The following is a 42,948-nucleotide window of genomic DNA, read 5'->3' on the forward strand; positions in this document are numbered from 1 at the left end:
TGTTGCTCAGGTACTTAAAAAAAATATTTTATAATAGTGTTGCGGAATTAAGGATTTAATATCTCCAGGTCGGCTTACTTGTCCGAATTGAACGGGAGAACTTGCTACATCTTCATAAGAGCTAAAGAAACCGTCGGAAATATAGCCGATAAACTGCCCGATGGGATTTCCCGTTTGTGACATATAGGTATAGGGCTTTACAGATTCACTTTTCTCTACAATTTCATTGTGTGCATATCCATAAATCCCTTTTATGGAATATCCGAAATCTCCTTTTTGATCTTGATAGCCTATTTCCAAATCATATCCCTGATTTGTTACGACACCATAGTTGATGGGTGCTAATCCGTTTGAACCGGCTGCTTGAGAATATCTTTCCGGTTCACATAGGATATTACTACGACGTTCTTTAAAAAAGTCGATACTGGCAGATATTTTATCTTTCAACCATTTGGTCTCAAGTCCTAAGTTATATTTCCGTGCAACTTCCCATGTGATATTTTCATTGGCACTTTTTCCTTGAATCAGACCTTTAATCGCAGGATTATGTGTCTCTCCAAAAGTGTAGCCTAGTCCTTCATCGTATCCTGAACGATAATAGTAAGAGAAACCTCCCAGCTTGTCATTACCAACTTCACCATAAGAGAAGCGTAGTTTAGTAAAACTTAAGATAGGGTTTTCTTTAAAGAAAGGTTCGTTAGTCAGTACCCATCCCACTGATGCTGCAGGAAAGAGCTGATAACGGTGTCCTTCCGCGAAACGGTTTGAGCCGTTATAGCCTGCGTTAACTTCGAATAGATAGCGATTCTCATAATCATAGTTAACACGTCCTACTAAAGCCTGATAGATATGAGGTACATAAGAATAGCGTCCACCGGGAGTGGAAGTATAACTCATATTATAAAGTACCAATCCAGATATATTATGTCCGGAGAAGGATTGCTTATAACGAACTGCCGCTTCAGCATACTTCCGATGTGTAGCTGCCGTTTTATTGGTGGCTTTTGTTGGCAACACCATTTCAAGTCCTTGTTTATAAGTCCCGTTTACAGGATTATATTGATAGATATTGGGACGCTGTTGTATGCTTCGGTTATTGCTCCAGCCTGCATCGTAAGAGAATTTTCCGTCTATACTTAATCCTTTTAACAGTTTTCTTAGGTTATACTTGAATGCAAAATCTGTCTCAAGTTTATTATTGAAATCAAGAAAAAAACCTGAATAGCATAATGTCACGAGTGGATTCTGTCTCCATATACCATCGGCGGCGGCATAAGTTCCATTCGCGTTTAAGATTGGGAATGCTTGAGGAGAATTGCGATAGAACATGCCGAACAGGCGCAGTGCTTCCTGTCCGTCAGCATCATAGCCATAGGGGCGGTTCTGACTTCCGAAACGATAAGCAAGATTCACGGATACCTTGAAATCTTCAGTTAGATTGATATCGATATTCGAACGAGTGGTGAGCCTACTGTACTTATATTCCGAATTATAACCTTCTTTGTATAAGCCTTTTGCTACATCGGGTGAGGCTGCTAAAAGAGCTTGTATTGTCTCATGTTCTTTAATTTTGTCTACGTCTGTCTCAAACATACCGGTTTGAGTGAAGTATCCCACAGAGACGAAGTAACGTACTGTTTTATTTCCGCCGGATAGGTTTACATTGTATTTCTGTTGGAGACCATTTTTCGTAAACATATCTACAAAGTCATTGTCCGGGTGTGTAAACGGACTTTTCTGGGTACGATATAGATAGTTGTCATATTCTGACAGGAAAAGGCCGCGAGTATTACCGGTATCGGAAGGGTCAAAGCCATCATTGATAGCACCTTCACGCATGAATCTTGAAACGGATTCTGCACTTAGGGTTTGAGATATACGATTGAAGGAAGTAACACCAAATTCAGATGAGAAAGAAATTTGAGTTTCTCCTTCACGACCTCTCCGGGTAGTTACCAATATCACACCATTGGCTCCTCGTACACCGTATACGGCTGTTGCAGAAGCATCCTTTAACACGGAGATAGTTTCAATATCATCAGGGTCGATTTGCGCCATAGGTCGTTCTACCCCGTCAATCAGTACTAAGGGGCTAGAGTCGTTCAATGAAGCACGACCACGAACAAACATCGTAGCCTGATCACCGCCGGGACGTCCGCTCTCTTGTCGGGTTACTAGTCCCGGGATGCGGCCACCTAAAGCGTTTGTGACACTTGATACAGGCATGCTTTTCAAGTCTTCAGTTCCGACATTAGAAATTGAACCGGTCAGAGATACTTTTTTCTGTGTTCCATATCCCACCACAACAACTTCATCTAATTGTGCAATGTCTTCTTCCAAGGTGACATTGATAAAAGGATGATTCTTTTTTATGGCAATAGATTGTTCTATAAAGCCGATCATTGAGATAAGAAGTGTTTGCTCTGCTTCGTTGGACAATGTAAGAGTAAATTTGCCATCCAAACCAGTCACTATTCCATTATTAGTCCCTTTCTGAAGGACAGTAGCGCCAATCATCTCCATTCCTTGGGCATCTTTAACAATTCCGCTAACTTTGGTTTGTGCACAGACATGCCAGATGGAGCTGGTTAAGCATATGAATAATATTATTATCTTTTTCATGTTTTCTATCTATTAAATAGTTTTGATGCCCGTTACCAACCTGGATTCTGTTGGATGGAAGGGCTTTCCTTGATTACTTTCAGAGGAATAGGATGATAATACATGTAATCTTTAAAATTGCGTACTTCATCTACTGTAATGCGTGTATAATGAAGCCCGGAAGCATTTTCTTCTACTTTCATTCCGATAATAGGTTCTCTAAGTTGATTGCCATCCATCCAACGTCGCAAATCGAAGTAACGATGTTCTTCAAAACAGAGTTCGATACGGCGTTCTTGCTTCACTTTTTCCATAAAGTTGTTATCTGTCACCCCATTAAGAAATTTATCATTTGTTTCGAATCCGGCTCTGGTACGTATTTTTTGTACGGCTTCTATTGCTGTCAAACCATAGCCTTCTGGATCCACACTCATGCCATAAGCGTGATGCATGGCTTCTGCGTAGGAAAGTAGGATGTCAGATAAGCGAATCATCGGGAATAAGTGGAAAACGGTACCCACATTGGCCTGTCCGAAGTTCAGTGTTTTGTCCAGGAATTTAGCTAAATAATATCCCGTATTGGTTGAACGGTTCTTCACTTGGTTGAGTCCGTCTATGGTTGTGTTATCACTAATTCGCGTATAAATGGTATTCTTTCCATAAACCGAACCGTCATATCCGATAATTGCTGCCAAACGCGGGTCTCTGTTAGTATACATGCTTGCACCGTCAGAAGAATGGGTATAATCGCTTCCATCTTTCATGGTAAATGCATCGATCAATTGCTGTGAAGGTACTGTACCTCCTCCCTGATCTTTTGAGATTGTAGGGGGATAATGTCTGTTTTCCAGAGCATTGTCCTTAGCAGCCGTATAGAATAGGATATATTCCGGATTAGGATTGGCATTGATAAAGATCTTGTCGTACGTTTTAGCAGCAGTAAGAGCTATCAGACTATATTTTTTACTTCCATTCGGAGATATTGTTCCGTCTGCATTTAGATTGATTACATCTGCACAAGCTTTGGCTGCAAGTTTCCAACGTTCCGTCACATTCGAGCCGTCAGTATAGCCTAGTAGTGGATCGTTATTATCTGTTCTGTTGTAGAGTGGGCTTGCGGCATAGAGTAATGTCTTGGCTTTAATAGCAAGTGCCATTCCTTTAGTCATACGGCCATAAGAACCATTCCCACCTTCCGGATCAACTTTTAATACAGCGGCAGCACTCTCACATAACTGTACGATGTGATTGACGCAGTCTTTGAAAGAGTCTCTTGCCTTTGTCTGCAGTTCAGGATCGTCGACTTCGTAAATACGATCGACAATAGGAAAGCCTCCGTAGTGTCTTAACAGGTTAAACTCAAATAAGGCTTGTAAACATTCAGTTTCCGCACAATAGGTATCTTTAAATGCCTGAATGTCTTCTTCTGTCTTATTTTGTAACACCAAGTCAGCCTCACGCAAATATTTGCGGGCAAAAATGGCCTGTTGAATTCCCTTGTATGACTTATTCCAACATTCTTCAATCGGATTTGAAGAAGTGACATACCCACGAGACAACTTATGAATATCCGAATCTATGATTGTACTTATTCCATCATTGGTGGCTGCATCTAAAAAGGCATTTCCTACGTGGTTGAAGCCTTCGGGAATATATGCATACACCTGATTAATCGGTTTCAGATAGTTCTGTTCATTCGTAAAAATATCATCAGGTTGTGCCCAGTCATAGGGCATGTCATCCAGATAATCACAACCGGAAAATGTTAGTGTTGCGCTTATTGCCAAATAAATTATCGATTTTTTCATGCTATCAGAATTTTAAGGAACAACCTATACTCATGTTTCTCGTCAAAGGAGCTGCCAGTGAAGGAGCTTCAGGATCAACCCATTTATATTTTGTCCAGGTAATCAGATTCGTTCCGCTAAGGAAAAGTCTCAATCCCTTAAGATGGATTTTCTGTATCATTTTTGTAGGAAAGTCATAGGCAACTTCCAGTGTTTTTAATCTTAAGAAATCAGCATCCTTTACATTTAATGTACTTATCTGCCTGTTATTAAGACTGGCATTGTCCAGTGTTGTTAAACGTGGGAATGTTGCATTCTGGTGTTCGGGTGTCCAGTAATCAAGTTGATGCTCAAATATGGTTCCGTTATCTGTGAAAGGATTCATCACAATGTCCGAATATTGATGAGAGACTTTTGCGGCTCCCTGAAATAATGCGGTGATCGAAAATCCTTTGTAGCCGACTCCTAAGTTAATACCATACATGATTCTGGGAATGTCTCCGTAACCGATAGGTACCATATCGTTTACATCAATCTGTCCGTCTTTGTTTATATCTTCATAACGTACATCACCTGGTTGGACATCAGAGAATGTTTGTACAGGAGAGGCTGCTATTTCTTCCCAAGAATTGAAAAAGCCTTTTGCAATGTATCCTCGATTTTCTCCTAAAGGCCGTCCCTGATTCTTCAACCATTCGTATGGCTGATCTACTTCGCCATTTGCAATCAGTTCATTCGTAGAATAAGAGAATGTACCACCTATGAAATAGCTCCAGTCTGCAATATTTGAATTCCACATGGCAGATAAGTCTACTCCATGGCTATTGATTTTGCCTATATTCTGTTTAAATTCCTTTACATTGCCGACAAGAGAACTGATTTTGTTATTTACTACATACATATCATGACGGTTGTCTTTAAAAAATTCTGCTGTAACAGATAACCGGTCTGAAAATAGTCGGGTATCTATTCCGATATTCAGAATTCTAGCTTTCTCCCAAGTCAATCCGGGATTTGGAAGTATATCCTGAATGTATCCTCCAAGCTTTGTTCCCATGTTTACCCCTGTGATATAGACTTCGTTTTGCGGCCACATACGTCCCCTGTAATAAAAGGCATCTACGCCGGATGAGTTGCCGACTTGTCCATAAGATGCTTTTAGCTTCAGGTAGGGCACTATTTTTTTTGCATCTTTCCAGAAAGATTCGTTAGAAACAGTCCATCCGGCAGATATTGTAGGGAAGAAACCGAATTTGTGTCCCGGACCAAATTTGTGAGATCCCTGATAAGCTCCGATAACATCGATGCCATATCTTTTATCATAATTATAGCCGAACCAACCATTTACGCTTTGGAATCGGGTTGGCAATACCATTTCATCATTGCTTTCATATTGTTCATAGAAAGCTAAAGCCGAAACTCCATGTTTTCCAAAGGTACGGTTATAATCTAATTGAGCCACGATACCGGTCCGGCGGAAAGAACTGGTATTATCTACCTTGTTTATCATCGAGTCATCTTCGCGGGTCCGGCGGAGAACATTCTCATTCGTCGCATCCTTTTCGTAATATGCGAAAGTTATTGTACGTCTGATAGAAGAAATTGTACGTGAATCCATGGATAGAGCAACAGAAGCTTTTAATCCCTCTGTTATGAAGGAAAGATCCTGTGAGAGTTTTGTGCGGAAAGAACCATACAATTGTTTGTCCTGGAAGTAACCGGAGCGATTTAGCATTGCCCATGGATTTTCACGGAATGCATTTCCTGCTACAATTTTCCCATCTTCTGCATTGATAACATTGCCGTATTGATCTGTATATCCTTGGTCATTGTACCATTCTGGGAAGATTCCTTGCGGTAATGTGGCTAGATTTTTATAGATATTTTCGGCTCCGCTGCCAGGGCCATTCTGACTTTGATACCAGCCATACAGATTTACATCCAGTTGGGTAGTGCGAGTTACGGCAAAATCGATATTGGAACGGATATTAAACCGTTCAGCAGAGTGATTGGTATTATAATCATGTGAATCATCTGTATTGAAGTAGCCATTGTTACGAGTATACATTGCATTCACGAAATATGTACTTTTTTCTGTTCCTCCTTGAATATTAAGATTATAGCGTTGACTCCATCGGATATCCTTCAAATATTTATTAGCCCAATCTACATTGGGATATAAAATGGAATTAGGATCATTCTTAGCATAATTCATTATATCATAGTTCGAATACAGGGGATCCATATTGTCATTATGACGGGCTATGTTGTGCTGTCTTGCATAATCGGCTGCGTTTAATGACTTTAATTCTTTAAGTGGTTGTTGAGCTATAATTTGAGCTGTCAATTCAACCTGCGGTTTTCCCTTTGCTCCCTTACGAGTTGTAACCAGAATAGCTCCACTGCCTGCACGCATTCCATATAAGGCTGTTGCTGCAGCATCTTTCAATACGGTAATTGATTCTACTTCGTGTGATGACAAAACAGCAAAATCCCGTTCCTGTCCATCAACCAGTACTAATACATCGGGCGAATTACTTCTTTGTCCTCTTATCCAGAATGAATTCTGTTCATTCACTAATCCACCACCTTGCACTTGTCGGGCAAAATAACCAGGTACCAGTCCGGCTAATACTGCCGAAAGATTTGTAACAGGTAGATTGCGTAACTGTTTACCCGAGATGGTGTAGGCTGAACCGTTATAATCTCCCGTAGGGAGTACACGATATCCTAAATCCAAGGGTACATCTTCTTTGTTTTGGACATTTTGTGCCTGGCTTATAAGAAAACCAGGGAGTAGTCCAACCAACAAAATTTTTCTTAAAAACTTCATACGTATAAATTTTGAGTTAACACCATAGTAGATTGATTGATGATGAGGCCACCTCATTTATCACCTTCAGTGTGGTGACGATCGCTGATGGGGGTATGAGAAGCCATTTTATTGTTATCATTTTGAGACATGAGAAACCAATATAGTTCCCCATGTCTCAAGTTTTTAGATTACTTCCATGATTCTACTCGTAAATCATTCACAGGATCGCGACGTAACACTAATTGTTCTTTCACTTTATAGCGTTTGCCTGCCAGTTCATAGGTGTAATTCAGGTTGATTTCCGGACAAGGTTTGTCTCCACTGTTGAAGGTGTAAGTCGGACTTTGGGCAATGTAGCTGCCATTTCCTTCAATGATTGTAACTCCTCCTTCTATACCTTCTATTTGAACATTGTAGTCTGAACCAGATTCGCCGTTGTTGTCGATTGTCAACTGGAAACGATTGATGTTGCTTTTTGCTAAGTTTGCTACTCCGGGTCTTAACAATTTATTTTTCGCGAGAGTACTTAGTTCCAATGTATTATTATTTATCAAGTCTTTTTCTTTATACACCACAGTGGTACCTTCTATTATATTCCCATTATCATCTACTTCGCTTACTTCACCTTGAAGGTAGTAAACTCCGGAAAAGGAACTGACATACTTTATTGCTACAATAGAATAATCCGCTCCCTCGCGAATAGTGTTCATGGAACTTTCTGTGACTTTGAAAGGGAGGGCATAATGTGTAGTCAGACTTAGTGGATCTCTATAAAAAGCATCTGTAAACTTGATTTCAACATCTGCTACAGGTAAATTAGATTTCCGTACTTTAAATATCTCCGGATCTTCCAATATGTAATATTCTTCGGGGAGAAGTGTAAGAGGAGTACCCTCTAATAAAGAAGCATCCAAGGTGAATTTAGCCCAATCATTCATGTCAACTTCTCGTTTACCTCCTAATGATACTCCTACATATATAGGCATATCACGGTCTGATATTACTGTACGCAATGGGTTTTGTAAAGCAAAACCAACATTTGTTGTTTCATAATCATGCGTATAATCTTCATAGCAAGACGTTAAACAAGTCGTCAAAGCGAGCAATATTATTTTTGCAATTTTCATAATCGTATTTAATATTAGTTATTATTCCACCCCATATTATTTTTGAGGTTTGGATTCTTTAATAATTCGTCGTTAGGTAACGGCAAATAGTAATAGCGAAGTGCATCCAACGGACGTTGTTCTATTTCTTTTATTTCATAAGAAAGACCGTTATCTGTTCTTGTCACTTGTATTCCTTCAATAGTGGTATCTAGGGGAAGTAAACAGCGGCGTAAATCCCAAAAACGGTGATCTTCGAAAGCAAATTCTATACGACGTTCATTTTGGATTAATTTCCGGAATGCTGCTTTTCCTTCAGAAGCTACTTCTGACAAATAGGTAGCATCTGTGATACCACCTGATTTTTCACGTATGATTTTTAAGACATCATAAGCACTATATTTACAGTCGTCACCTTTACCTTCAGGTCCCCATGCTTCATTGGCGGCTTCTGCATAATTCAGCCAAATTTCTGTTTTACGTAATAATGGGTTAAAGTGCCGAGAATTCAATGTTTGAATCGGATCCAGCATATTTTTTTGTGTAGTAGACAAGAACTTAGATAAATAATATCCCGAACGACTGGCATAAATGTGAAAACTCTCTGAATCTTTTCCACCTTCAGATACATCAATGTTTGAGTTATAAGCTCCAAATTTTTTTCCTTGATAATATAGATTCATATTGAATCGGTTATCTCTAGCTATCAAATACGGATCTTGCTCATCATATAATGAACGTGAATCTGTTATTGGATAACCATTTTTGGCAGGAAAGGCGGCAGCTAAATTATGGGAAGGAATTGTTTGTGCATTTCCCAAATAAAAAGGAGGATAGTGTCGGCTTTCCATACCATGTACAAGTCCCATGTAGGTGCGGAAAATAAAATCGGCCGGGGTATCACTGCCAGCGTCAGCCAAATCTTTAGCAGCCATCGCTGTAAAGGTATAGTTTATCCCTGCGTCTTTGAGCACTTCATTGGCAAAAAGGGCAGCACGCTCCCAACCAGCTTGATAAGTAGCTTCATTTAATACAGTAAAATTACCCATGCCATTTATTTGAATTACATCCTTGTCTTGATAAGCCGGACTTGCTGCATAGAGCAAAGTTCTTGCTTTAAGAGCATTTGCCGCTAATCCGCAAGCTCTACCAATTTTAGATTTTCCGACAACTACATCATCTCCTGTGTAAGTTACAGGCAAACGTCTTGCAGCTTCTTCACAGTCGGAAACAATCTGGCTGACGCAATCTTTATACGAGTCACGTTTAAACAGGCTCGGCTTCGCAGATTCCTTATCACCAATGAAATGGTTGGTGATCGTATATCCCAATGCTTCTCCTTCGTCTGTTCGTCCTCCATAAGTTTGTAACAATTTGAAGCTGCACCATGCTCTTAAAAAATAGGCTTCGCCAAGTAAACGAGTCTTTATTGCCTGATCAGTTTCTTTACTTACACGATTGTATATTACATCATCTGTAACTCCTTTTTCCATGAATAGATTGATGCTTTGTATCTTATCATACATATTGTCCCAATTTCCAAGTGGATTTGTTGATCGGCTGAATGCTCCCATGCTAGCCCGGTATACACTCGAACCATAATTTCGGGTTAGTGCATTGTCTGTTGCAGCATCTAAGAAATTATCATCATAATGATCCGGAACAACCATTAAATCTGCATATACTTGCGTCAAAACGGCTTGTGCCATATCGGGATTAGTCCATACGGTCTCACTGGACCATTCATTTGTCAATTTAGGGTCAAGCAGATCTTCACAAGAAACAATACTTCCCCAAACACAGGCTAACAGTATTAATTTGCTTATTTTCATATTTGCATATTTTTTAAGTTTAGAAAGAGACGGATAAACCGCCGGTTACAGTCATATAGGCCGGATAATTTGTGATTCCGGCATTTAATCTTTCCGGGTCCAGATCCTTTATTTTAGAGAAGGTAAGCAAATTTGTACCACGTACGAATAGTTTACATTTGTTTGCAAAGAATCTACCTGCCTTATTTTCAAATGTATAACTAAGTTCTATATTTTTCAAACGGAAAAATGAGCCATTCTCTGTCCAGAAACTGGAATCACGAAAGTTATTGCTTTCTGTCGTTGTTGTTAATCGGGGCATTGTACCTGAAGGATTATTAACCTCATGGTAGCGATTTAATGCTAATTCAGAGTATCCATTCAGACCATTATTCCAATAATAAGCGTTTGTACATAATTGAGTAATACCTGTATGAAGAGTTCCTAACATATAAAGTCCAAACCCTTTGTATTTGAGGTCTACATTGATTCCCCAAGTGGTTACAGGAAAACTTTGCCCTAGGCTCATACGGTCATTATCATCTACAATCCCATTGTTGTTTAAGTCAGCGTATGCAATATCGCCGTTTTGATATATACCGTATGATTGTAATGAGTGATCTTCTAATGGAATGTCTTTTCCAAATAATCCTAGTGCTTGTAAGCCAAAAATAGTACTAGTAGGCCGTCCAATGGCTTTACGATAGCTTTCCACTCCTTCTATTTCATTCCATTTATCTAATTTATTTTTTGAATAAGTCATATTGGCTCCGACTGTGTATAAAAAGTCCCGTCCGATATTCCCTTTCCAGTTGATTGCAATATCTATACCTTGATTAGTCACTTGGCCGATATTTTCATACATGGTATAATTCCCTGCTGTAGCGGCATATTGGGCGTTATTCACTCCGATGATATCTTTTCTACATTCATGGAAATAATTGAGTTCTGTGCTTAGGCGATTATTAAAGAATAATCCTTCGATACCAATATTAAACTCTTGAGAGTATTCCCATGTTAAATCAGGATTTCCCCAGCGAGCTAAACTAACTTTATGATCTGTTTGATCCTGGAAGAAATTATAGTTGCCATTATTATTCCAACCAGTTTGATACAAGAAGAATCCAGTATTACCTGTATAGCCTAATACACCGAAACTTGCTTTTAGCTTCAGAAAGTTAACAGCCTTTACTTCTTTCATGAAACTTTCGTTAGAAATTATCCATGAAGCTCCTACAGCCGGAGAAAAGAAAAAACGATCGTTTTTATCAAATTTGTTGGACCCCATACCAGCCAGAGTTAGCTCGGCTAGATAGCGTTTGTCATAACTATAGTTTAAACGCAGAGAGATGTTGGCATCTTTAAAATCTTGTGTCATTCCTGTCATCTCATTCTTTGTATACCGGAATGCGCCAATTGCTGAAAAGTCATGCACTCCTAATGTGCGTTCATATCCTATATCTGCACGCATACCAAAATAGCGGTAGGTATTATTGGAGGCTATCTTTTGCGTTTTGGGCAAATCCAGCTTTTTCATCTGTGTATATCGGGTGATAGTTTCACCGTCTAAATCACTATAAGTGTCAATGGCATAAGTTGGATAAGTATTCCTTAATTCTTGACGTAAGTAACTATAATTGTCAAAAGTTACATAAGCATTAAATGTCAATCCCTTAACGTATTTATTGAAGTCAAAATTTGCTCCAAGGTTTGTTTGGCTATTTACATACCTTTCGGAAGTGTCACCTCCATAAACCATATCTGCATATAAATTGTCTACTATCCGTGTGCTGGCTCCGAAGAATGGCGTGCCATCTTCATTGGGGGTAAACTGTCCCGATAATGTTTCATTAGGAATAATGAAAGGGTACTCATTGGGACGATTAGAAGATAATGTACTGAATATGCCTGCACCATCTTTTGCTCCCCAGTTTTTCAGTTCCACACGAGCTGCAACATCTGCTGTTACTGTAAGAAAATCGGTGATTTTAATATCCAGATTACCACGTGCATTCATACGGTGTAAAGCCGAACGTTCTCCAACTTTTTCTAATCCGGAACCACCAGTATATCCACCAACTAATGCGTATTTCACACCTTCATTACCTCCATTAAACTCAATTGTACCTTTTCGGTAGATATTTTGGTTTAATAAGAACTCATTGTAATAATCAACATTTGGATACAATACATCATTGACTCCACTACTATTTCTGTATCCTTCTAATTGCGTGTCAGTATAATAAGGATTCATCCCATCGTTTATACGAGCTTCATTAAACAATTTTGAATAGTTGTAGGAATCCAGATACTTAGGTACACGTGTAGAGGGCTGTATACCGTATTCTACCCCGACACGAACAATTCGTTTATGAGCTTCTCCTCTTTTAGTACGTACCAAGACCACTCCGTTTGTGGCAGCTGCTCCATACAGGATTTTGGCTGTAGCATCTTTTAAAACTTCGATGGATTCTATTTCTTCCGGTAAAATATCATCTATCGGGCGTTCTATTCCGTCAATAATAACCAAGGCCGTATTTGTTCCATTATTGTGTTGTCCACGTACATATAATGTTGATGTGTTATAGCCCAAGCCGCCATCACCGGAAATAGCAATTAGTCCGGCAGCCTGTCCTTGTAAGGCATTGGATAATTGTAAATCAGGGTATTTTAATACATTTTCCATAGATAACTTGGATACTGTACCTACCAGGTCCCGCTGATACGTTTTTCCACCGTCTGCACGTTCGTGTATGTCCCTTTCTGAAGCATATAGATCTTCATTTTGTAATTTGATGACAGTGGGTTGTTCTTTTGCGAGGTTTATTACAACATCTTTATAACCGAACGCTTCAATTAATAAGGTTCCATCAGCTTTTGTTTTGAGTGCAAATTTTCCATTTGCATCTGTATAGTTTATAATAGAACCTTCACCGCTCAATACTGTTACTCCGCTTAGCGGTTTACCTGTGTTGTCTGTCACCAGCCCTTTCACTTCAATAAGGGCTGTTTTTTTCTTTTTAGGTTTATCCTGTGCTTCTAGCGAAGTGGCTATGCCGGATAATATAGCAGTGACAAACAGAATAAATATGAATTTATTATATCTTTTCATTTGATTAAGCCATTTTAATTACCAATATGGGTTTTGTTGCAAATTATTCAATGCGTCTACGTCATGTTGAGGCAAAGGATACCAGTAATTCTTCTTTGTAAAAGAACGCACTTCCGGAGTTATATCGATTTGTTCATAATCATAAGTCAATGTAGACTTATCCGTGATACTTCCATGATTAGATTCTCGTGGTGTGAATAATGCTCCTTTAATAGGATAAGTATCCTTGAATGTTTCTTCCAAGATCATCCAGCGGCGGATATCCCACCAACGATGATTTTCAAACATTAATTCTACGGCACGCTCACGGCGATAAGCTGCACGGAATTTATCAGGATCGGCTACAATATCTGATGGCAGATCTGTTAAGCCAATTCGTCTGCGAAGAATATTAATAGCTTCTGCAGCTGATATAGGACATCCTTCAATAGTTGCCGTAGCACTTCCACAACCCTCAAATAGCGCTTCTGCATAATCTAAATAAATTTGCGAAGCACGGATATATATGGTGAGGAAGCGATAGTCCCACCAACAGTTCGGATTGTTCTTTTCAAGATACTGATTGCATTCCGGCCACATGAACTTTTTACACATAAATCCTGTGAACATTCGTTTGTTGCAGTCTTTTTGAGTTAACATGTGCTGATAGGCTGCTCCTCCTTTGTAGGTTGTAATGTAATAGGTACGTCCATCAGCGTAATGTCCCCAAGTTGTTCCAGGTAAAAGTATGTTGTTGTAGAAACGGGGATCACGATCCTCAAATGGTTTATGGTCATAGTCAAGTGCATAGCCGCTTCGTGGGTCATCAATCGGGTAATAAATACCGTCTGCTCCCTTCTTGTCAAACATGTTGACGATATTCAAACTTGGGCAGCACATGGAATTTCCATCTGGTCCCGAACCGAATGCAAGATCCTCATATTGCCAGAATGTGCGGATAGTGCGTTTTTGGTTTTGATTAGCAGCGTTAGGAAATTGTCGCTTGACCCAAATGTATTCCGGTTGATGCACAGGTGGATATTTAAAATAGAAAACATTCGTATATTCTTCTTTACTAGCCAAACCATAGGGATAAGGGGCAGACTTGCTTCCATCCATATAACGTATTACTTCATAAGCTGATTTTGCTGCGGATTTTGCGCGTTCCGTGTCATAGCCTTTGTTTTCTGTAGAATTTAAATCATTCTGCATCAATGGACTTGCATCAAACAACTGTGCCCATTCTTTAAGTGCCATTGCTGCAATTTTTGTGGGTCTTCCATAGTTTGGATCATCCCAACTGTCAGGTAACATGTAGATTGCTTTTTGTATATCTTCCATCATCCAGTCGTGTGATTCATGGTAGGTCATACGGGGAATATCATCATCTCCACCTTCAAAGACCTTGTCAATAATAGGCATCCCCCCATATCTTTTGATTATCTGAAAGTAGAACCAAGAACGATAGAAATAAGCTTGTCCCAGAATCTCATTTTTTTGTTCAGGTGTCAAAGGAGCCTTATCGATATCATTAATAATGCGGTTATTGATACGCAACGCCTTATATGATCGAGATATAGCTGTACTTCCAGCATTACCGATTTCGAAAGTCTTATTTGATTTGGCATTACTTAACCAGTTTCCGGAATGTAAAGTAAAAACGGCAGATGAATTATCTGTAGTTGCCATTTCGTCTGCAAAGAGACCGACAAATGCGCGTCCATTTTCCCAATTATCCATCACCATAACATTTTCCAATTGGTTGAAAGATTGGTCTAAGAAACCTCGTAAGGAATAGTAATCCCTAAAGATATCATCTTCTGTCAATCCTACATCTTCCCTTTTATCTAAGAAGTCTTCACAGCTTGTCATCCCGCCAAGAATGAAAACTGAACAGATATATAATAATACTTTTCTCATCTTTATTTCTTTTGAATATGATTAAAATGAAACTCTTAGTCCTAAAGTGTAAGTACGGACAATCGGATAGCTGCCAACACCTCCTGTTTCAGGGTCCACGCGTTTGTCCCCTTTCCAGAAGGTTAGTAAATTATTCCCGTTCATGTAAACCTGAAGATTAGAGATATGGGCTTCACTCAACCATTTTTTAGGGAATGTATATCCTATCTCCATGTTCTTTAATCGTATATACGAATAGTCGGAATAGCGATAAGTACTTTCCACTTTGTTGTATGTATTGTTCAAGTGTGTAGCAGGTCGCATAACACCCGATGAATTAGCTGTTTCCGGCGTCCATCGTTCCATGGATTTTGGTTGAACACGTATGTTTGAAGCTGGAAAATCCCACAGATATTGATCGAACTGTAACTTATATATATTGCGTGGCGAATAGAGCATTGCACTGAAGTTAAGTCCTTTCCAATTGAACCCGAAAGAAAATCCGATGGTAGTCAATGGGTAATTCAATTCGTCTACAACTACCTTGTCGTTTGAGTTGATTATCCCGTCTCCATTGAAGTCTATATAGATAAGGTCTCCCGGAATTACTTGTGATGCTGTAGTACCATTTATAGCTGTTTGTGCGTAATTGAACACATCGTCTATCGAACCATAATTACCGATCGCAATAAAACGGTTTTGATAATCAATCGGTTTACCTGCAGCTTTCAAGTGCTCATCCGCATTTCTAGGATCATCTTTATAGACAATCCGGTTTTCGCTGGCTGCAAAAGTTAAAGCTCCCCAGTAATTAAAATTACGTCCGATTTTGTCATTCCAGCGTAACTCTAATTCTAAACCATGATTTTTCGTTTCTCCTCGGTTGATAGCGTTAAAAGTAGCTCCTACAATGGAAGATGTGGTTTGTGGAGTCATTAGAATATCTTTACGATTCTCTTTAAATAAATCCAAAGTTAAATCTAACTTATTCCATAAGCCAATTTCTATTCCAAAGTTATGTTTAGTCGCTTTTTCCCATGTTGAAGTCAAGTTAGCAATATCTCCTTCTGTATAGAGCGGGCTATGTGTGACTCCTTGTGTATTTCCTAATTCAATACTTCCTAAAGAATTAAATAATTGGATGTAATTCCAACGTGCAGCAGCTGCATCACTACCGACTTTTCCGTATGAATATCTAAATTTTAGGTTAGTCAGCACATCTCCAACATGTTTTTTTATAAAAGGTTCTTCTGAAGCACGCCATCCCAAAGAATAGGAAGGGAACAGGCCGAAGCGTTGTCCTCGGGCAAATTTTTCCGAACCTGTATAAGAGATATTCATCTCTGCCAAATAACGTTCTTTCCAGTTATAAGTAACACGTCCCACCCATTCTTCACGATAACTTGGGAATTTGATAACTTTATCATCTTTTGAATCAGATACTTGACGGTTCATCAGCGCTAACGCTGTTACATTATGACTTCCGAATGAACGCTTATATTCCACAGAGAATTCGTAATATAATTTACGATTATAACCATCCAAATTATCATAAGAAACGTTGGGGGGGAGTTCAATATCCTCATCATTTGGCCATCGTTTTTCCAAAATCATGGGGTAAGTGAGGGAACCATCTGCATTGACTGTCGGATTAGAATAATCATATTCGCGATGGTATTTAATAATACTGTTTCTGGATTCAAAATCATTGTTACCCCAAATTTCACCAGTCTTTATACTAGAACGAGTAGTGGAAGCAGAGGTGTATGAAACTTTAGCGGCAGCTTTTAGTCCTTTAGTTAGAAAGTCCAGTTTTTGTTCCAAACGAACATCATACCATCCCTGAAAGGTTTTATACAGTTGTGATCCATTTGTATTCATATTACAAACAGGATTATAGCCGGCAGTAGATCCATCTCCCCAATAGCCATCACTATACTTTATCGGGAAGGAATTGGTTGGTGCCGCAATGATTCTAGTGTACACATCATCAGCAAAGTTGTCATTGCGGTATCCCATTTTCCCTGCAATATTTACTGATAAGGAAGTCGTTTTAGTTAAATTAAAATCTAAATTTGAACGCCAGTTATAACGGCGATAGTAGTTCCTTGGATCAAAATTCTCCTGTTTCTGTAAATCATAAATATCACCGTCATTTTGATAACCGATGGAGGCGAAGTAACGCATGAAATTGGTTCCTCCGCTGATATTCACATTATATTGTTGGGAAAAACCTGGTTTAACCAACTCATCCCACCAGTCTACTTGTGGAAAGACATCATTATAAGGGCCGTAGTTGCCTGTATCAAAAGCATTTGACCAAGCATTGATGACAGATTGTTTAATTTGTTGATTCCAGTTGTTGTCATTAGCTACAGCTTCATTATACATTTTCATAGATGTAACATAATCTGCCCATTCCATATTTGCAGTAGTCTGTTTAATACCAAAGCTTGTAGAAAAATTGATGTTTGGTTTCTTATCTTGTCCGCGTTTGGTTGTTAACAATATTACACCATTTGCACCTCGAACCCCATATACAGCTGTAGCAGAAGCGTCTTTTAGAATAGATATAGACTCGATTTCATTCATGTCAACATCGTTCATATCCCTTTCTATACCATCCACTAATACTAAAGGGTCAGAGTTTTGCCAGGAAGCCTTACCACGAATGTACATTTTGGTATCACTTGCTCCAGGCTTGCCTGACGTATTGATAGCTACCAAACCATTTAGTTTGCCTTGTAAAGCCTCTGATACAGAAGTAATATTACCTCCTTTCAACAATTCTTCTCCTTTAGTTTGGGTAATAGCGCCTACACTTGATACCTTTTTCTGAATACCATAACCTACTACCACTACTTCTTCTAGTTGTTTGCTGTCTTCTTCCAGAGAAATGATAGGCTCTTTTTTCAGATCATCCACTTTGATTTTCTTTTCTTGATAGCCGATATAAGAGATTTTGAGTACAGCATTAGCAGCTACAGATAGCGTAAACCGACCATCTATGTCAGAAATGGTACCATTCGAAGTGCCTTCAACAGTAATATTTACTCCTATTAAAGGTTCATTACTTTTTGCATCTACAATTTGCCCTTTAATGCTATGATTCTGCCCCCAAAGTAGAGGAGGAGAGAGTAGCAGAGCTAGAAAGAGTAGACACATCCACTTAAATTCCAAGTTTTGATGTTTCATAGTAATAACGTTAAAAAGTTGTGTGTATAAAAAACATTCTTATTTCTTTTTTTGGTAAGGTTCTACTATACAGCGTTTAGCCCATATTTTGTAAGCCTTTGTCATTTCAACTACTTTTTGCCATAGCATTATTGATGAACAATAATGCTATTGGCAAAATGAGATAATTTGATTTTATAGTAATATTCTTTAAAGATCTCATATGTATAAATTTGAAGTAAACGTCGTGCTAACTTTATTGATTATTCTGAACTTTATCCATTAATACCTTCATCCAGTATCCTCCGATCACCGAACGGGCTCTGAAGCCTACCCATCTACCGCTGTCTGTATGGTGCCAGTCGCTGATAGGCACACGAGATACTGTTTCATTGATATATTTATAGACAGGATCAGAGAATTTCTGGAAGGTTTCCTTATCTGAAGACATAGCTGCCGTCCACATGATCCAGTCGGATTTTGTGTATTCTTTACGAGAGTCCAGAGGGAGCCCATAAGGATTCTGTTTTGTCAAATAATAGTTAATCTCTTTTCTGATAACATTATTAGGGAATAAATTCAGGTTCCACAACTTATCCCAAACCATGTTATATTTTTGACTCCAGGTATCTTTACGGTCAAAAGCCAGACGGTAATGATCTCCCTCATTCGCCATTTCTTCCCATTTCACCGCCATTTTCTTGGCTATAGCCGCATATTTGTCTGCTACATCATTCAATCCGAGCATCCGAGCCATCTCGCTGTATCCGGCCACTCCCATGATCGCTTTTACAGAAAGATTGGCATTGTGTGCCCAATGTCCGGCGAAGTCATCCGTGCAAAGTTGGTTTTCCGGGTCCTGTCCAGACTAAGTTTTTTTTAGTTATTTAGTTTATTATCAGATATGTATAGCTAACATGTCTTGTTTCTGTGTTGTAATTAGTTGGTTTTTCGAGTGTTTTTGTAGTCTATAAAAATGATTTATTTCTAGGATTTGGGGTATCCCAGATTGTTTCAACAAATTCTAATTCTAGAATAAAATATCAAATAATATATCCCCAAATGTAGTTTCAGGGATCAAATAAGATGGAATAAAGACATGATATATTAGTGGCGGTTTAAAACAGATTAAAATGATTCCATCCATTCACTTGACCGACAGATGTTTTTATATCCCTATCTCCATTATAAATCGCGAAACATTGTTCCGTTGGAGTATTGGATAGTTTAGCCCATTTTGAAATACCTTTAAAGAAATCCGGTGAATAAGTTGCTCCTGATTTGATTTCATAGGCATACTGTTTTCCGCCAACCATTCTTAATAAGTCAACCTCATTGCCAGTGCTATCACGCCAAAATGATAATCCCGGTTCGACACCTCTATTATAGGATTCTTTTACAAATTCATTGATGACAAGATTTTCAAACAATCCTCCACGTAAAAAATGAGTAGTTATTTGTTCTGCATTTTGTATGTCAAGTAAAGAACAGGCTAGCCCAGTATCATAAAAATATAACTTAGGAGTTTTTACCAATCGTTTGGCATAATTATTATAATCTGGTTTCAGTAAATAACAGATATAACTTGCTTCTAATATAGATAACCAGTTAGTAGCTGCTGTGACAGAAATTCCACATTCATTTGCTAATGATGAAAGATTTAATAATTGCCCTATGCGACCTGCACATAATTTGAGGAATTTAATAAATTTACTTAGATCCCCAATATTACGTAATAATCTCACATCTCTTTCTACATATGTTTGTATATAGAAAGGATAATAATCATCCGGATTTATAGTTTTGTCATAAATGCGTGGATAAGCTCCCTTAAAAATTTCTTCATTTACACTGGATGGCAATATTTCTCCTTTTTCCATTTCATAATGCGAAAACGGTAGTAGCTTGAGTACTGCCGTACGTCCAGCTAATGATTGATTCACACTTTCCATTAATAAGAAGTTATGAGATCCGGCCAGCATATACATACCTTCTTTATTCTCTTTATCGGTATGCGTTTGGATATAAGAGAAAAGTGACGGAACTCTTTGAACTTCATCGATAATTGTTTTATCCGGGTAGGTGGAAAGAAATCCTCTCGGATCATCTGTAGCAAATAGTCTCATATCAGGATCTTCCAAAGACACATACTCATAGTCCTGAAAGGAATTCCTCAATAATGTTGATTTTCCAGATTGTCTAGGTCCTGTCAATGTAACAATCGGATATTTATTTGCCATTTCAATTAGCTTGGATTTCAGTATTCGTTCTATCATTGCTGCTCTTATTTTACTGTTTGCAAATTTAATCTTTAAAAGTGAATTTGCAAAACTTCTCTGTTTTTTAATTTAAAGTTCTCTATTTATATTAGATCTTTTATAATCATATCTGCAGCATATTATAAGTAATTATAATTTAAGCAGCCTGTCATTGAGCTGGATTTAAACAATGGCAAGCTGCTTATTATTTATCTTATATTCAATAATATACCTTCTATCTGTTCTACGGAGCGTATCAAAGCTATTTTAGCATCAAAGAATTTCTTAAAAACAAGAACTTACATTCAACAACTGATTCGCATGAATAATTAAGGTTGCATTGCTTCATTTTAAACAGTGATGCTTATGACTAATTATTTTCTAGTGCTGTATTCAATCGGAGAACACCTTCCAAAAGAGAAGCTCCACTTGCTTGTGCGCCCATAGAAGCAATATTTCCAGTAAATATGGATCCCCAATAATAGTTACAATACATTTCCGGATAAGTTCCACGAATCAAGTTTGCGCTCAACGTTTCTGCATTTTTTCGCAGGAAAAGAATCAGATTCTGCCTAAGTGTACTATTAGCAGCTTCATCCAATGCCAAATTGACTATATAAGGAATCAAAACAGCTTTAAAGATGCTTTGGTCCATAGACGGACCTTCATTACGCAAAATGCCATTAGTTAAGCACCTATCACTGGTTGTGACATAGCTAATTACTTTTTCTGCACATGTCAGATAATATTTTTCATTTGTAATATGATACAATTGCCTACTTGCTTCTCCATACGTACCTTGCGTATAGGTTAAAGGAGGTTCCTCTATTCTACCATCTCCCAATGTTAAGTAATTATTGTCGTAGGCAAATTTATGAAGTATTTTAGCATCTGATAAATACTTATCTTCATTGTATTTTTTATACAATTTGGCAGCCATCAAAGCACCGGGAGCATTGGTACATATATTCCGGCTTCGCCCATTAGAATTATTTTCATTATTCCAAGGAAGTCCAGTTCCTTTATCATCTGTCCATTTTCGTGTAATAATGTAAGTGTCATACAACCTCTTGGCTGTATCGGCAAACTTATTATCGTCTAACACTTCTGACATTCGTAACAAAGTCAGACCAATCCAACACATATCATCAGTATATGGATTTGAAAAGCCTGTAGGATCGTTGTTGTCGTGATGATAATTATTTCCATGATTTTGAAACCATCTTTCAAAATATTCTTTATATGTCGCAGCCAATATCGGATTATTATCTTTGATACGTTCATAAGAATACAATACCACATCAATAGCATGAGCCTGTTGCCAATAAATATAAGTATTAGCCGAATTTCCAGATATATTTTGGGGTGATACCCAAAACGTTCCTTTCGTTTTATCCATAAACTGTTCAATAAGCACATACGTACAACTATCTGCCAAAGGCACTCCCTTATTCGATGGAATAGCAGTAATGGTGACTCTTTCTGATTTTCTTCCGTAGTTATCCACCACAACAACAGATATGAAATAAGGCTCTGCGGATGTCAACCGGAGTACATACCCTTCTCCTTTCTGGATCGTATTCACTCTTTTTTCGTCATTGGAACCTTTCTGTTTATAATAGATTTCTACCCCTAGCATATTGGTCACAGTAATCGGATTCGTCCATGTTAGATAAAGTTCATTGGGATTTTGTGTAATCTTAGCCTTCAAATTCGTCACTGGTGCAATTGTTATTTGCGAAGTATCGGTGTTACCTTCTATTGTATTGGCATCCTGTTCATTTGTTTCTCCACAGCCAATACATGAAAATATAAAAATTAAAAACAATACATATTTATTCATTGCGATTAGTAATAAACGATTGAAATGCTGTGGATATTTACAAATATCCACAGCATTTACAATCCCCATTTATAGTTTATTTATTTTTCGGTCAACCTTTAGTTTCCTTCTTCCCATTCGATAGCTTGGTCCTCATCCGGAATTTGAGTATTGATTTGACGTTCTAATGTCAACGAACCCATTACATGAAATTCAGTTTCGACACCGGGAATCGTTGTATAGTCTTTGAACGTATAGTTGATATTATTGATAATAATGGTTCGGTGCATTAAGTAGGGACGGATAGCGTCCATTGACTCCGTGATACTGTAAGAAGCAGTGATCTCATTATTAAAATCATCTTTACCGAGCGCAAACTGCATTTTATTATTTGGATCTGCCGGAGAAAGCGTTACTGTTCCATTATTGTTGAATTTTGCTTTAATCCGATACCCTTTCCTGTCTTGACGAGTTTCATCAAATAAACCTGCATAGAAGAATAACGTTTCATCGTCAACTACATACATCATGACATAATTCTTCACGTATGGTGCATCTGTTTCTGAACCATTCAAATATGTTTTGTAATTTACAGCACTATAATTTCCTGAATAATCATTGAATGGCATCACACGAAGCAATGCCTTCCGATAGTGCTTTCGATAGTTTGGGGTATAGTTTCCATCAGGTGATTCTTCGATAGTCAATGGTAATACCCATTTGTCTGATAAGTCGATGCCCTCCATTGAAAAGTCGATAGGCATTAATGCTACATCTTGCCCGGCATTGATCTGCACCGTTTCTGAATGAGAGTAGAATTTTTTTGGCAATACTTGATAGTACAAGTCGGTACGATTATTGAAGCGTTCTTGGTTTAGTACTTTTAAGGTATCTGTATCCAAACCAACATGTACTGTAATGTTACGTTCATTGGTGGTAGATCCGCTCACAATGATTGGTAACTGAAATGTCGTCTTTTCATTACCAGATCTATAGCGTACATTGATTCGAGACACACCATCACTGTTAATGGGAGCTTTAAATGATATATAATGTGTAAACTGTTCATTTTCCCATTCATCATTGCACGAACTACATAAGCCGGCTATGGGTAACAGATATAATAAGATATTTTTCAGTTTCATATTCTAGTTTTTTTAGATTAATCATTGTAGGTCCATCCCGGGTTTTGGGTCAGAAGTTTATTTCGTTTCAGTTCACTGTGCTTGATGGGCCAAAAATACATTTTCGGTGAGAAAGTAGCAGAAAGATTTGATATAGGAACCGGTGTGTGGAACAGGTCTTTATTGGCATTACTCATAAATGTATAACAACCGTAAACAGGCATTGCTTCCTCTACTTCCGCATCTTTCCAGCGTCGAAGATCATAGTAGCGTTTTCCTTCAGCAAAGAGCTCAATCTGACGTTCGCGTTTTAGTTTGATGCGAAATTTAATCGGGTTACTATATGTATCTGCATCATAATCGGGCACCCCGGCACGCATGCGTATTGGTTTTATACCTGTACGCATATCTTCTACGTTGCGGCTGATTGTGTAAGTGATGGAGCCATCCCAAGAAGGAACTTCATAACTAGCAGTCAATTCATTCAAAGCTTCTGCATACATCAGCAGGATATCAGCATATCGAATAGCTGGTTCATCTTTATCTTTTACCTTGGCTGCATCGCTATTATAATAGGTATCATCAGGATGCACATATTTAGCTACCCCAATGCCGGTGCGCAACCAGAACATACTATTTGCATAACCATTTCCATCTCCGCGATAATAGAATACTTGTTGATCTTGATTCTGAACTTCTGGTTCATTACCTAGATGCCAGTACATACCATTATAAGCAATGGACGCATAGAAACGTGGTTCACGTTCAGCATATTGCAAAGATACTCCATTTGGAAGCGGTTTGTGATCTGTATTATTTGTTGTATAACCAGTTGCGCGAGGGCGAGTATCTATGCGTCCTTGATAAGCTGGAGTACCTGCATATTCAGAGTTCATTCCCGGACAGTCAGTGCCATCGCTCATATAATAGGCATCTACCTGTTTCATGGTGGCGCCGTGCGTATTCCATCCTTTAGCTACAGTGGGCAATTGATGAATGACCATATCTTTGATGCGTTCACCGGAAATATTTTTTCCACGAGTAAAAATCAATTCAGGATTGTCCATAGCAGTTACCTGTCCGTTGAATAGAGAACGATAAGATTCGAACGGATCAATATTCTGCCAACCTTCTGGAAAATTTTTATAACTATATTCCGGGTGAATCGGAGGAGCGATGGTAGCAGGAAAAGCAATAGAATGAGTCGACCGGAAATCGGCTGTATAAATATGGTAAACGCCTAGTCCCATCACATCTTTGCAAGCAGCTGCTGCTTTAGCCCATTTACTGTTGTCGTATACAGGATTTAATAAACGTTTCCCGTCACGGTTGGTCATTTGCTGTGCATACGCATCATCGTTGCCATTCATTAGCGGACTTGCAGCATAAAGCATTGCCAAAGCACGGGTAGCTAAGGCGGCACCGCGAGTAGGACGGGTAATGGAAAGCTGGTCTCTTTTCAAAGGTAAACCCTGTGCTGCCAAGACCATCTCTTTAGCGATATAATCTACACATTCATCGTATGTATTGCGGGGAAGTTCCAAATCTTCGTATGACTGATTGTAATCAAAACCCTCATCCGGAACCAGTGGAATAGGACCATACTTCCGGAGTAACAACCAATAGTAATAGGCACGAACAAAGCGGGCTTGTGCTTTGAGGTCAATGATTTCCTCCGCACTATGCTCAATGCTCATATCTGCATACTGGATGAAAATAGAAGCCTGTCGAATACCATTATAACAACGGTTCCAAGTATCTTGGAAAGTGTTTTCATCGTATGCTCCTTCACGGAATTTATTATAAGATAAAGCACCGCCTTTGGTTGCATCCACTGTAACATCATCATCGCCATAATACATGCAATCATCAAACACAAAAGGTGTATTACGTTTACTTGCAACATCACAACATTGTCCCAACAAATAGGTATACGCCTGTGCCAACCATTGTTCTGTTTTTTTATAGTCGGTAAAAACTTTATCAATTGTTTCTCTATCCTCAAAAATGTAATCAGAATCCAAATAATCGGAACAAGAAGTGGAACTGATCGCAAAAATTGCGACTAATAGTATATATATTTTTTTCATATCATTAATCATTTATAAGTTAACGCTCAAACCTAACGTTACGGATTTGGACAATGGATATTTCTCTCCATTATTGCTACCCATTTCCGGGTCCCAGAGTTTGAAACTAGACCATGTAAGTAAATTGGTTCCAGTCAAGAAAATACGTACATTATTAAAATGTATTTTGTTAACCAGTGCTTTGGGAAGTGTGTAGCCGATATCAACCGTTTTCAAACGTACGTAGGAACCGTCACGCAACCAGTAAGTAGAGTTGCGGTAGTTATTAGTATAAGCATAAATCGTTGTATTTCCATTTCCTTGGTCCGTGTAACTTAGGCGGGGGAAAGTAGCATTGGGATCCTCGTTGGCTGCAATACCTAATTTCTCGGCAGTATCCGCATCTACCCAGCGATTATCCAAAGTTCCTTTAATAATATTACCCCATTGCCCTTCGCTGAAAGCTCTGATACATTTCCCGGACAAGAAAAACTGCGACTTGCCCGCGCCTTGAAAATGCAAATTGACATCAAGTCCTTTCCATTTAACAGAAAGCCCAAGACCATAAATCAGATTCGGACGATTAGTAGCTCCTACTGCTACAATATCGTTGTCATCCACTACACCATCACCATTTACATCTTTGTATTTAATATCACCGGGCATTACAGGACCATACTTTTGAGTAGGACTATTGCGAATATCATCGTAATCCTTGAACAGTCCTAATGCAATCAATCCTTTATTCTGGTTCACTCGATAGCCCTTTTGCATTTGATAGGGATATACATTGTTAGCTTCGTCTCTTTCAATAATCTCATTTTTGCTGTAAGTCATATTACCACGTACTGTCAAACTTACCTGATTGAACCTCTGTTTGAAAGAGAAATTGCCATCGAATCCCTTGGAATTTACTTTACCGACATTTGCAAAAGGACTCTTTCCTTGCAGGCCAATCATGCCAGGCAAATACTGGCGTTGCATGAAAATTCCGCTACGGCTTTCATCAAAGTAATCAACTGTCAATTTGAATTTGTCATCAAACAAAGCCAAATCTACTCCCAAATCTTTCTTCGTTGCCACCTCCCAAGTAACTTGGTCGGAAGCTAGTTCTGTGTAAGTTAATCCTGTGAATCCATAAGAACTACCGTAGTTTGCCCAATCATAACTATTGCCTTCGCCAATTGCGTACAGATAAGGGAAACGTACATCTGCATTGTTATGACGAATCTTATCATTACCTACTTTACCATAAGAGAAACGCACTTTGAACATACCCATCCATTTCCAATTCTTTTTGATAAATGATTCTTCTGCAATGTTCCATGCTAAAGAGTATGCTGGGAAGAAACCGAAGCGATGTCCTTTTGCGAAATTCTCCGAACCATTATAGCCGAAGTTGAAATCTACGAAATATCGATAGTTCCAGTTATACGCAATTCGCCCTGCCAATCCTTGATTACGTCTGTTGACACCATTTTTCAGATCATCACCTAAGTCTTGTGTTTTGATGTACGAGTCCTGTGTGTATTTCAACGTAGCATTGAGATGATGTGCCTTAAAACCGCGTTCCCAATTAAGCATCATATCTAAAAATTCACGACGGTTACCGCTAGAACCACTTTCTTGATGCATATTGCTACTGTCCGAAATTTTCTTGAATACCAAATTTCCATTTTCATCGCGTGAACGTTCGGCACTCCATTGCTCAGGCCATTTACGACGATTGATGTGATTGTTATTATAGGTATCATAGCCGAAGCGTCCAACAAATTTCAGACCTTTGGTGATAAACTTCAAATTCTGTTCCAACGTAATATTTGTCTGAATCACATTTTCCCAGTTTTCATTGAATCCAGTCTGTGTAGCTGCTACCCATGGGTTTGTTTTGTTGCCTGTACCTACTGCCGGAACACGACCGTTGGAATAAAGTAAAGGAGTACGAATGGCGGTATAGCCAAAAAGTTCACCCCATACATCTGCATCACCCAGTCCCGGACTGTTTCTCTTAGATAACCAACCGGATACACCTAACTTTAATAGTGTAGTTTTCGTGATATCAATATCTGTATTCAGACGATAGTTGTAACGACGATAGTTTGCATTAGTGTTGTAATCGTCTTTCAACGCTTTATCAGTGTTGTACATGCCTTCTTCATCAAGGTAACTAATAGAGGCGTAATACCGTGCAGTAGAACCACCACCGCTTAAATTCAGGTTAACGCGGTGTTGCCATGAGCCTTTCCTCAACAATAAATCCATCCAATCCACATTCGGATAGAGATCTGGGTCTAATCCGTTTTTTAGAATCTCCAGTTCCTCCGGTTGATATACAGGTTCATAATTGCGTGTAATTCGTGACTCATTCAATAGGTTTGCATACGAAATCCCGTCTTCAAATTCAGGTGTAATAGTGCGCATGTTGTAGGTGGTTTGTGCCTTTATGTCGATCTTGATTTTCCCGGATTTACCATGTTTAGTGTTAATCAATACAACGCCATTAGCTCCTTTAGAACCGTATATTGCAGTAGCGGAAGCATCTTTCAAGATAGAAAAGTCTTGAATATCCTCAATGTTGATTTCATCCATGCTACGTTCGAACCCATCTACTAAAATATAAGCACCGGTTCCAGCCCCAAATGTGGAAATACCGCGAATCCAGAATTCTGAAACATTTTGTCCTGGTTGACCGGAAGTCTGGCGGGCTAATACACCTGCAACGTTACCTGCCAAAGCATTAACAACACTAGACGACGGATTAGCCATCAGATGTTCCATGTCTACTGTAGTGATGGCACCGGTTTGTACCAATTTACGTTGTGCACCGGTACCTGTGATTACAACCTCATCAATAGTAGTAGCTACATCTTCTTCCATTTTTATATTGACCGAACGCTGTTCCTTAATCAATACTTCTTGTGTCTTATATCCAATATATGAGAAGACCAGTCGGTTATAAGGTTCTACTTTAATGGTATATTTCCCGTTGATATCAGTAATGGCTCCTAATCCGGGAACATCCTTGACGATAATATTCACACCAATAAGCGGTTCCTTATTACTGTCAGAAACAATACCCGATACAGTAACAGTTTTCTGAGCCATTGTGTCGGTTACTACACATAGCAACAGTATACATAAAATTGTTATTTTTTTCATTTTTATACGGTGTTTATTCATTAATATCTTCTTCAGGCACATCTTCTTCAAGGCCAATCTTTCTGATTCGATAGTTGTTGGCGTCTCCCACATATATCGTATTATCACGCTCATCCCACGCAATTCCTTTAGGCCGGTTAAAACGTGCATCTTCTCGTAAGCGGCCATTTGCATACCCCCATGGGTTTGAATTCAAACTAGCGCTACCACGTCCGGCATAGGTAGTCACTTGACCCAAAGGAGACAAGATACGAATGGCATGATTATGCCTGTCTGTCAAATAGAAGTCATATTCATCCGAATTTCCGGCATATTCTGGGTTCTTTACAAATACACCAGAGTAGGGATTACCGAATCGAGCCTGATTACCGACCCCATCCTGATAAACATAAGTGTCTTTGTTACTATTAACACCTGCAATGACATAGGGAGCGGTAAAGGTTTCCCCATTGAAATCTGAGCGAAGAATATAATTGCGATTGATGACCATGAAATAAGCATATTTACCAGTTGGATGAATCATAATATTGAACTCCCATTCTTTGTCTTGCACTTTTAATATTGTCTGAGCGGCATCATCTGCTGTACCAGGTCTGACAGGGGTTGTTCTCTTTCCTGTTGCAAATTCCTCTATAACATATTTCTTTACCCGATAAAGCAGACTGTTCTGGTAATTGGAGAAGTAGAGGTCGCCAGTAGTAGGATGTATTGCAGCAGCTTGGCATCCTTGGTTCTGTGCGATCACCCTTCCATTGCCCCACGTGAACCCACACGGCTTCGTTCCTCCTTCAATTCGATCGAACATCATAACAGCCGTACTATTAACATTTCCTTGCGCTAATCCTACAATCATGTGATATTTTCCATTGTCATCTTTATAGAAATCAATGGTTCGGCAACGCTGTGAGCCTACAAATGAGTTCTTGGGAATCATTGTATAGACCTGCTTGTTTGTGAAGTCAAAACAACGAATACCTTGTCCTACACCTTCAGCGTCCCCTGCGTCTTCTGCATCATATAGCAAATTATGGTCCTCCGGGTCCCAAGTCATAAAACAGGGATTCGTAATGGAGCCACAATCATTAAACGGACCATCTTTTGCTGAATTGGAACCTTGCTCACTAGTTGCACCACACAAGGAACTTACCACCACTTGGCGTTGATATTCAAACTTAATTTCGGCTACCTCGGCTGAATAGATTTCTTCTCCTTGTTTGATAGTTACCTGGATTTCACCCGAATAAGCCTTCGTTGGTACAATACAATATATGACAGTTGATTGTACGTTGACCACAGGCGCCTTCTGTCCGCCGATAGTGACTTCTATCAGAGACGGGTCATTGCCGAAGTTTTCTCCATAAATAAGAACCTTCTGACCTGCAGCACCATTAGTCGGACTGATTTCCTTGACACTAATAGGAAGCTGCGGATTAAAGGGACTGCCACCACTTCCTTGAGCCGGAGTGACTTCTTTTCCATTATCGCAACTCTGTAATAGAAAAGTGGTCAATGTAAACATTCCCCATAAAATGCCCAAACAGGCTTTCATTACTTTTTGTTTCATAATAAATTAGATTAAATATGTTAATAAAATCGCATAAGCAATAAGTATTACTTGTTTTTCTGTATAGGATATTTATTTCTGAAAGTAGGGTGCCACTTCCAAGATGGAAGGTGCGTTACTCTTGACGGAAGGCCATCCATCGTTACTCCAAATCAGTTTATCCATTAAAACATATCTTCCGTTTTCGGCTTCTTTCTTCTTGTAACCGTGGTAGATGATCCAGTCAGTTCCTACATCATCCTGAATCAGAATGGAGTTATGTCCAGGTCCTGCCCAAGTTTCATTGCCACTCATAATGATTTCACAATAATCATACAACATATCCCTTCCTGTCTTATCTAAATAAGGTCCAAGCACATTCTTTGAACGCCCTACCACAGTTTGATATGTACTGGTTGCTCCATTACAACAAGTTCCTATGGAAGCAAACAAGTAATAATATTCTCCACGTTTGTATATGTTGGTCCCTTCAAAACGATTTCCACAAATACGCTTCTTCAGGACTGGGGTTCCATCCGTTTTTTTCTTTATTTCCAGGCCATTATCCGTGAGTTCTGTAGCATAGATACCCCGAAAACTTCCCCAAAACATATATTTTTTGCCATTGTCTTCATAAAAGAACTGGTCAATGGAATTTTGTACCCCAATCACTTTCGAGTCGATCAAACACCCTTTGTCTATAAATGGTCCTAGAGGAGAGTCTGACACAGCAACTCCTACATTACTTCTCCACTCATCTCCCCATATAGCCCATGAATAATAAAGTACATAATGATTATTGAAATAACGTATCTCTGGTGCCCAAATATTGTGGTCGCCACCCCAAGTGGGGCGAGTAGCATCCGTGAAAGCTGTACCCTTATACTCCCAATTCACCAAATTTTTGGAACGATAAATAGGAACATTTCGAGTATTCTCTGTTCCATAGAGATAGAAATAACCATCTTGGGCACGAATTACTGTAGGATCTGGTGCGCTAAAAGCAATAATCGGATTGCAATAACCACGCACTAATGTCAATATCCGGACAGACTTATCTATTAACACTGTTTCGCTATCGGCATTCGTTAGACACAGAGGAAGTAGATAGTACGTAGGATGTAGTTTAGTTGATTGAATAGTTAATTTCGTAGAAGCTTGATTATTCCCTGCAGAATAAGTCAATCCACCAAGAGTATACGAGTCATCAGGTAGCAACTCATAAGATGTTCCATGAGCTGCATTATAATCATTTACCAACTGTACAGCCTCTGGTGCAACACTTAACGTACAATGAAATGTACTCTGGTTTGTGCCACTAAAATCATAATAAGATTTAATGTCTACTTCTACTTTTTCTTGGTTTAATAGTATTTCTCCGCTAATACTCTCCAACTTGACAATAGCTGCTTGGACATCTATCGTAAGAAGTAAATTTCTTTTGTTTTCTTGAGCGCTAACCGATGCACTTTCTAACCGAAGAGGGAGTACATAATTAGTTTTTTCCCTCTTCCATCTTGAGAAGATTTCAGAGGAATGAAATTGAATTTCTATACTTTTTTGTTTCTCATTCGCTTTCAGTGTTAACATTTCCTCTAGCTGATAAAGATCTTCTGGAAGCAGTTGAAAGTTTGTTCCATTGTTAGAATTATAAGCTTTCAATTCACTGTCACTCCAAGTTTTCAATCGAACAGATATCTCTCCATTCAAAAGGGTACTCTTGCAAACAAGCACATTGTATGAAACGAAATTCTGGTCGGGCACTAGATTCAAATTCTGGAATCCATTCTGTTGTAAATACACAGATACATTAGTCTCATCTCCTTCTTTTCCATTCGACTCTTCATTATTATCGCTTGTCGAACAGGAAAACCAGAATAGTGTGCTCAATAGCATTACTAGATTCCATCGAAGAATTGATACAGTAGATAAGTTACACATAATATCACTCCCTAATAGAAAATTACTTGCTACCACTCAATTTATTCATTAACACTTGCATCCAGTATCCTCCAATCACGGAGCGTGCTTTGAAGCCAACCCACTTACCACTATCAGTATGATGCCAGTCACTGATAGGTACACGAGATACTGTCTCGTTAATATATTTATAGACAGGATCAGAGAATTTCTGGAAAGTTTCCTTGTCTGATGACATAGCTGCCGTCCACATGATCCAATCGGATTTGGTGTATTCTTTGCGGGAATCCAAAGGAAGTCCGTAAAGATTCTGTTTAGTCAGGTAATAATTGAGCTCTTTTTCGATTACATTGTTAGGGAATAAGTTCAAATTCCACAACTTATCCCACACCATATTATACTTTTGGCTCCAAGTGTTCTTACGGTCAAAAGCCAAACGGTAGTGATCGCCTTCATTTGCCATTTTTTCCCATTTCATCGCCATTTCTTGGGCTATTAAAGCATATTTGTCTGCTACATCATTCAATCCGAGCATACGAGCCATTTCGCTGTATCCAGCTACCCCCATGATAGCTTTTACAGAAAGATTGGCATTGTGGGCCCAATGTCCGGCGAAGTCATCCGTGCAAAGTTGGTTTTCCGGGTCCTGTCCAAACTAACAAACCTAATTGTATCTATTTGATAATCTGAATATTATAAATTAGCGTATTGTTACTGTGTTGTGCTTTACATCTTTTTCAAGTAAAATTAAAGTGATTTTTCTCTCAATAAAGTCACTTATTTTCATTACTTTATTATTCTATTTTCTTTCGGATGAACTCTAAAAATGGCGAAAACATCAATAATTAAGTATTGCAAAATTGGCTGTTCTTAATTTATTTCATATTTTTGCAACGACGGTTGACTCAACAGCCGTTGAGAAAAACTTATTGATTATGAAGTTTTATAATAGAGAGAAAGAAATTGCAGAATTGAAGCGTGTACAAGAGCTTGCATTTGGTCAAAATTCCAGAATGATTGTGGTAACAGGCCGTAGGCGTATTGGAAAAACCAGTCTTATAAAACAAGCTCTGAAAGGAACACCTACTGTATATTTTTTCATTGGAAGAAAAGCAGAGAGTATATTAGTCGCAGATTTTATAAAAATAGTACGCGAGACATTATCTATTTTTATTCCGGATGGCATATCCAACTTTACTACTTTGATACAATATCTTTTCGAAATAGGAAAAACACGTTCTTTTAATATTGTTATTGATGAATTTCAGGAGTTTTATAATATCAGACCCGATGTTTTTAGTGATATGCAAAATCTTTGGGATGAATATCGGCAAGAAACTAAAATAAATCTTGTAATTAGCGGCTCTGTATATTCATTGATGCAAAAGATATTCACAGATCATGGAGAACCATTATTCGGACGTGCTGACAATATTTTATGTCTTCGACCCTTCAATACAAAAGTGCTAAAACAAATTATGGAGGATTTTGCGCCCGGATATAGTAATGATGACCTATTAGCTTTGTATACACTGACCGGAGGAATCCCTAAATATGTAGAGCTGTTCTGTGACAATCAAGCCCTTTCTGTTGACCGGATATATGACTTTGTTTTTTCAGAGAATTCCCTGTTTATAGATGAAGGGCGTAATTTGTTGATTACTGAATTTGGGAAAAATTATGGTATTTACTTTTCTATCCTATTAGAAATAGCAAATGGGCATTATACACAAGGAGAAATAGAATCGGCATTAGGTGGTATATCTATCGGGGGCCATTTAAGTAAATTAGAAAATGTGTATAATTTGATAACACGTGAGCGGCCTATTTTTGCGAAACCCGGTACTAAGAAGAATGTACGATATATTATTGGCGATAACTTTCTAAATTTCTGGTTTAAATACATTGAACGGAACCGTTCTTATATTGAGCTACAGAACTTTGAAGACCTTCGTCAACTAGCAAAGGCTGATTATCAGACTTATTCAGGTAGAGTATTGGAGAAATATTTTAAACAGAAATTAGCAGAGGAAGGAGGGTTTAAAGAAATTGGTTCCTGGTGGGAAACTAAAAGTTCTGCAAACAAGGAACGATTAAACTCTTTTGAAATTGATATTGTCGCTCTCAAATCAAGTGGTAAGAAAGCTCTTATAGCAGAGGTTAAACGGATGCCAGAGAATAATTATGTCCATTCAACTTTCATGGAGAAAGTGGAGCATTTAAAACACAAAGAAATGGCGAAATATGATATTGAAACACGAGTCTTAGGCCTAGAGGATATGTAATTTTATTCAAATAGAGTGATGGACGGTGCTCTTAAAGAATTCCCCCAGCTACAACTAATTGTAACAGGGGGAATGGTTAGAGCTTATCAAGTTCGTTTATTTCAATTCATTTGTATTACCATTCAATTTGCTGGTCCTCATCTGGAATTTGCTTATTGAAATTTCTTTCAAGCATCATCGTCCCTTGAACCTTATAATAAATGGGCTCGGGTGCGGATGTTACATCTGCAAAATCATAGTCAATGGTGAATGAAACATAACGATGCATCAAATAAGGGCGTGTACTATCCATAATTTCTGCGACAGAATAATTGGGTATGACATTATTTTTGAAGTAGATTTCTTCCTTGTGTGGAGCTGTTATATCTACCGTCATATTTTCTTCATCAAAATGCATACAGATTTTATATGTTTCACGCTGTTCCAATTCCTCTCCCATCAAGCCTGCATAAAAGAAAATCGTATTATCATCTACTACATAGGCAGTACGCGTATTCGTAGTTAACGGCTTTTTATCAAAACTTCCATCTTGATTCTTGATGTACACTTCCATTGTTGTGGTGGAATACGAACCAGAATAGTCATTGAAAGGAATGATCTTTAACAATGCTTTTGCATAATTCTTACGCGGATGACTTTGGTAATTGTATGAGGCATTATCTACAATAGTTAATGGCAATACCCATTTGTTTACCATATTGAGATTATTTAATTTAAAATCTACATCAAGTAATGCCACATTAGAACCCGCCGGAATATGAATAACTTCCGGAAATTCAAACTTATTTTCCTCTAAAGCTTCATACCACAACTCTTCGCGCGTACTAAATCGTTCTCGATTCAAAGTATTCAAAGTATCTAAGTCTACAGCAACGTGGATATCCATATCCTTTTGATTTGTGTTTGAACCACTAACAATTACAGGCAATCGATAGGTCACTTTCCCATCCTCCTTATATCTGACATAGACATCAGTGACTCCGGTATCTGCATTAACAGGAGCTTTGAAGGATATATACGACTCATATTGTTCGTCTTCCCATTCATTGTTGCATGAACTGCATAACGCAGTAGCAACTAATATTATCAGATAAACGTATAGCTTTCTCATTTCACATTCTTTTTAAGATTAATCATTATATGTCCAACCCGGATTCTGTGTCAATAGTTTATTTCGTTTTAGCTCCTCATGTGCTATTGGCCAAAAATATAATTTACGGGAAAATGCCGTAGGCAAGTCATCAATTACCACCGGAGTGTGGAAAGATTCCTTTTGCGCTTCTGTCATTAGTCCATTACATCCATATACTTTTATGGATTCTTCTACATCAGCATCTTTCCATCTACGCAGGTCGAAATAACGCTGTCCTTCACCCATCAACTCTATCTGACGTTCACGTTTCAGTTTTTTGCGGAATTCATTCTTGTTTTGATATACTGTTTCAGAATCATAATCTGGTACACCTGCACGACAACGGATTGGACGGATGCCTTTTTTCAATTCGCCTTCGTTGCGTATGATCGTATAGGTCGTAGAACCATCCCAGGAAGGAATATTATATGTATCACTCAATTCGTTCACTGCCTCTGCATAAATCAGTAGTATTTCTGCATAACGGATGGCTGGTTCTGCTTTTGTAAGTATATTAGCACCATAATTGGTATCGTCCGGATGCACGAATTTCTTAATACCTATACCCGTGCGAAGCCATGCTCCCGTACTTACAAATCCATCGTTTTTACCACGATAATAAAACACTTGTACATCTATATCCTTAATATGGTCTGTATTCAATTCGTTTTTTAACAGTGACCATACACTACCGTTAAAAGCTACTGACGCATAAAAACGCGGTTCACGTTTAGCATACTGTTTAGAAACGTTTTCACGTAGATGCTCATATCCTCCTTCCGTTCCGGCTTCCTGTTTAGTGACAAATCCTTCTACGCGTTTTCTTGCATCGCTCCGCCCTGGAATTCCTAGTTCACGCTCTTTACCCGGACAATCTGTTCCATCACTCATATAATATGCATCACACATTTTCTGGGTCATTCCATAAGAATTATCCCCATTGCCTACCGACTTCGGCAACTGATGACGAGTCATTGCAACAAGACTGTTATCTCCTTGGTTTCTTCCACGACTGAAAATCAATTCAGGATTAGCATTCATTGATAACGCTCCGTTAAAAACTGCACGATAGGATTCAAAAGGGTCTATATCTTTATAACCATCCGGCCAGTTAGATTCGGAGAAATCACCATCTTTATATGGAGAAACAGTTTTGGGATATCCAGCTGATTCATTATCAGTTGCATTGGCATGATATAGCTCGTAACGGTGTCCGTTATTATTTCCCGGGAGTTCCATCACGTCTTTTGCGGCTGCCGCTGCTCTTGCCCACTTATATTCATTATATTCTTGTGCTATCAAACATCTTCCGTCATGATCCACCAAGTCTGTAAATTTATCAGTATCTTCCGGACGAGGGTTATTAATCGGACTGGCCGCATACAATAATGCTCTTGCACGTGCAGCCAATGCCGCACCTCTCGTAGGGCGTGATATATCATTCACACCTCTTTCCAGTGGAAGATCTTTAGCTGCCAATACCATTTCTGAAGCAATATATTCTACACATTCATCGTAAGAGTTACGTTGACGAGCTAAGTTATCATAGCTGTCTGTATAATCAAGACCTTCTTCCGGCAATAAGGGAACAGGACCATATCTTCGAAGTAACAACCAATAGTAATATGCACGTACAAAACGTGCTTGTGCTTTTAAATCAGCTTTCTCCTCCTCTGTATATCGTGTATTCATATGGATATATTGTATAAAAAGAGAAGCCTGACGGATACCTTTATAACTTTGTCCCCATGAATGACGCCAATTTTCATCATACGTACCTGTTCTGAATTTTGTATAATCAGCACCGGCTCCGGAATAAATATCATCTGCAAAGCACCACATGATATTATCTCTGGTTGAAACTTCCATGTTCTCCCCGCTAAGATAAGAGTATGCATTTGCCAACCACTGCTCTGTACGTGTCTTGTCAGTGAAAACATCTTCCAAGGTTGTACGGTCCTTAAAATATTTGTCTGAATCTAAATTGTCTGCACAGGATACAGTGCCTAGTCCCAGCAAGACATATATACATATATTATGTAGTTTCTTCATTTCAATGTGTTTATTAGATGTTAACAGTTAGCCCTAAAGTGAATGTTTTTGAAAGTGGGTATTGCTGTCCATTAGTACTACCCATCTCCGGATCCCATTCCTTGAATTTAGAGAAAGTCAAGATGTTAGTTCCAATAAAGAATACGCGTATCTTATTGAATTTAATCTTGTTCACAATTGATTTAGGCAAGGTGTAACCCACTTCTAACGTCTTCAAACGCAGGTAAGAGCCATCACGTAACCAAAAAGTTGATTTTTGCTGATTATTTTCATTAGCGCCATAACTTAGACGGGGATAAGAAGCATTTGGATTCTCATTGGCAGGAATACCAATGATAGCTGCTGTCTGTGCGTCTATCCAGCGGTCAGCGACAAGGTTCTCCAATACATTTCCCCATTGACTATCTTTGAAAGCAAACACTGTTGATCCATCAATAAAGAATGAAGACTTACCGGCTCCTTGAAAATGAACATTAAAATCAAAGCCTTTCCATTGTGCAGAGATACCAAATCCGTAAATCAAATTAGGTTTGGTGGTCGCACCGATAGCTACTTTGTCACCGTCATTGATTACACCATCACCATTGACATCTTTATATTTTACATCACCCGGCTGAACTTTCCCCCATTTTGTTTGTTGCGGACTATTTCGTATATCATCGTAATCCTTGAATAATCCTAATGCAATTAAACCTTTAGCTTGATTTACACGGTAGCCTCTTTGCATCTGATAAGGATAAACTGAATTTTCTTCATCCTTTTCCAATATTTCATTTTTGCTGTAAGTAAAATTACCACGAACAGTGAGATTAACCTTATTTATTTTCTGTTTATAGGCAAAATTACCATCAAAACCTTGAGAACGTACACTGCCTACATTCGCTTTCGGGTTACTTCGTACTCCTACCATACTTGGCAAAAACTCACGTGCCATGAAAATTCCATCACGCTGTTCGTGGAAGTAATCAACTGTTGCTGTAAATTTATCGTTAAACAAAGATAAGTCTACTCCTGCATCATGCTTGGTAGCAATTTCCCATGTCACATTCTCTGATGCTAAGTCCAAATAAGTAAGACCATCATAAGAATTTCCGTATGTATAATCTCCCCAATCCCATCCCGGGAATGTTTCCTCCACATCCTTTCCGTCTTTTTTTACCATATGTTTGGTGGCTAGGGTATACAGGTAAGGAAATCGTTGTCCAAGTTGGTCATTACCGACCTTGCCATAAGAATAGCGGAGCTTGAACATATTCATCCATTTCAAATGTTTTTTGACAATTTTTTCTTCGGCTATGTTCCAAGCCACAGAAAAGGCGGGAAAGAAACCGAAACGATGTCCGTCAGCAAAATTTTCCGAGCCGTTATAACCGAAGTTGAAATCGACAAAGTAACGGTAATTCCAGTTGTAACTGGCACGTCCGGCTACCCCCATGTGACGTTTAGCAATTCCTACTTTCACATCGGTCTCATTATCTTTTGAATAGACAGTAGTTCTGTAGGCATCTTGGCTATATTTTAATGTTCCGTTTATATGATGTGCTTTGAATGAACGGTTATAGTGTAAAATAGCTTCAAGAAATTCCCTGCGATCACCAGTTGAATTGCTAGTCTGTGTCATTTCTCTTTCTTCCTGTTTTCGCTCATAGACGATTGCACCGTTTTCATCGCGATTACGCATTGCACGCCATGTTTCCGGCATTTTCTTACGGATAATTTCATTATCATTGTTTATGTCAAAGCCAAATCTTCCTTCAAAACGTAGTCCTTTGGTTATGAAATTCAATTTTTGTTCTAAAGAAATATTGGTCTGTACTTTATTATTCCAAATTTCCCGGTATCCTGTCTGTGTAGCAATTACCCATGGGTTTGCACGTGCATCTTCTACTGCAAATGCTGGTATATATCCATTAGAGTACATCACAGGAATACTGATTGGATTTTGGTCCATCAATGATTTCCATACATTTCCTTCTTGTCCTGGAGCATTACGTTTTTTCAGCGAACCGGATACTCCGACTTTGACAAGTGTACTTTTAGTAATATCGATATCTGTATTCAAACGATAATTCCAGCGTTGACTGCTAGGGTTGGTGTTGTAATCCTTACGCATAGATTCGTCCGTCTTATACATTCCTTCTTCATTGATATAACTAAGAGATACAAAGTAGCGTGCAGTACTTCCACCACCACTCATATTCAGATTAGCACGATAGGTCATGGCTCCGTCTTTTAGTAATACGTCCATCCAGTCCACATTCGGATAGAGATCCGGATCAAGTCCTAAACGCAGAATTTCTAATTCATCATCTTTGTAGATTCGTTCTTTATTACGGGTAATACATGCCTCATTCATCATTCTGGCATAACTGTAACCATCCGCAAATTCAGGTGTCATAGTTCGTGTATTATATGACGTCTCTACTTTAGCATTAATATTAACCTTTCCCTCTTTACCATGCTTAGTCGTAATAAGAATTACTCCGTTAGCACCACGAGGACCATAAATCGCCGTAGTGGAAGCATCTTTTAAAACAGTGAATGATTCAATATCTTCAATGTTTATTTCATCCAGACTACGTTCGAACCCATCGACCAATACAAGTGCAGAACTATTTGCACCAAAGGTGGAAATACCGCGAATCCAGAATTCGGAAGTATTCAGTCCCGGCTGACCAGAATTCTGCATAGCGAGAACACCTGCAACATTACCAGCTAAGGCATTAGACAAGTTGGCAGAAGGATTTGATTTTAGATCATCTATATTCACCGTAGTCACCGCACCAGTTACTGTTAATTTCTTCTGTACACCGGTTCCGGTAATCACAACTTCATCAATCACACTGGCTTCCGACTCTTTCATCACTACATCTACTATATGTTGCTTTTTTATCAGCACTTCTACATTATTAAAGCCAATATATGAGAATACTAATTTTGAAAATTCTTCAATACTAATCTTATAGCGTCCATCCATGTCTGTAATAGCTCCTAACCCAGGCTGGTCTTTGACAGTCACATTGACACCAACCAGTGGTTCTTTCTTCTCGTCCGTCACCACCCCTGTCACCACAACTTTTTTTTGAGCAAAAACAGTTGTAGAAATCAATAACAAGCAGATGGTTATAAAATTTTTTATTTTCATGTGTTTTTATATTATTCGGTTATTCTCTAGCTTCGTTAGGAATGTTTGTGTCTGATTGGTTTTCATCCGATGATTCTCCATTGAGATCTTCCGGCATTTCCTCCATTGCAATTTTACGAATACGATGATTTTCTACATCCCCAACATAGAATGTCTCTGTATCTTTGTCATAGGCTAAAGCCACTGGGGTATTAAAGCGCGCTGTTTCACGTACTGGTCCATTTATATAACCATATTTCCATACGTTAACACCAGCAGAACCTCGTCCGGCGAAAGTAGATACAACGCCTTCAGGAGTCAGCACACGAATACAATGGTTCTTAGAGTCTGTGAAATAAAAATCATAACAGTCTTCTTTTCCTTGACTCTCATAATCTTTATTAAAAACAAAGACTCCCTGTCCCGGAGTATTCAGCCGGGCTCTTGTTCCTGCCAAATCCTGATAGTTAGCATCTCCTGATTTACCACATACAATGTACGGAGTAACTAGTCGATTATTGACTTTATCATAATTAGAACGGAGTATATAATGTTTCTGGTGCATTATTATATATACATATTTGCCATCAGGATGAGGAACAAAACTAATATCAGTATCAGTCTCCGGAAGAGCAAATAAATAATCATCAGAATCTGTAGCAGGAGGAACGACATTGTGTTCATATCCATTCTTAACGAAATCATATTTGTAGACAAAGCACTTCGCTTTCTGATAATAAATAATATCTCCACTAAGAGGATGAATCATTGAGGAGTAACATCCGGGGCCTTTTGTTAATTTCTGTGCCGCATCAAGACTTCCATCTTCTTTACGCTTCAGTATAATATTACTTGTAGACGTTGCTCCTCCTTTTGGGGTAGCTATCACCATGTCTTTTGTTTTTGTCCATGATATAGTATGTAAACGATCCACCCCATAAGCGGATATAGCCATTGTTGATATATGCTCTTTTGCTAAATCCAACACACGTAGGGGCTTCTTATTAGCACCGGCTCCGTTGTCTTGAGACAAATAAAGAATATTGTGGTTTTCAGGGTCGAATGAAAACCATGTGGGATTATCTATTTTACCACAGTCTGCGAAAGAAGCATCAGGCGTATCTTTTCCATTACCGTCTTCATCTACAGTTCCACATAAAGTCGTTACCACTACTTGCGGCTTGTATTTGTATTTTGTTGGTGCCTCAATAGTTTGTTCTCCTACTTTTACTTCTATAGTACCTTCATAGCAATGTTCTGGGGTAATGCAATATATACTGTTCCCCTTTACACTTACAATAGCTGCAGACTTTCCACCAATTTTAACTGAAACGACGGCAATATCTGTTCCAAAGTTACTGCCATAAATAATCATTCGTGTTCTCGCTCCCCCTTCTTCAGGAGTAAACTTTGTCACTACCACCGGTTGGTTCGGATCATAAGGTGTGGTTGTTTCGTCTTTATCGTCTTTACAACTGCCCAAACAGATTATAAAGAACACAAATAGCATCCTCCATGGAAGCTCCATGCTTCCATGTCTCATTGTTCTACCATTCATAATAAATTAGATTTAAATTATTGATTATTCAACATCTTATCCATTAATACCTGCATCCAATATCCTCCGATTACCGAACGCGCTCTGAAACCGACCCATTTGCCACTGTCTGTATGGTGCCAATCACTGATAGGTACACGTGATACTGTTTCATTGATATATTTATAGACAGGATCAGAGAGTTTTTCAAAGGTTACTTGATCTGAAGACATAGCTGCCGTCCACATTATCCAGTCGGATTTTGTGTATTCTTTGCGAGAATCCAACGGTAACCCATAAGGATTCTGCTTTGTCAAGTAGTAGTTTATTTCTTTTCCGATTACATTATTAGGGAATAAATTCAGCTTCCATAACTTATCCCAAACCATATTATATTTTTGACTCCAGGTATCTTTACGGTCAAAAGCCAGACGGTAATGATCTCCCTCATTCGCCATTTCCTCCCATTTCACCGCCATATTCTTAGCTATCGCTGCATATTTATCAGCTACATCATTCAAACCAAGTATACGAGCCATCTCGCTATATCCGGCTACACCCATGATTGCTTTCACAGAAAGGTTCGCATTATGAGCCCAATGTCCGGCGAAGTCATCCGTGCAAAGTTGGTTTTCCGGG

General features: G+C 38.6%; 21 protein-coding genes and 2 pseudogenes. 1 reads left to right on the top strand and 22 read right to left on the bottom strand.

What is annotated here, in order from left to right; genetic code table 11:
• Window positions 1-6 precede the first annotated feature (6 nt).
• From DW862_RS13840 to DW862_RS13920, 17 genes and pseudogenes are all read right to left on the bottom strand, one after another.
• Entirely contained in the window at window positions 7-2,622 is a 2,616-nt protein-coding gene (locus DW862_RS13840; RefSeq protein WP_243636492.1) for a SusC/RagA family TonB-linked outer membrane protein, read from the bottom strand.
• A gap of 32 nt (window positions 2,623-2,654) precedes the next feature.
• Window positions 2,655-4,409, bottom strand: a complete 1,755-nt coding sequence (locus tag DW862_RS13845; RefSeq protein ID WP_120068833.1) for a RagB/SusD family nutrient uptake outer membrane protein — start codon at window positions 4,407-4,409, stop codon at window positions 2,655-2,657.
• Between the two features lie 4 nt (window positions 4,410-4,413).
• A complete protein-coding gene (locus DW862_RS13850; RefSeq protein ID WP_120068837.1) occupies window positions 4,414-7,221 on the bottom strand; it encodes a TonB-dependent receptor in 2,808 nt (935 codons plus the stop codon).
• A 170-nt stretch (window positions 7,222-7,391) separates the two neighbouring features.
• Window positions 7,392-8,330: a DUF1735 domain-containing protein gene (locus DW862_RS13855; protein ID WP_120068840.1), complete on the bottom strand. Its 939-nt coding sequence runs from the start codon at window positions 8,328-8,330 to the stop codon at window positions 7,392-7,394.
• Window positions 8,331-8,344: 14 nt separating this feature from the next.
• Entirely contained in the window at window positions 8,345-10,141 is a 1,797-nt protein-coding gene (locus tag DW862_RS13860; protein WP_120068844.1) for a RagB/SusD family nutrient uptake outer membrane protein, read from the bottom strand.
• Between the two features lie 19 nt (window positions 10,142-10,160).
• Window positions 10,161-13,232: a SusC/RagA family TonB-linked outer membrane protein gene (locus DW862_RS13865; RefSeq protein WP_049701662.1), complete on the bottom strand. Its 3,072-nt coding sequence runs from the start codon at window positions 13,230-13,232 to the stop codon at window positions 10,161-10,163.
• Between the two features lie 18 nt (window positions 13,233-13,250).
• Entirely contained in the window at window positions 13,251-15,131 is a 1,881-nt protein-coding gene (locus DW862_RS13870) for a RagB/SusD family nutrient uptake outer membrane protein (RefSeq protein ID WP_004298172.1), read from the bottom strand.
• A gap of 21 nt (window positions 15,132-15,152) precedes the next feature.
• Window positions 15,153-18,305: a TonB-dependent receptor gene (locus tag DW862_RS13875; RefSeq protein ID WP_117684377.1), complete on the bottom strand. Its 3,153-nt coding sequence runs from the start codon at window positions 18,303-18,305 to the stop codon at window positions 15,153-15,155.
• Between the two features lie 235 nt (window positions 18,306-18,540).
• Window positions 18,541-19,149: pseudogene (locus DW862_RS13880) on the bottom strand (glutaminase domain-containing protein); the annotation flags it as partial.
• A gap of 253 nt (window positions 19,150-19,402) precedes the next feature.
• Window positions 19,403-20,560: an ATP-binding protein gene (locus DW862_RS13885; RefSeq protein ID WP_008024160.1), complete on the bottom strand. Its 1,158-nt coding sequence runs from the start codon at window positions 20,558-20,560 to the stop codon at window positions 19,403-19,405.
• A 352-nt stretch (window positions 20,561-20,912) separates the two neighbouring features.
• A complete protein-coding gene (locus DW862_RS13890) occupies window positions 20,913-22,454 on the bottom strand; it encodes a glycoside hydrolase family 76 protein (protein WP_008024163.1) in 1,542 nt (513 codons plus the stop codon).
• A gap of 29 nt (window positions 22,455-22,483) precedes the next feature.
• Complete coding sequence (locus DW862_RS13895; RefSeq protein ID WP_008024164.1) at window positions 22,484-23,509, bottom strand: DUF4973 domain-containing protein; 1,026 nt, start codon at window positions 23,507-23,509, stop codon at window positions 22,484-22,486.
• A gap of 17 nt (window positions 23,510-23,526) precedes the next feature.
• Window positions 23,527-25,578 carry a RagB/SusD family nutrient uptake outer membrane protein gene (locus DW862_RS13900; RefSeq protein WP_008024166.1) on the bottom strand — a complete coding sequence of 684 codons (2,052 nt, stop codon included), beginning with the start codon at window positions 25,576-25,578 and terminating at the stop codon, window positions 23,527-23,529.
• 12 nt (window positions 25,579-25,590) lie between these two features.
• Complete coding sequence (locus DW862_RS13905; protein ID WP_087322913.1) at window positions 25,591-28,716, bottom strand: TonB-dependent receptor; 3,126 nt, start codon at window positions 28,714-28,716, stop codon at window positions 25,591-25,593.
• 13 nt (window positions 28,717-28,729) lie between these two features.
• Complete coding sequence (locus DW862_RS13910; protein ID WP_117685132.1) at window positions 28,730-30,280, bottom strand: IPT/TIG domain-containing protein; 1,551 nt, start codon at window positions 30,278-30,280, stop codon at window positions 28,730-28,732.
• 72 nt (window positions 30,281-30,352) lie between these two features.
• Window positions 30,353-32,155 (bottom strand): family 43 glycosylhydrolase, encoded by a 1,803-nt coding sequence (locus DW862_RS13915; protein WP_225450988.1) that lies wholly within the window; start codon window positions 32,153-32,155, stop codon window positions 30,353-30,355.
• Between the two features lie 67 nt (window positions 32,156-32,222).
• A pseudogene (locus tag DW862_RS13920) lies at window positions 32,223-32,834 on the bottom strand (glutaminase domain-containing protein); the annotation flags it as partial.
• A 280-nt stretch (window positions 32,835-33,114) separates the two neighbouring features.
• Here DW862_RS13920 and DW862_RS13925 point away from each other — a divergent pair.
• The gene (locus DW862_RS13925) at window positions 33,115-34,464 is read left to right on the top strand and encodes an ATP-binding protein (RefSeq protein WP_052587893.1); all 1,350 of its coding nucleotides are present in this window, start codon (window positions 33,115-33,117) and stop codon (window positions 34,462-34,464) included.
• Between the two features lie 115 nt (window positions 34,465-34,579).
• Here the strand turns inward: DW862_RS13925 and DW862_RS13930 are convergent, their stop codons facing one another.
• From DW862_RS13930 to DW862_RS13950, 5 genes are all read right to left on the bottom strand, one after another.
• Window positions 34,580-35,575, bottom strand: coding sequence for a DUF4973 domain-containing protein (locus DW862_RS13930; RefSeq protein WP_117685122.1), 996 nt, complete (start codon window positions 35,573-35,575; stop codon window positions 34,580-34,582).
• Between the two features lie 18 nt (window positions 35,576-35,593).
• On the bottom strand, window positions 35,594-37,648 hold the full coding sequence (locus tag DW862_RS13935) for a RagB/SusD family nutrient uptake outer membrane protein (RefSeq protein WP_117685124.1): 2,055 nt from the start codon (window positions 37,646-37,648) through the stop codon (window positions 35,594-35,596).
• 13 nt (window positions 37,649-37,661) lie between these two features.
• Window positions 37,662-40,793 carry a TonB-dependent receptor gene (locus DW862_RS13940; RefSeq protein ID WP_117685126.1) on the bottom strand — a complete coding sequence of 1,044 codons (3,132 nt, stop codon included), beginning with the start codon at window positions 40,791-40,793 and terminating at the stop codon, window positions 37,662-37,664.
• 19 nt (window positions 40,794-40,812) lie between these two features.
• Window positions 40,813-42,330 carry an IPT/TIG domain-containing protein gene (locus DW862_RS13945; RefSeq protein WP_117685128.1) on the bottom strand — a complete coding sequence of 506 codons (1,518 nt, stop codon included), beginning with the start codon at window positions 42,328-42,330 and terminating at the stop codon, window positions 40,813-40,815.
• Window positions 42,331-42,347: 17 nt separating this feature from the next.
• Window positions 42,348-42,948 (bottom strand): DUF1793 domain-containing protein (locus tag DW862_RS13950; RefSeq protein ID WP_120068893.1); only part of this gene is annotated, 601 nt, incomplete at its 5' end.

Source organism: Bacteroides sp. AM37-9 (genome assembly GCF_003603455.1).
Taxonomy (GTDB): Bacteria; Bacteroidota; Bacteroidia; order Bacteroidales; family Bacteroidaceae; genus Bacteroides; species Bacteroides xylanisolvens.

Coding starts and splice junctions, on each gene's coding strand:
- DW862_RS13840 (WP_243636492.1), bottom strand. CDS start 2,622: ATGAAAAAGATAATAATATTATTCATATGCTTAACCAGCTCCATCTGG.
- DW862_RS13845 (WP_120068833.1), bottom strand. CDS start 4,409: ATGAAAAAATCGATAATTTATTTGGCAATAAGCGCAACACTAACATTT.
- DW862_RS13850 (WP_120068837.1), bottom strand. CDS start 7,221: ATGAAGTTTTTAAGAAAAATTTTGTTGGTTGGACTACTCCCTGGTTTT.
- DW862_RS13855 (WP_120068840.1), bottom strand. CDS start 8,330: ATGAAAATTGCAAAAATAATATTGCTCGCTTTGACGACTTGTTTAACG.
- DW862_RS13860 (WP_120068844.1), bottom strand. CDS start 10,141: ATGAAAATAAGCAAATTAATACTGTTAGCCTGTGTTTGGGGAAGTATT.
- DW862_RS13865 (WP_049701662.1), bottom strand. CDS start 13,232: ATGAAAAGATATAATAAATTCATATTTATTCTGTTTGTCACTGCTATA.
- DW862_RS13870 (WP_004298172.1), bottom strand. CDS start 15,131: ATGAGAAAAGTATTATTATATATCTGTTCAGTTTTCATTCTTGGCGGG.
- DW862_RS13875 (WP_117684377.1), bottom strand. CDS start 18,305: ATGAAACATCAAAACTTGGAATTTAAGTGGATGTGTCTACTCTTTCTA.
- DW862_RS13885 (WP_008024160.1), bottom strand. CDS start 20,560: ATGATAGAACGAATACTGAAATCCAAGCTAATTGAAATGGCAAATAAA.
- DW862_RS13890 (WP_008024163.1), bottom strand. CDS start 22,454: ATGGGGATTGTAAATGCTGTGGATATTTGTAAATATCCACAGCATTTC.
- DW862_RS13895 (WP_008024164.1), bottom strand. CDS start 23,509: ATGAAACTGAAAAATATCTTATTATATCTGTTACCCATAGCCGGCTTA.
- DW862_RS13900 (WP_008024166.1), bottom strand. CDS start 25,578: ATGAAAAAAATATATATACTATTAGTCGCAATTTTTGCGATCAGTTCC.
- DW862_RS13905 (WP_087322913.1), bottom strand. CDS start 28,716: ATGAAAAAAATAACAATTTTATGTATACTGTTGCTATGTGTAGTAACC.
- DW862_RS13910 (WP_117685132.1), bottom strand. CDS start 30,280: ATGAAACAAAAAGTAATGAAAGCCTGTTTGGGCATTTTATGGGGAATG.
- DW862_RS13915 (WP_225450988.1), bottom strand. CDS start 32,155: ATGCTATTGAGCACACTATTCTGGTTTTCCTGTTCGACAAGCGATAAT.
- DW862_RS13925 (WP_052587893.1), top strand. CDS start 33,115: ATGAAGTTTTATAATAGAGAGAAAGAAATTGCAGAATTGAAGCGTGTA.
- DW862_RS13930 (WP_117685122.1), bottom strand. CDS start 35,575: ATGAGAAAGCTATACGTTTATCTGATAATATTAGTTGCTACTGCGTTA.
- DW862_RS13935 (WP_117685124.1), bottom strand. CDS start 37,648: ATGAAGAAACTACATAATATATGTATATATGTCTTGCTGGGACTAGGC.
- DW862_RS13940 (WP_117685126.1), bottom strand. CDS start 40,793: ATGAAAATAAAAAATTTTATAACCATCTGCTTGTTATTGATTTCTACA.
- DW862_RS13945 (WP_117685128.1), bottom strand. CDS start 42,330: ATGAATGGTAGAACAATGAGACATGGAAGCATGGAGCTTCCATGGAGG.